48 protein-coding genes (1 of these 48 only partly in view) are annotated in these 57,671 nt (G+C 68.9%); 13 read left to right on the forward strand and 35 right to left on the reverse strand.

The features are described 5' to 3' along the window. Positions 1–1,578 carry the 5' portion of an arginine--tRNA ligase gene (gene argS / locus VYI76_RS10810; protein ID WP_326524753.1) on the reverse strand. The gene continues 156 nt to the left of window position 1, outside the view, so 1,578 of the gene's 1,734 nt are visible here — the first part of the coding sequence; its start codon is at positions 1,576–1,578; its stop codon lies beyond the left edge, outside the window. A 181-nt stretch (positions 1,579–1,759) separates the two neighbouring features. On the opposite strand from argS, the gene VYI76_RS10815 reads away from it, so the two are divergent. Further along, positions 1,760–2,080: a hypothetical protein gene (locus VYI76_RS10815; RefSeq protein ID WP_326524754.1), complete on the forward strand. Its 321-nt coding sequence runs from the start codon at positions 1,760–1,762 to the stop codon at positions 2,078–2,080. Positions 2,081–2,134: 54 nt separating this feature from the next. On the opposite strand, the gene VYI76_RS10820 is transcribed toward VYI76_RS10815, so the two are convergent. The 20 genes from VYI76_RS10820 to VYI76_RS10915 all read right to left on the reverse strand — a co-directional run bounded on the left by VYI76_RS10820 (position 2,135) and on the right by VYI76_RS10915 (position 26,551). After that, a complete protein-coding gene (locus VYI76_RS10820) occupies positions 2,135–3,283 on the reverse strand; it encodes a DUF1501 domain-containing protein (protein ID WP_326524755.1) in 1,149 nt (382 codons plus the stop codon). Positions 3,284–3,287: 4 nt separating this feature from the next. Continuing rightward, on the reverse strand, positions 3,288–4,775 hold the full coding sequence (locus tag VYI76_RS10825) for a DUF1800 domain-containing protein (protein WP_326524756.1): 1,488 nt from the start codon (positions 4,773–4,775) through the stop codon (positions 3,288–3,290). 91 nt (positions 4,776–4,866) lie between these two features. Continuing rightward, on the reverse strand, positions 4,867–6,030 hold the full coding sequence (locus VYI76_RS10830) for a deoxyguanosinetriphosphate triphosphohydrolase (RefSeq protein WP_326524757.1): 1,164 nt from the start codon (positions 6,028–6,030) through the stop codon (positions 4,867–4,869). Beyond that, complete coding sequence (locus VYI76_RS10835; protein ID WP_326524758.1) at positions 6,027–7,985, reverse strand: SPOR domain-containing protein; 1,959 nt, start codon at positions 7,983–7,985, stop codon at positions 6,027–6,029. The genes VYI76_RS10830 and VYI76_RS10835 overlap by 4 nt, the downstream gene beginning before the upstream one ends. Positions 7,986–8,247: 262 nt before the next feature. After that, a complete protein-coding gene (gene ftsZ / locus VYI76_RS10840; RefSeq protein WP_326524759.1) occupies positions 8,248–9,690 on the reverse strand; it encodes a cell division protein FtsZ in 1,443 nt (480 codons plus the stop codon). Between the two features lie 111 nt (positions 9,691–9,801). Continuing rightward, entirely contained in the window at positions 9,802–11,061 is a 1,260-nt protein-coding gene (gene ftsA, locus VYI76_RS10845; protein ID WP_326524760.1) for a cell division protein FtsA, read from the reverse strand. A 4-nt stretch (positions 11,062–11,065) separates the two neighbouring features. After that, a complete protein-coding gene (locus VYI76_RS10850) occupies positions 11,066–11,950 on the reverse strand; it encodes a cell division protein FtsQ/DivIB (protein WP_326524761.1) in 885 nt (294 codons plus the stop codon). Then, the gene (locus VYI76_RS10855; protein WP_326524762.1) at positions 11,947–12,879 is read right to left on the reverse strand and encodes a D-alanine--D-alanine ligase; all 933 of its coding nucleotides are present in this window, start codon (positions 12,877–12,879) and stop codon (positions 11,947–11,949) included. The genes VYI76_RS10850 and VYI76_RS10855 overlap by 4 nt, the downstream gene beginning before the upstream one ends. 139 nt (positions 12,880–13,018) lie before the next feature. Then, positions 13,019–13,897, reverse strand: coding sequence for a UDP-N-acetylmuramate dehydrogenase (gene murB, locus VYI76_RS10860; protein WP_326525094.1), 879 nt, complete (start codon positions 13,895–13,897; stop codon positions 13,019–13,021). A 14-nt stretch (positions 13,898–13,911) separates the two neighbouring features. Beyond that, entirely contained in the window at positions 13,912–15,315 is a 1,404-nt protein-coding gene (gene murC, locus VYI76_RS10865; protein WP_326524763.1) for a UDP-N-acetylmuramate--L-alanine ligase, read from the reverse strand. After that, entirely contained in the window at positions 15,312–16,451 is a 1,140-nt protein-coding gene (gene murG / locus VYI76_RS10870; protein WP_326524764.1) for an undecaprenyldiphospho-muramoylpentapeptide beta-N-acetylglucosaminyltransferase, read from the reverse strand. Before murG ends, murC begins: the two co-directional genes overlap by 4 nt. Before the next feature lie 10 nt (positions 16,452–16,461). Beyond that, positions 16,462–17,670, reverse strand: a complete 1,209-nt coding sequence (locus VYI76_RS10875) for an FtsW/RodA/SpoVE family cell cycle protein (protein WP_326524765.1) — start codon at positions 17,668–17,670, stop codon at positions 16,462–16,464. After that, a complete protein-coding gene (murD, locus tag VYI76_RS10880) occupies positions 17,667–18,950 on the reverse strand; it encodes a UDP-N-acetylmuramoyl-L-alanine--D-glutamate ligase (RefSeq protein WP_326524766.1) in 1,284 nt (427 codons plus the stop codon). The genes VYI76_RS10875 and murD overlap by 4 nt, the downstream gene beginning before the upstream one ends. Beyond that, entirely contained in the window at positions 18,947–20,017 is a 1,071-nt protein-coding gene (gene mraY / locus VYI76_RS10885; protein WP_326524767.1) for a phospho-N-acetylmuramoyl-pentapeptide-transferase, read from the reverse strand. The genes murD and mraY overlap by 4 nt, the downstream gene beginning before the upstream one ends. Beyond that, on the reverse strand, positions 20,017–21,405 hold the full coding sequence (locus tag VYI76_RS10890) for a UDP-N-acetylmuramoyl-tripeptide--D-alanyl-D-alanine ligase (protein WP_326524768.1): 1,389 nt from the start codon (positions 21,403–21,405) through the stop codon (positions 20,017–20,019). Before VYI76_RS10890 ends, mraY begins: the two co-directional genes overlap by 1 nt. After that, positions 21,402–22,817 carry a UDP-N-acetylmuramoyl-L-alanyl-D-glutamate--2,6-diaminopimelate ligase gene (locus VYI76_RS10895; protein ID WP_326524769.1) on the reverse strand — a complete coding sequence of 472 codons (1,416 nt, stop codon included), beginning with the start codon at positions 22,815–22,817 and terminating at the stop codon, positions 21,402–21,404. The genes VYI76_RS10890 and VYI76_RS10895 overlap by 4 nt, the downstream gene beginning before the upstream one ends. Continuing rightward, positions 22,814–24,520 (reverse strand): peptidoglycan D,D-transpeptidase FtsI family protein, encoded by a 1,707-nt coding sequence (locus VYI76_RS10900; protein WP_326524770.1) that lies wholly within the window; start codon positions 24,518–24,520, stop codon positions 22,814–22,816. The genes VYI76_RS10895 and VYI76_RS10900 overlap by 4 nt, the downstream gene beginning before the upstream one ends. Further along, entirely contained in the window at positions 24,517–25,119 is a 603-nt protein-coding gene (locus VYI76_RS10905; RefSeq protein ID WP_326524771.1) for a hypothetical protein, read from the reverse strand. The genes VYI76_RS10900 and VYI76_RS10905 overlap by 4 nt, the downstream gene beginning before the upstream one ends. An 11-nt stretch (positions 25,120–25,130) precedes the next feature. Next, complete coding sequence (gene rsmH, locus VYI76_RS10910) at positions 25,131–26,069, reverse strand: 16S rRNA (cytosine(1402)-N(4))-methyltransferase RsmH (RefSeq protein ID WP_326524772.1); 939 nt, start codon at positions 26,067–26,069, stop codon at positions 25,131–25,133. After that, positions 26,066–26,551: a division/cell wall cluster transcriptional repressor MraZ gene (locus VYI76_RS10915; RefSeq protein ID WP_326524773.1), complete on the reverse strand. Its 486-nt coding sequence runs from the start codon at positions 26,549–26,551 to the stop codon at positions 26,066–26,068. Before VYI76_RS10915 ends, rsmH begins: the two co-directional genes overlap by 4 nt. A 277-nt stretch (positions 26,552–26,828) precedes the next feature. On the opposite strand from VYI76_RS10915, the gene VYI76_RS10920 reads away from it, so the two are divergent. Beyond that, positions 26,829–27,986: an SET domain-containing protein-lysine N-methyltransferase gene (locus VYI76_RS10920; RefSeq protein ID WP_326524774.1), complete on the forward strand. Its 1,158-nt coding sequence runs from the start codon at positions 26,829–26,831 to the stop codon at positions 27,984–27,986. On the opposite strand, the gene VYI76_RS10925 is transcribed toward VYI76_RS10920, so the two are convergent. The 4 genes from VYI76_RS10925 to VYI76_RS10940 form a co-directional block, all read right to left on the reverse strand. Then, positions 27,964–29,835 (reverse strand): sensor histidine kinase, encoded by a 1,872-nt coding sequence (locus VYI76_RS10925; RefSeq protein WP_326524775.1) that lies wholly within the window; start codon positions 29,833–29,835, stop codon positions 27,964–27,966. The genes VYI76_RS10920 and VYI76_RS10925 overlap by 23 nt on opposite strands. Next, positions 29,835–31,745, reverse strand: a complete 1,911-nt coding sequence (locus tag VYI76_RS10930) for an EAL domain-containing protein (protein ID WP_326524776.1) — start codon at positions 31,743–31,745, stop codon at positions 29,835–29,837. Before VYI76_RS10930 ends, VYI76_RS10925 begins: the two co-directional genes overlap by 1 nt. Before the next feature lie 77 nt (positions 31,746–31,822). After that, positions 31,823–33,301, reverse strand: a complete 1,479-nt coding sequence (locus VYI76_RS10935) for a 2OG-Fe(II) oxygenase family protein (RefSeq protein WP_326524777.1) — start codon at positions 33,299–33,301, stop codon at positions 31,823–31,825. 89 nt (positions 33,302–33,390) lie between these two features. Next, positions 33,391–36,354, reverse strand: coding sequence for a TonB-dependent receptor plug domain-containing protein (locus VYI76_RS10940; protein ID WP_326524778.1), 2,964 nt, complete (start codon positions 36,352–36,354; stop codon positions 33,391–33,393). Positions 36,355–36,582: 228 nt separating this feature from the next. Between VYI76_RS10940 and VYI76_RS10945 the strand changes: the two genes are divergently transcribed. Beyond that, entirely contained in the window at positions 36,583–37,110 is a 528-nt protein-coding gene (locus VYI76_RS10945) for a hypothetical protein (RefSeq protein WP_326524779.1), read from the forward strand. 4 nt (positions 37,111–37,114) lie between these two features. Here the strand turns inward: VYI76_RS10945 and VYI76_RS10950 are convergent, their stop codons facing one another. The 4 genes from VYI76_RS10950 to VYI76_RS10965 form a co-directional block, all read right to left on the reverse strand. Continuing rightward, a complete protein-coding gene (locus VYI76_RS10950) occupies positions 37,115–37,855 on the reverse strand; it encodes a 3'(2'),5'-bisphosphate nucleotidase CysQ (protein WP_326524780.1) in 741 nt (246 codons plus the stop codon). Then, the gene (cysN, locus tag VYI76_RS10955) at positions 37,852–39,765 is read right to left on the reverse strand and encodes a sulfate adenylyltransferase subunit CysN (protein ID WP_326524781.1); all 1,914 of its coding nucleotides are present in this window, start codon (positions 39,763–39,765) and stop codon (positions 37,852–37,854) included. The genes VYI76_RS10950 and cysN overlap by 4 nt, the downstream gene beginning before the upstream one ends. Before the next feature lie 124 nt (positions 39,766–39,889). After that, on the reverse strand, positions 39,890–40,804 hold the full coding sequence (gene cysD / locus VYI76_RS10960; protein ID WP_326524782.1) for a sulfate adenylyltransferase subunit CysD: 915 nt from the start codon (positions 40,802–40,804) through the stop codon (positions 39,890–39,892). A gap of 58 nt (positions 40,805–40,862) precedes the next feature. Beyond that, positions 40,863–41,600 carry a glutaredoxin gene (locus tag VYI76_RS10965; RefSeq protein WP_326524783.1) on the reverse strand — a complete coding sequence of 246 codons (738 nt, stop codon included), beginning with the start codon at positions 41,598–41,600 and terminating at the stop codon, positions 40,863–40,865. Between the two features lie 24 nt (positions 41,601–41,624). Between VYI76_RS10965 and VYI76_RS10970 the strand changes: the two genes are divergently transcribed. Further along, a complete protein-coding gene (locus VYI76_RS10970; RefSeq protein WP_326524784.1) occupies positions 41,625–42,020 on the forward strand; it encodes a MerR family DNA-binding protein in 396 nt (131 codons plus the stop codon). 3 nt (positions 42,021–42,023) lie between these two features. Here the strand turns inward: VYI76_RS10970 and VYI76_RS10975 are convergent, their stop codons facing one another. Both VYI76_RS10975 and VYI76_RS10980 read right to left on the reverse strand, forming a co-directional pair. Continuing rightward, positions 42,024–43,565, reverse strand: coding sequence for a UxaA family hydrolase (locus tag VYI76_RS10975; protein ID WP_326524785.1), 1,542 nt, complete (start codon positions 43,563–43,565; stop codon positions 42,024–42,026). Beyond that, the gene (locus VYI76_RS10980) at positions 43,562–44,179 is read right to left on the reverse strand and encodes a Tim44/TimA family putative adaptor protein (protein ID WP_443018946.1); all 618 of its coding nucleotides are present in this window, start codon (positions 44,177–44,179) and stop codon (positions 43,562–43,564) included. Before VYI76_RS10980 ends, VYI76_RS10975 begins: the two co-directional genes overlap by 4 nt. 202 nt (positions 44,180–44,381) lie before the next feature. Between VYI76_RS10980 and secB the strand changes: the two genes are divergently transcribed. The 4 genes from secB (at position 44,382) to VYI76_RS11000 (ending at position 48,243) form a co-directional block, all read left to right on the forward strand. Then, positions 44,382–44,888 carry a protein-export chaperone SecB gene (secB, locus tag VYI76_RS10985; protein WP_326524787.1) on the forward strand — a complete coding sequence of 169 codons (507 nt, stop codon included), beginning with the start codon at positions 44,382–44,384 and terminating at the stop codon, positions 44,886–44,888. Between the two features lie 102 nt (positions 44,889–44,990). Continuing rightward, entirely contained in the window at positions 44,991–46,562 is a 1,572-nt protein-coding gene (murJ, locus tag VYI76_RS10990; RefSeq protein ID WP_326524788.1) for a murein biosynthesis integral membrane protein MurJ, read from the forward strand. Between the two features lie 9 nt (positions 46,563–46,571). After that, positions 46,572–47,561, forward strand: coding sequence for a tryptophan--tRNA ligase (trpS, locus tag VYI76_RS10995; RefSeq protein ID WP_326524789.1), 990 nt, complete (start codon positions 46,572–46,574; stop codon positions 47,559–47,561). An 85-nt stretch (positions 47,562–47,646) separates the two neighbouring features. Then, entirely contained in the window at positions 47,647–48,243 is a 597-nt protein-coding gene (locus tag VYI76_RS11000) for a methyl-accepting chemotaxis protein (RefSeq protein ID WP_326525095.1), read from the forward strand. Positions 48,244–48,283: 40 nt separating this feature from the next. On the opposite strand, the gene VYI76_RS11005 is transcribed toward VYI76_RS11000, so the two are convergent. From VYI76_RS11005 to mutM, 4 genes are all read right to left on the reverse strand, one after another. Next, entirely contained in the window at positions 48,284–48,628 is a 345-nt protein-coding gene (locus VYI76_RS11005) for a hypothetical protein (RefSeq protein WP_326524790.1), read from the reverse strand. A gap of 10 nt (positions 48,629–48,638) precedes the next feature. Further along, positions 48,639–50,027: a chromosomal replication initiator protein DnaA gene (dnaA, locus tag VYI76_RS11010; RefSeq protein ID WP_326524791.1), complete on the reverse strand. Its 1,389-nt coding sequence runs from the start codon at positions 50,025–50,027 to the stop codon at positions 48,639–48,641. Between the two features lie 446 nt (positions 50,028–50,473). After that, entirely contained in the window at positions 50,474–50,737 is a 264-nt protein-coding gene (gene rpsT, locus VYI76_RS11015; protein ID WP_326524792.1) for a 30S ribosomal protein S20, read from the reverse strand. A 251-nt stretch (positions 50,738–50,988) separates the two neighbouring features. Next, positions 50,989–51,801, reverse strand: a complete 813-nt coding sequence (gene mutM / locus VYI76_RS11020) for a bifunctional DNA-formamidopyrimidine glycosylase/DNA-(apurinic or apyrimidinic site) lyase (RefSeq protein WP_326524793.1) — start codon at positions 51,799–51,801, stop codon at positions 50,989–50,991. Between the two features lie 56 nt (positions 51,802–51,857). Here mutM and VYI76_RS11025 point away from each other — a divergent pair, with 56 nt between their 5' ends. The 5 genes from VYI76_RS11025 to VYI76_RS11045 all read left to right on the forward strand — a co-directional run bounded on the left by VYI76_RS11025 (position 51,858) and on the right by VYI76_RS11045 (position 57,617). Then, positions 51,858–52,589: a class I SAM-dependent methyltransferase gene (locus VYI76_RS11025; RefSeq protein WP_326524794.1), complete on the forward strand. Its 732-nt coding sequence runs from the start codon at positions 51,858–51,860 to the stop codon at positions 52,587–52,589. A 202-nt stretch (positions 52,590–52,791) separates the two neighbouring features. Continuing rightward, positions 52,792–54,327, forward strand: a complete 1,536-nt coding sequence (gene ubiB, locus VYI76_RS11030; protein WP_326524795.1) for a 2-polyprenylphenol 6-hydroxylase — start codon at positions 52,792–52,794, stop codon at positions 54,325–54,327. Further along, complete coding sequence (locus VYI76_RS11035) at positions 54,324–55,463, forward strand: hypothetical protein (RefSeq protein WP_326524796.1); 1,140 nt, start codon at positions 54,324–54,326, stop codon at positions 55,461–55,463. The genes ubiB and VYI76_RS11035 overlap by 4 nt, the downstream gene beginning before the upstream one ends. After that, the gene (gene coaBC / locus VYI76_RS11040) at positions 55,460–56,647 is read left to right on the forward strand and encodes a bifunctional phosphopantothenoylcysteine decarboxylase/phosphopantothenate--cysteine ligase CoaBC (protein WP_326524797.1); all 1,188 of its coding nucleotides are present in this window, start codon (positions 55,460–55,462) and stop codon (positions 56,645–56,647) included. The genes VYI76_RS11035 and coaBC overlap by 4 nt, the downstream gene beginning before the upstream one ends. A 586-nt stretch (positions 56,648–57,233) precedes the next feature. After that, positions 57,234–57,617: a VOC family protein gene (locus tag VYI76_RS11045; protein ID WP_326524798.1), complete on the forward strand. Its 384-nt coding sequence runs from the start codon at positions 57,234–57,236 to the stop codon at positions 57,615–57,617. Positions 57,618–57,671: the final 54 nt, after the last annotated feature.

Genomic DNA, 57,671 nt, shown 5'->3' on the forward strand with positions numbered 1-57,671 from the left:
CCACAGAGCGTGAAACTCAGCCGCCAAGTCATAGAGATAAAACGCGATACGATGCGGCTCCCGCGCCGCCGCCGCGCCTTCGGCCACGCGCGGGAACTGCGCCGCGCGCTTGACCAGCGCCAGTTCCGCCGTCCCGAGGCGGGACAGGTCGGCCTGCGCCGGCAGCACGATCCCGGCCTCGCCCGCGCGGCGGTGCAGCGAATGGACCCGCGCGTGGGCATAGTTGACGTAGAACACCGGATTGTCCTTCGACGCCTCGACCACCTTGGCGAAATCGAAGTCCATCTGCGCATCGGCCTTGCGCGTCAGCATGGTGAAGCGCACCACGTCCTTGCCGACTTCGCGCACGACATCCGCCAGCGTCACGAAATTGCCCGCGCGCTTCGACATCTTCACCGGCTCGCCGCCGCGCAGCAGGCGCACCATCTGCACCAGCTTGACGTCGAAGCGTGTCTTCCCTTCGGTCAGCGCGGCCACTGCGGTCTGGATGCGCTTGACGGTGCCGGCATGGTCGGCGCCCCAGATGTCGATCAGCTGGTCGGCGCTCTCCGCCTTCTGGAAATGATAGGCCAGGTCGGCACCGAAATAGGTCCATTGTCCGTTCGACTTCTTGATCGGCCGATCCTGATCGTCGCCGAACTTCGTGGAGCGGAACAGCGGCAGCTCGACCGGCTCCCAATCCTCCGGCGTCTCGCCCTTCGGTGCTTCGAGCACGCCGTCATAGACCAGGTCGCGCGCGCGCAGCCACACCTCGGCCGCCTCGGGCTTGCCGGCCGCCTGCAATTCGGCCTCCGACGAGAAGACCGAATGATGGATGCCGAGCAGCGCCAGATCGGCCTTGATGAGCGCCATCATCGCCGCCACCGCGCGCGTGCGGAACAGCGTCAGCCATTCGCCCTCCGGCGCGGCAGCATAACGATCGCCAAACTCGGCGGCCAGCGCCTGTCCCACCGGAACCAGATAGTCGCCCGGATACAGGCCTTCGGGAATGTCGCCGATCGTCTCGCCCAGCGCCTCGCGATACCGCAGGTGCGCCGAGCGCGCGAGCACGTCGACCTGCCCGCCGGCGTCGTTGACATAATATTCGCGGGTTACCCGGTGCCCGACAAACTCCAGCAGGCTCGCCAGCGCATCGCCCACCACCGCGCCACGGCAATGGCCCATATGCATCGGGCCCGTCGGGTTGGCCGACACATATTCGACGTTCACGGTGACGCCCGCGCCACTGGTCGAGCGGCCATAGCCGTCACCCGCCGCAGCGATCGCGGCCAGCTCATCGCGCCACGTCGCGTCGTCCAGCATCATGTTGATGAAACCCGGCCCGGCCACCGACACACCGGCGACGCCCGCGACCTTGCCCAGTTCGCCCGCCAGCGCCTCCGCCAGCGCGCGCGGATTGGTCCCCGCCGGCTTGGCCAGCACCATCGCGGCGTTGGTCGCGAGATCGCCGTGCGATGCGTCACGCGGCGGCTCGACCGTCACCGCGCGTCGCTCCAGCCCCGCCGGCAACTGGCCCGAGGCGACGAGCGCGTCGAGAGCGTAATCGATATGGGCGGCAAAGCGCGGATAGAGTGTCATAGCGGCCGAGCGCTTACGAGCCGCGCGCGCGGACGGCAAGCATCGCCCTTTCCCGCGATTGCGCCGGCTGCAATCGCGATCGCGAAGCACGCGGTTGCGGCGATGCCGCACTGCAATATCTTCACGGACGTTGGCGGAGGGGATGGCTGACGGGTCGAAGTCTCAATCCAGGAGAACGACCATGTTCAAGCTGTTCAGCATCTTCGCCACGCCCGCGCTCCTCCTCGCTGCCACCGCCGGCGTCGCATCCGAACCCGCCAAGAGCTTCACGCACGAGGGCGTGACCTATCGCTATGAGAAAACGCTGGCCGAAGATGGCACCACCGTGCTTGCCGGCCAGGCACTGCCCAGCGGATCGAAGTTTCGCTTGGTCGTTCGTGACGGACAGGTCAGCGGCCATGTCGCCAACCGCCCGGTGCGCTTTTCGCTCGCCTCGACCCGGGGTGCGGCGGTCGGCGCCGTCCATGATCGCGCCGCGCCGCGCATCGTGGCCGCCGACTGAGCTGGGAAGCGCCCGACCCGCTCGCGCCAGACCAGGCGTGGGCGGGCAGCGGCCTTAGGCCCGCGTCAGCCCCTCCACCGCGCGCACCGGCCCGGCCTTGGGAAACAGCGCCGCCACCGCACGCGCCGGATCGATCCCGAAATGCGCCGCCGCGGCCCCGGCGATGAAACCGTCCAGGCTGGTCGTCGGCTTCAGGTCGCGGCCTTCGTAGAGGTTGGCCGGCGCCAGGCCGGGCCAGTCGGCCAGGATGCGCCCGCCCTTCACCCCGCCGCCGAACAGCATCGCCGCCGATGCCGTGCCGTGATCGGTGCCGCCGGTGCCGTTGACCGCCACCGTCCGCCCGAATTCGGTGGCGACCAGCACCATCGTGTCCTTCCACAGCGGCCCCAGCCCCGCCTTGATCGCGGCGATCATCGCGTCGAGCCCGCGCAACTGCCCGGCAAGCCGCCCCTGCTGGCCCGAATGGGTATCCCAGCCGCCGGTTTCGATCATCGCGATCCGCGCGCCATTGGCCGGCGCCAGCAGCCGCGCGGCGAGCGCGCCGGTGGCGGCGGCGTTGCGGCCGTTGTCGGCGGCCAGATCACCGGTCAGCGCGCGCGTCGCGGTCGCCTGTTCCCACAGCGCGTGGAGCTGCGCGTCGCCCTGGTAGAGCTGCGTCACCCGCGCCAGCAGATCGTCCGACGCATCGGGCAGAGCGGACGGGGCGTAGGACGCCACCTCCACGGTCCCGCGCAGCGCCATCGGCACCGTCGCGGCGACCGCGATCGCACGCCGGCCGTCCTGCGGCAGCACGGTCAGCAGGCGGTTGAGCCAGCCGTCCTTGACCTCATAGGCCTGGGCGCCGCCGCTCTCGAGCACATTCTGCCCGTCGAAATGCGATCGATCGCGATACGGCGACGCCACGGCATGGGCGAACAGCGCCTCGCCCCCGGCGTACATCTTCGCCGATTCCGCGAGCATCGGATGCAGCGCGAACATGCCGTCCAGCTTCGTCCCCTGCACCTCGCCCAGCGCGCCGCGCGCGGCGGCATAGGCGGGATCGGCATAGGGCATCAGGGTCATCAGCCCGTCGGCCGCGCCGCGCTGGATGATGAAGACGAAGCGCCTGTCCGTCGGCGCGGCGGCGAACGCCAGGCGCGGCGCGAAGGCGGCGGCCATCATCGCGCAGCCGGCGGTGGAGAGAAAAGTGCGGCGCGTGGTCATGACGTTACCTCCGCATGAAATCGGGTGAGACGAGCAGCAGCGCCAGCCCCTGTCCGGGGCTTTCCGCGCGCGCGACGGCCTGGGTGGTCGCCGCGCTGGCGCCGCCGGGGAACAGTTCGGCCGCACGAGCACGCGGATCGACCGCCTGGCCGCTGCGGCTGGAGAACCGCTCGGCCGCCTCGACCCGCCGCATCACCGCGTCCGGGCCGGCCCAGCTGGCCGCGAGGTCGTCCCAGCCGGCGGGCGATCCCGGCCGCCACGTCGGCTGGCCAAGCTGCTGGAGGAGGCCCACCGTCTGCGGCGTGCCGAACTGGTTGAGGCCCAGCGCGCGCAAGGTCGAGACCGACCAGTCCCACGGCGTCTTGAACTTGGCCGGCCGCGGCGACCACGCTTCCGGCGCCGCGATCAGCGCGCGGTATACGGTCGGCAGGTCGCCGCCCGATCGCAGGAACGCCGCCTCCACCCGCGCCACGGCGGCGGGCGGCGGATCGTCGGCGACGAAATGGCGCACCAGCTTGGTCGCGATGTGCCGCGCGGTGGCCGGATGCGTGGCGAGCATGTCGAGCACAGCAGCGGCCTGCGCCTGCCCGTCCTGCGGATAGCTCGTGCCCATGATCGTACGCGTGCCGGGTTCGTGCAGTCGCGCGGCGAACTGGAACGCCCCCGGCTCGCCCGGCGCCTGCCGCCCCGCCCCGCGCCCCAGCCCCGCGACCGTCCATCCAGTCATCGCGCGGGCGAATTCCGTTACATCGGCCTGGTCGTAGCCGGCCCGTACGCCCAGGGTGTGCAATTCCATGATCTCGCGCGCGAGATTCTCGTTCAGGCCCAATCTTCGCTGCGCCGCCTGCGGCCGCCGGGCGGCGTTCTGCGCGAACATCGAATTGGGGCCGACAGACTGCGCCTGATCGAGATAGAGCAGCATCGCCGGATGCCGCTCGACCGCGAACAGCATGTCGCGGAACCTGCCCAGCACATGCGGACGGATCGCCTCGAACTCGAACGGACCCGCGAACCCCACGACGCGCATGCCATCGGCCGAGATCGCGAAATGGTTCGCCCAGAAATGCACCAGCCGCTCGACGAACGGCGCGGGCGTCGTCAGCGCGGCGTTCATCCTCAGCCCGATCGAATCGGTATAGAGTTGCCGCCCCACGCGTCGCATCGCCATCGCCGCGCGTTCGGCATCGCTGACCGGCTCCGCCTCCTGCGCCGCCACCTGTCGCGGACCAGCCGGACGGCGGTTGGCGGGCGACGCAGCACCCTCCATCGCCGGCATCTCCCGCCGCTCGGCGCGCAGCCCCTGCCGGGCCTGCTGATACTCGACCAGTTGCCGCCCGGCATCGAGTGCGGTCGGTGCCGACGCCAGCTGCGGCGAACGCGGCCGGTAACGATCGAACTGGTCGACCAGCCAGCGGCGCGGATCGCCCGGCACCGGCTCGCCCGGTCGCGCGCCGAGCCCGAAGCGATTGAGCGCGATTGCTGCGTCGGCCATGATACGACTCCTGTCGAGAATGGACTACGCCCGCGCTGTCGCAAAACTGTGTCAGGCAAAACGGTTCGTCACGTCGCCGCAACAGCGTGCGTCAGAAGCCCTCGGGCAGCGCGATCGGTCCGACAATCTCCTGATAGCGACGGATGGCGTAGCGATCGGTCATGCCGGCGATGAAATCGGCGATGTGGCGGCTCCGCGCCGGCTCCGCCGCAGGGAGGCGGGCGCGCCATTCCTCCGGCAAGTGCCGCGGGTCGTCGCGATAGGCCGCGACCAGCCCGCTCACCACCGTCCGCGCCGCCGCAGCCGCCGCGAGCTGGCTCGGATGATGATAGAGGTTGGCGTACATGAAGCGTTTCAGGGCACGCTCGTCCTCGCGCAGTCCTTCGGAGAAACGCGCGAGCGTGCGCCCGGCCGCACGCACGTCGGCCACCGTCTCGATGCGGTGCGCGGCAATCTCGGCCCGCGTCGTTTCGATCAGGTCGTTGACCATCACGCCGATCTGCGACCGCACGAACTCACCGGTCAGCCGCGCGGGATCGACGTCGGCGAAGCGATTGCGAACCGCGTCCCACCCCCGCCCCACCATCGGCACGTCAAGCAACTGGTCGCGCGTCAGCAGCCCCGCGCGCAGCCCGTCGTCGATGTCGTGGTTGTCGTACGCGATATCGTCGGCCAGCGCCGCGACCTGCGCCTCCAGCGACGCATGGCTGCCGAGCGACAGGGGCAGCGCCGCATCGACCTCGGCCAGCGCCCAGCCGGGCTCGTGGACCGGGCCGTTGTGCTTCGCCAGCCCCTCCAGCGTGTCCCATGTCAGGTTGAGCCCCGGCCAGCGCGGATAGGGCGAATCGAGCTGGGTCAGCGCGCGCAGCGTATGGCCGTTGTGATCGAACCCGCCCTGTCCCGAAAGCGCCTCCTCCAGCGCCTCCTCGCCCGCGTGGCCGAACGGCGGATGGCCGATGTCATGGGCCAGACACAGCGCCTCGGTCAGATCCTCGTTCAGGCCCAGCGCGCGCGCGATCGTGCGGCCGATCTGCGCCACCTCGATACTGTGGGTCAGCCGCACGCGGAAATGGTCGCCGTCGGGCGCCATGAACACCTGCGTCTTGTGGCGCAGGCGGCGGAAGCTGATCGAATGGATGATGCGGTCGCGGTCGCGCTGGAAATCGTCGCGGGGCCCTCGCGCGCCGGCTTCGGGCTCGGCATGCAGCCGCCCGCGGTGGCGTCGGGGATCGGCGGCCCAGGATGCGGCCCTCACTTCACGCCCAGCCTCGTCACCTTCTGCCCCGCCTCGCTCTGCCAGGCGAAGGCCGACGTGCCGTCCTTGGCCAGCAGGTTCACCAGCGCCATCGCCTCCGCCATCGACTTGAACGGCCCGGCCAGCAGGCGGTTGGTCGCGCGCAGCGGCGTCGTCCACGCCGTCCGCCCCCTGAACGTCGCGGGCGACTTGGCGGTCAGCCGCTTCCAGTCCTTGCCCAGATCAGCGGCATTGGCGCCCCCGGCGACCTGCACCCACCATCGCGCCGGCTCGGCAGCGGCGGGATCGGGCTTCTTGGGCTCGGGTTTCTTGGGTTCGAGCTTCCTGGGCTCGGGCTTCCTTGCGGCCGGCGTGGGCTTCGAGGGCGCCGCTTCAGCCGCCGCACGCCGTGGCACGGGTTCAGCCTCGGGCACTTCCACGACGCGCGCCGGTGTCCGAACCGGCGGAGGAGGCGTTGGCGGAGGGGGCGGAGGGGGCGCGACGTCCAGCTCGGACGCCGGCACCGCGATCCCCTCGATGATCGACGCCAGCATCCTGCTGTTGCCGCGCGCGACGTCGGCAGTGCGCACCGGCGGCACGACCATCGGCAGCGCAACGGCAGGCGGAGGTGGAGGCGGCGGCGGCGGCGGAGGCGGAGGCGTGCTCGCAGCCGCCGGGGGCTGCCGCGGCGGCAGCGTCACGATCTCGATCGGCGGGCGGTCCGCCGCGCTCGCGACACGTGGCGCGTCGGTGGCCTCCGCGGCCGGACGCGACACAACCGGCGTCGGTGTCGGGACGGGTGTCGGTTCGGGTGGTGCGACAGCCGCCGGGACGGGGGCCGGCACCGGTGCGGGCGTCGGCGACGGTGTCGGCGTTGGCGCAGGCCGGGGGCTGTCGGCGGTCACCGCCCAGGATGGCGCCGGAATACGCGCCTGCGCCACCTCGACCGGCCGGGATGCGGTAACAACCGGCGGCTGCGCAGGCGTCGCTCGGGACGCTGCTCGGGACGCCGTTCGGTTCGGGGCCGGCGGACGCTCCGCCTGTGCCACGCGACGGCGCGTTTCGAGCTCGCCGGCGGGCGACATCGCCGCGATCCCCCGTTCGCGCCGACGTTCGCGGGGTGCCGCGGCATCTGCGACCTGCGTCGCGGGGCGGCTCGCCGGGGGTGGCGCGACCGGCTCGGGCGGCAGCGCGGCGAGCACCGGCGCCATCCGCGCGTCGTTCGCACGCGCGACGCTAGCGTTGAGCTGACCGAAATGGACCGCGAACGCGCGATCGGCCACCGAGAGCGCCGGCAGCCGCGCGAAGAACGGCGCCAGCGCGCTGCCGCCGATCAGCATGTTGGCCGCAATCGTCTGCGCACCCACCACGTCCCCGCTCAGCGCCAGGATGCACGCCCGCGCGCGCCACGCGCCACGATCGTTGCGCCGCAGCAGCGGATCGAGCAGGGCCAGAGCCTCGTCGCGCTTGCCCGATATGCCGAGCGACAGCGCCAGCCGCCGCACCGTCTCGTCGTCACTGCCGCCATCGCGCAACGCCGCGCGGTAATCCCGCTGCGCATGCGCCGGCTGGCCGATCAGATCATAGGCCAGGCCGCGCTGCGCGAAATACGGATCGATCGCCAGCCCCGCCCGCTCCGCCTGGTCGTAGAGACGCAGCGCCTCGCCCGGACGTTCGAGCAGGATCAGCGCCCCTGCCCGCCCCGCCAGGATGCGCGGGTTGCCCGCCTCAATCGCCTGCGCGCGGGCGAAGAAGCCCAGGGCGGCGGCGGCATCGCCCAGCTTCGTGCTCAGCTCGCCCGCCAGGATCAGGGCCGGCGCATTGCGCGGATCGGCGCTCAGGATGCGAATCTGCGCAGCGAGCGCATCCGCCGTCGGGGTCGGCACAGGCGCCATCTGCTGCGCACGCGCCACCGGCCCGGGCATCGCGAGGGCCAGCGCCAGCGCGCTGACAGACAGGGCATGGAATCTTTTCATCGCAACAGGATATGTAATGCGCGCCGCAGGTGAACCCGAGCTGTCGGACACATCGGCAAACGGCCAGCCGGTGTGGCCAGGCGATGGAAGCAAGGGAATTCGGGACTCACCCGCGCGGGACTAGCAACGGCGCGCCGCCAGGGAAAGGGCGTGCGGGGCATCTACCCGGCCCGTGCGGGGACAGGCAGCGCGCACGACGCACGGTCCGCCGCGCGACCGCGCCCGCCGCCGTTCCGCATAGGGAACGACGGCGGGCCGGGGCTTACTGGTTGTTCTGCCGGTGCAGGAAGCGCGGGATGTCGAGCGGCTCGCTCGCCTCGCCCTCGCCTTCCGCCTTGGGCGCGCGGCCCGACATGCGTTCGAACAGCGTGCCGCCGGTCTTGCGCGGGGCGGGCTCGGCCGGCGCGGCCGGCTCCTCGCTCGCACCCGTCAGCCAACGACGCCGGATCGACGGCTCGGGCTCGGGCTCGGGCGCCGCCTCGGACGGCGGGACATCCATCATCGCGTCTGAGCCGAGCACCAGTTCGTCCTCAGCTTCAGCGACCGGAGCCTCGGGCTCGTCGGCGACGCCGGTCTCGACCGGCTCATCCTCGAACCGCGCGGGCGCGCTGTCGGCCTCGGCAGGCTCATCGGCGGCAGGCAGCGGCGCGGCCGCGACCGGATCGGGGCGACGCGGCGCGTTGAACGAGAAGACGCGCGGAGCCTCGGCGGCCGGCGCAGGGACAGCCTGCGCATCGTCCGACGCCTCGATGCCGGTGGCGACCACCGACACGCGGATCTTGCCTTCCAGCTCGGGGTTGAACGCCGAACCCCAGATGATGTTGGCGTCGGGATCGACCAGTTCGCGGATGTGGTTCGCGGCTTCGTCGACCTCCAGCAGGCGCATGTCGTCGCCGCCGGTGATCGACACGATCACGCCCTTGGCGCCGCGCATCGACACGCCGTCGAGCAGCGGGTTGGCGATCGCCTTCTGCGCCGCCTCGATCGCGCGGGCATCGCCCGACGATTCGCCGGTGCCCATCATCGCCTTGCCCATTTCCTGCATCACGCTGCGGACGTCGGCGAAGTCGAGGTTGATGAGGCCGGGCATCACCATCAGGTCGGTGATGCCGCGCACGCCCTGCTGCAACACCTCGTCGGCCAGCTCGAACGCTTCCTTGAAGGTGGTGTTGGCGTTGGCGATCAGGAACAGATTCTGGTTCGGGATGACGATCAGCGTGTCGACGAACTTCTGCAGCTCCTCGATGCCCGCGTCGGCCGATTGCGCGCGGCGCTTGCCCTCGAACGCGAACGGCTTGGTGACGACGCCGACGGTCAGGATGCCCATGTCGCGCGCGGCCTTGGCGATCACCGGCGCCGCACCCGTGCCGGTACCGCCGCCCATGCCGGCCGCGATGAAGCACATGTGTGCGCCATCCAGCGCCTTCTGCACCTGCTCGATCGTTTCCTCGGCCGCCGCACGGCCGATCTCCGGCCGGCTGCCCGCGCCCAAGCCTTGCGTGATCTTGGCACCCAGCTGGATGCGTTGCGGCGCATCCGACTGTTTCAGCGCCTGCGCGTCGGTGTTGGCGACCAGAAACTCGACACCCTGCACCTCGGCACGGATCATGTTCGCGATCGCATTGCCGCCCGCGCCGCCGACGCCGATCACGCTGATGCGCGGGGTCAGTTCATCGACGTCGGGCGGAAGGAATTCGATGCTCATCACCAGGTCTCCCAGGCGCCCCGCTACCCCGGCGCCGCTTTGAAATCTTAACCGTTCTGCACGAACCGCCGGCCCGACTCCAGCGCGAAGTCGAGCAGCCGTCGCAAAAGCTTAATAATTCGCCCGAAATGCGGACATCAGCCGGCCGAACATCGCCATCCCCTTGGGCCGCGAGACCAACTGGTGGCTCGGCTCGATCCCGCGCAGGTCGACCGGGTCGGACGCCGCGAAGCTGGCGAGGCCGGCGAGCGTCGCGAAGGCCGGGCCGGAATGCGCGTCGGGCAACGCCGACAGGCCGCGCGGCCGCCCCACGCGCACCGCCCGGCCCAGCGCCTGCTGCGCATAGTCCGCGATTCCGCGCAGTTCCGCCCCGCCGCCGGTCAGCACCAACTGGCGCCCGACCGGATCGTCGAAATTGAGCCGCTTCAGTTCCTTGCCGATCTCGGCCATCAGCCGCTCCAGCCGCGCGCGGATGACGGTGTTCAGCTGCGACCGGGTGATCCGCGTCCCCTCGCCGTCGCCTTCCTGGCTGATCGGTGCCACGTCGATCATCTCGTGGTGATCGCGCGGGCTCATGTTGGCCGATCCGTGGAAGCACTTCAGTCGCTCAGCCTGCGCGCGGCGCGTGCCGAAGGCGCTGGCGATGTCGTCGGTGATGTCGGCCGCGCCCATCCCGATCGAGGCGAGGCTGGCGAGCACGCCGTCGCGGAACACGCTGACGTTGGTTACGCCCGCGCCGATCTCGACCAGCGCGACACCCAGCTCGCGCTCCTCCTCGGACAGGCAGGCGAGGCCAGTAGCGACGGGCGCGGCGATGATCGACTTGACCTCCAGGTGCGCGGAACGGACGCACAGGTCGAGGTTGCGAACCGGCGATCCGTCGGTCGCGACGACATGGATGTCGACACCCAGCCGGTCGGCGTGGAGGCCCAGCGGATTGCGCACGCCGTTGCGCCCGTCGAGTGTGTAGCGCATCGGCTGGGCGTGCAGCACCATGCGGCCGTTGGGGTCGATCGCGTCGCGCCCGGCGCGCAGCAGATCGTCGATATCGTTCTGTTCGACCCGGTGGCCGCCCAGATCGACCTCCAGCTTCACCACGTCGCTGACGAGCCCGCCGGCCGAGAAGCTGACCCACACGTCCTCGATGTTCAGCCCGGCGATGCGTTCGGCCTGCTCCACCGCCTCGCGCACCGCCGCCTCGGTCGCGTGCATGTCGCTGATATAGCCGCGCTGGACGCCGCGGCTCTCGCGCTGCCCGGTGCCCAGCACGACCAGTTCGCCGCCGTCGCCCTTCTGCGCGATCAGTGCGGAGACCTTCGACGATCCGATATCCAGCGCGGTGATGAGTTGTTCCGGTCCCGCTTTCGCCATCGCCCTATTCCCCCGTGATAGCCCGATTGTTCGTCGCCCCGCCCGGCAGGCGAAGCACCAGCTTCGCCGGATCGCGCAGGTCGAAGCTCACATAGCCTCGCCCGAGCAGCCGGTCGCGGCGATCGAGTTCGGCGAACTTGGTCAGCGCCTGCGCGGCCAGCCGCTCGCCTTCCGGCAGCGACAGCTTCTCGCCGCTGGCGAACAATATGTCCCAGCGCCGATCGCCGATCCATGTCGCCGCCTTGACCTGCGATTTCAACGCCGGCGCGACCTGCATCAGCCGCTGGTAATCGGGCTCGCGTTCGTTGGCCCCGTCGCCGATCACCAGCGGCAGCGGCGGCATCGCCTCCGGCGATACCGGCTCCAGCGGCTTGCCGGTCACGTCGATCAGCATCAGCTGGCCATGGTTCTGCCAGATCGCCACCGGCACCCGCTCGACGATGTCGATCGCCAGCGTGTCGGGCAACCGGCGCGAAACGCGCGCGTCGGCGATCCACGGATAGTCGAGCAGCCGGTCGCGCACCGTCGCCAGGTCGATCAGCGGCATCGCGCGGCTGCGCTGGTCGAGCGCAACGGCATAGACGGTCATCCTGTCCATCCGGTTGGCGCCAGTCACCTCGATCTGTTCGACGCGGAAGCCCGCGCGCCCGACCCCCTCGGCCAGCGCCGTTCCCGCCATGCCGGGGATGCCCAGATAGCTCGCCATCACGATCAGCACGGCACAGGCCGCGCCGAACATGCCCCAGCCGGCCGCCTTGCGCAGCGTCGTCTCGCTGACCGGCAGCACCGCGACGGCGCGGTCCATAAGGCCGATCTTCTTCGCCGGCGCGCGTCCACGCGCCGGCTGCGGACGACGCTTCAGCGTGCGCTTGGCGGGCGCGCGGCTCATGCTCCCGCACCGTCTTTCATCGCCTCGTCGACGATCCACTGCACAAGCTCGGGATAGCCGATCCCGCAATGCGCGGCCTGCTCGGGCACCAGGCTCAGCGGCGTCATGCCCGGCTGGGTGTTGACCTCCAGCAGGAACAGCCCGTCGACACCGCGCTCGTCGTCCCAGCGAAAGTCTGCGCGGCTCGCCCCCTTGCAGCCGAGGATGCGATGCGCCTGCACCGCCACGCCCATGCACGCCTCGGCGATCTCGTCGGGGATTTGCGCGGGAAACACGTGATCGGCCAGTCCGTCGGTGTATTTCGCGTCGAAATCATACCAGCCGGTCTTGGGCGCGATCTCCGTCACGCCCAGCGCGCGATCGCCCAGCACCGCCGTCGTCAGCTCGCGCCCTCGGATATAGGGCTCGACCAGCAGCTCCTCGAAGTCCTGCCACGGCCCCGCCACGTCGCGGCCGATCGGGTTGCCGTAGTTGCCGTCATCGGTGACGATCGCGACGCCCAGCGACGATCCCTCGTTGACGGGCTTGACCACATAGGGACGCGCCAGCGGATCGCCCGCGAACAGCTCGGACGATTGCACCACGCGCCCGCCCGGCATCGGGATGCCGTGTGGCACCAGCACCGACTTGGTCAGCACCTTGTCGACCGCGATCACCGACGTCGTCATGCCCGAATGGGTGTAGCGCACGCCCATCAGGTCGAGCATGCCCTGCACCGTGCCGTCCTCGCCGGGCGAACCGTGCAGCGCGTTAAACACCACGTCGGGCGCGGCCTCGGCGATCCGCGCGGCGACGTGGCGGTCCATGTCGATCCGCGTCACCCGATGACCCAGCCCCTCCAGCGCGTCAGCCACGCCCGCGCCCGACATCAGCGACACCGGCCGCTCGCCCGACCAGCCGCCCATCAGTACAACGATGTGAAGACTCACGACACATCCTCCCCTGCAAGGGGAGGTGGCATCGCGTAGCGATGACGGAGGGGTGTCGCGCCATGGAGGAGGGGACACCCCTCCGTCAGGCCTCCGGCCTGCCACCTCCCCTTGCAGGGGAGGGCTGAGGTAGCGCAGATCATGCCACTATCCCCACCCGCTGGATTTCCCAGCGCAGATCAACACCGCTGGCGGCCTTCACCGCCGCGCGCACATCCTCGCCCAGCCCCTCGATATCGGCGCTGGTCGCGTCGCCCAGGTTGAGCAGGAAGTTGCAGTGCTTCTCGCTGACCTGCGCCCCGCCGCGCGTCAGGCCGCGACAGCCCGCCGCATCGATCAGCCGCCACGCCTTGTCGCCGTCGGGGTTGGCGAAGGTCGATCCGCCGGTCTTGCTGCGCAGCGGCTGGCTGGCTTCGCGTGCGGCGGCGATGCGGTCCATCTCCGCCTGAATCGCGGCCGGCTCGCCGGGCTCCCCACGGAACGTCGCCGAGACCACCACCGCACCCTCGGGCAGGTCGCTGTGACGGTAGGAATAGCCCAGATCGCCGAGCGCCAGCGTACGCTGCTCTCCCGATCGCAGCACGACCTCCGCCTCGACCAATATGTCCCGCACCTCGCGGCCATAGGCGCCGCCGTTCATCCGCACGAAGCCGCCGACCGTGCCGGGAATCGAGCGCAGGAACTCGACACCGGCGATCCCTGCATCGCGCGCGGTGGAGGAGACCAAGATCCCGCTCGCCCCGCCCCCACAGGTCAGCGCCAGCCCGTCGGCGGTCACCTTCGCAAACGCCTTGCCCAGCCGTATGACGACCCCCGGCACCCCGCCGTCGCGGACGATCATGTTCGAGCCGAGGCCCAGCGCCATCACCGGTACCCCCGGATCGAGCGCGTAGAGAAAGCTGGCAAGATCGTCCGCATCCGCCGGCTCGAACAGCCATTCGGCCGCCCCGCCGGTCTTGAACCACACCAGCGGAGCCAGCGGAGCGCCATGCGTCAGCCGACCGCGAACCGGCGGCATGGCGTAGCAGACGCTCACCGCTTCGCCTCGATCGCGTCGGCCAGGCTCGCCGCCCATTTGGTGATGTCGCCCGCGCCCAGACAGATCACCTGGTCGCCGGCCGCGAGTTCGCTCGCCAGCGCGACGGCCAGCGCATCGGCATCGGCAACGGTCGCCGCCGCGCGGTGGCCGCGCCGCTTCAGCCCCTCGACCAGCGCCTCGGCGTCGACGCCCTCGACCGGCTGCTCGCCCGCGGCATAGACCGGCGTGACATAGACCATGTCGGCGTCGTTGAAGGCGCCCTGGAAGTCGTCCATGAGGTTGCCGAGCCGCGAGTAACGGTGCGGCTGCACCACCGCGATCACCCGGCCCTGCGCACTTTCCCGCGCCGCCGACAGCACCGCGCGAATCTCGACCGGATGGTGGCCGTAATCGTCGATGATCGTAGCACCCGCCACTTCGCCGACCTTGGTGAAGCGCCGCTTGACGCCGGAGAAGCGTTCAAACCCCTTCTCGATCGTCGCGTCGTCGATGCCGAGTTCCAGCGCGACGCCGATCGCGGCGAGCGCGTTCTGGACGTTGTGCCGGCCCGGCATCGGCAGGTCGATATGCTCGATCGACCGCGTCGTGCCATCGCGGTGTCGCACGATCGCCTCGAAACGGTTGCCACCCGGATAGGGCGTCACGTTCACCCCGCGCACGTCGGCGGACGCCGCGAAGCCATAGGTCACGATCCGCCGGTCGCGCACGCGCGGGATCAGCGCCTGGACCTCCGGATGGTCGAGGCACAGCAGCGCCGCGCCATAGAAGGGTACGTTCTCGACGAACTCGACGTAGGCGTCCTTCGCCTTCTCGAAGCTGCCATAATGGTCGAGATGCTCGGGATCGATGTTGGTCACGACCGCAATCGTCCCGTCGAGCCGCAGGAAGCTGCCGTCGCTCTCGTCGGCCTCCACCACCATCCAGTCGCTCGCGCCCAGCCGGGCGTTGGAACCATAGCTGTTGATGATCCCGCCGTTGATGACGGTCGGATCGACCCCGCCCGCGTCGAGGATCGCCGCGATCATGCTGGTCGTCGTCGTCTTCCCGTGAGTGCCGGCAACCGCGACGGTCGATTTCAGCCGCATCAGTTCGGCCAGCATCTCCGCGCGGCGCACCACCGGAATGCGCTGCGACAATGCCGCCTCGACTTCCGGATTGCCGCGCTTGACCGCCGTCGAGGTGACCACCACCGCCGCATCGGCGACATTCCCTGCCGCATGACCGATCGTCACCGGAATGCCGCGCTTACGCAGCCCTTCGACGACATAGCCTTCCGCCACGTCGCTGCCCTGCACCTGATAGCCCAGATTGTGCATCACCTCGGCGATCCCCGACATGCCGATACCGCCGATGCCGACGAAGTGGATGATGCCGATATCGGTCGCGACGCCTCTCACGCGAAAGCCTCCTTGCGCTGCGGCACGCCCACCGGCAGCTTCGCCGTCGGCGCGTCGATGCTTTCGACCAGATCGGCCAGGTCGCGTGCGGCGTGCGGACGGCCACAGTTCTTCGCCCGCGCCGCGGCGTTCTGCAGCGCGATCGTATCGAGGCCCAGTTTCTGCATCTGCTTGGCGAGTTCGGCGGCGGTGAAGGCCGATTGCGCAACCGTCCGCGCCCCGCCCGCCCTGGTGATCTCGCGCGCGTTGGCCGTCTGATGATCGTCGGTGGCCGACGGCAGCGGCACCAGGATCGCCGGGCGTCCCGCCGCCGTCAGTTCGGCGATCGTCGATGCGCCGGCGCGGGCGATGACGAGGTGGGTCCACGCCAGATGCTCGGGCAGGTCGGGCAGGTACGTCGCGGTCTCGGCCGGAATGCCGTGTTCGGCATATTTGGCGCGCACCGCGTCGATATCCTCGATCCGCGCCTGGTGCGTCACCTGCAACCGGCTGCGGAAATGCACCGGCAGCAGCGCGAGCCCGTCGGGCACCACCTGGCTCAGGATCGTCGCCCCCTGACTGCCGCCTGTCACCAGCACGCGAAAGATGCCGTCTTCCTCCAGCACCGGATAGGGTCGTTCGCGGATATCCAGGATCGCGTCGCGCACCGGATTGCCGACCAGATGCACCTTCGGCCCCGGTTTCAACCGGGCGACATCGTCATAGGATGTCGCGATCCCCGCCACCCGGCCCGAGACCAGCCGGTTAACGCGCCCGAGCACCGCATTCTGTTCGTGGACGATCGTCGGGATCTTCTCCGCGAACGCCGCCAGCAGCGCCGGGAACGCCGGATAGCCGCCGAAACCGATCACGGCCGCCGGCCTGAAATTACGGTACAGCTCGCGCGCCATCGCGCGGCCCGCCAGCATCTGACGCCCTGCCTTCAGCCAGCCGATCGGTCCGCCCGCCAGCCGGCCGGCGGGCAGCACATGCGTCTGGATGCCGTCGAACAGGCCGGGAAAGCGAACCCCGCGATCGTCGCTGACCAGCGCGACGCGGTGGCCGCGGCGTACGAGTTCCGCGGCCAGCGCTGCTGCGGGTACCATATGGCCGCCGGTGCCGCCGGCTGCGAGGACGTAGTGACGGGCTTGGGACATCTGCTGCGACTTACCGGACGATATAGGGTGAGCGGTGCAGATACGGGTTTCGCCGCGTGAAGGCGAGCAGCAAGCCCATCCCGATCGACAGTGCGATCATCGACGACCCGCCATAGCTGATGAACGGCAGGGTCATGCCCTTGGACGGCGCCAGCCCGGTGTTGACCGCCATGTTGATCGTCGCCTGCACGCCGAACTGGCTGGCAAGGCCGGCGGCCGCCAGAACGCGGAAGGCATCCTCCTCGTCCAGCAGCTTCACGAACACCCGCACCACGATCGCCAGGAACAGCACGGCGATGATCGCGCAGGCGAGCAGGCCGAACTCCTCGCCGACGACCGAGAAGACATAGTCGGTATGCGCCTCGGGCAACCGGAACTTCACCGATCCGCCGCCCGGCCCCGTGCCGGTCAGGCCGCCGGCGGTCAGCGTCGCATGGGCCATGTCGGTCTGGTAATGGTCGGCGCCGGCATTGTCGGGAAACAGGAAATTGTCGATGCGGATGCGCGCCGTGTCATAGAAGACATAGGCCGCGACGACGCCGACCGCGCCCGCGCCGACCAGCGCGCCGATCGTCTTCCCGCTGATGCCCGACACCATCAGCAGGATCAGCCACACGCTGCCGAAGATGATCGTCTGGCCGAAATCGGGCTGCATCATCAGCGCGACGGCAATCACCGCGGTGAAGGCGAAGGTCACCGGCACCATCGGCAGGTCCGGGTCGCGCGCGCGCAGCGACAGCATCCACGCGGTCGTGACGATGAAGACAGGTTTCAGGAACTCGGACGGCTGGAACTGCGCGATGCCACCGCCGATCCAGCGCCGCGCGCCGTTCACCTCGACGCCGACGAAGGGGGTGAGCAGCAACAGCGTCGCGAAGATCGCGCAGGCGACCAGAGCGAAGCGCCGCGCCACGTCTGTCGGCAGCATCGAGAAGACGAGCATCACCGGCACCGACAGCGCCACCCACACCGCCTGCCGCCAGAAATAATACATCGGCACCAACTGGTGCGATCCGCCCGAATAGCGCTGCGCCGTCGCCGGGCTGGCGGCGGCAACCGCGATCAGCCCGATGGCGATCAACAGGAACGCGAGCAGCAGCAGCACGCGATCAAGTTCCCAGAACCACATCGCGACGGGCGAACGGTTACCGCGCCCGAGCCGTTCGTCGACCCGGCTGCGAAAGCCCTTCGCGGCGGCTTCCTGGGCGACGTCGGTCATGGCAGCGCCTCCACCGCGCGGCGGAACTGGTCGCCACGGTCCTCGTAATCGCGAAACTGATCGAACGACGCGCAGGCCGGCGACAGCAGCACCGTCGCGCCCGGTGGCGCCCAGTAATGCGCGTCGGCGACCGCCTCGGCCAGCGTGCCGCTCTCGGTCACGACCATGTGATCCTTCAGCAACGCGGCGAACATCGGTCCCGCCTCGCCGATCGTATAGGCACGCGCGACATTGCCGAAGTGTGGCCGGCAGGCGTCGAGATCGTCGGCCTTGGCCTTGCCGCCGACGATCCAGTGAACGCAGTCGAACGCCGCCAGCGCCGGCGCGGTCGATTCGGGATTGGTCGCCTTGCTGTCGTTGACGTACAGCACGCCGCGCTTCGTCGCGACGCGCTCCATACGGTGCGGCAGGCCGGGGAAGCTCTCTAGCCCGGCATCGATCGCCGCGCGATCGATCCCCAACGCCTCGCAGGCGGCGATCGCGGCGAGGGCGTTCTGGGCGTTGTGCGGTCCCTGGAGCGCGGGCCATTCCGACTGGTTGAGACAGACGCCCGGCGCGATCTTCGTCAGATTCCCGGCCCGGCCCGCGCGCGCCACCTGTTTGGCGACGGCGGCGGACGCTTCGTCGCCGATGCCGATCACCGCGGGATGACCGGCCGATTGCATCGCGAACAGCCGCGCCTTGGACGCGGCATAGGCGTCGAACCCGTCATAGCGATCGAGATGGTCGGGCGTGATGTTGAGCAGCACCGCGACGTCGCAGTCGAGGCTGTGGGTCAGGTCGATCTGGTAGCTCGACAGCTCCAGCACATAGACGCCGCCTTCGGGCAAAGCCTCCTGCCCCAGGATCGGCAGCCCGATGTTGCCGCCCATCCGCGTCGGCAGTCCGGCGGTTTCGCAAATATGCGCGACCAGCGCGGTGGTGGTCGACTTGCCGTTGGTCCCGGTAATGCCGACGACGCGGTGCGGGGGCAGTTCGGCCCGCGCCTGCGCGAACAGCTCGATGTCGCCGATCACCGGTACCTCGCCTGCGTGCGCGGCGATCGGATGGCGGTTGAGCGGGACGCCCGGCGACACGGCGACGCCAGCGAAGCCCGACAGGTCGATCGTCGTGGGATCGGCCAGCATCGCGCCCACCGCCGCCCCGCGCGCGGCCGCGCTTTCGTCCCACGCCACGACCTGAGCGCCGCTCGCGACGAGCGCGGCGACCGTCGCCGCGCCGGAGCGCGCGAGGCCCAGCACCGCATAGCGCCTGCCCGCCCAGGTGCGGCTCGTAATCACCGGAGCTTCAACGTGGACAGGCCCGCCAGCGCCAGCACCAGCGCGATGATCCAGAACCGGATCACGACCGTGGGCTCGCTCCAGCCCAGTTGCTCGAAATGATGGTGGATCGGCGCCATGCGGAACACCCGCTTGCCGGTGCGCTTGTAGAAGAACACCTGGATGATGACGCTCATCGCCTCGACGACGAACAGCCCGCCGACGATGCCCAGCACGATCTCGTGGTGCGCGGTGACCGCGATCGCGCCCAGCGCGCCGCCCAAGGCGAGGCTGCCGGTGTCGCCCATGAAGACTGCGGCCGGCGGCGCGTTGTACCAAAGGAACGCCAGCCCGGCGCCGATCATCGCCCCGCAGAAGATCGCAAGGTCACCCGCCCGCGGTACGTGCGGGATGCCCAGATAGGCGGCGAACCGCGCGTTGCCCGACAGATAGACGATGATCATGAAGGTAACCGCCGCGATGATGACCGGCATCGTCGCCAGTCCGTCCAGCCCATCGGTCAGGTTCACGGCGTTTCCGAACGCCACGATCGTGAAGGCGGCGAACACGATGTACGCCGGCCCCAGATCGACCGAGAACTGGCTGAAGAATGGCACGTACAGGTTGGTGCCGTTATGCTGGGTGATGATCCACGCCGCCGCGCCCGCGATGACGAATTCGCCCAGCAGCCGCGCCCGGCCGGAAACACCGGCGGTGCTCGCCTTGCGAACCTTGTCGTAATCGTCGAGAAACCCGATCATCCCGAAGCCCAGCGTGACGAACAGGCAGGCCCAGACATAGGGGTTGCTCAGGTCCATCCACAGCAGGATCGACGACGTCATCGCCGTCAGGATCAGGAGGCCGCCCATCGTCGGCGTACCGACCTTGGCCAAATGCGTCTGCGGCCCATCGCTGCGGATCGGCTGGCCCTTGCCCTGGCGCACGCGCAACCAGCCGATGAACTTCGGCCCGATGATCCAGCCGATGATGAGCGCCGTCGCCACCGCGCCGCCCGAGCGGAAGCTGAGGTAGCGGACGAGGTTCAATATTCCGGGGAAGCCGAGCTGTTCGGCGATCCAGTACAGCATCAGTCCGCGACCCCCGCCATCCCGGAATCGGCCAGCGCGGCGACAACCGCCGACAGCCCGATTCCGTTCGATCCCTTGATGAGCACTGCGTCGCCGGCGGCAAGCATCGCACGGAGCGCCTCGCGCGCGGCGGCAGCGTCGGCCACATGGACGAAATCGACGCGTCCCTCAAGCGCGGCGGCCAGCGGGGCCATCTCCGCGCCGACCAATATGGCGCGGGAAATGCCCGCTTCGTCGATTGGGCCGGCCAGTGCGGCATGATAGTCACCGCTGTCCGCGCCCAGTTCGCGCATTCCGCCCAGCACCGCGATGCGCCGGCCCGGCGTGGCGGCGAGCACCGCCAGCGTCGCGCGCATCGAACTGGGATTGGCGTTGTAGCTTTCGTCGATCACCAGCGCGTCGCCGCCGCCGACGGAGGTCAGAAACCGCTGCCCCCGCCCCGGCAGGCCGCCCATGTCGGCAAGCGCGAGCCCGGCGAGGCCCAGGTCGCCGCCCGCCGCATCGACCGCCGCCAGCACCGCCAGCGCGTTCGACACCCAGTGCGCGCCCGGTTGCGACACGGTGAAGCTCAGTTCGCGTGCGCCCACCCGCGCGCAGACGAAGCTTCCGCCGCCGTTGTTGACGCTGACTGTATCCAGCGCGCGCACATCGGCGCCCTCGCCCAGGCCGAAGGTGACGATCCGCGCCGCATGCGGCCGTGCGGCGGCGATCAGCCGGTCGCGGTGCGGGCTATCGAAGGGAATGATCGCGGTGCCGCCGGGTTCGAGCCCCTGGAAGATCTCGCCCTTGGCGTCGGCGATGGCTTCTTCACCCGAAAAGAACGCGGTGTGCGCCGGGGCGATCGCCGTGACGATGGCGATGTGCGGCCGGACCATGCCGGTCAGCGCGGTCAGTTCGCCCGCGTGGTTCATCCCCATCTCGAACACGCCGAAGCGCGTCGCGGCCGGCATCCGCGCGAGGCTGAGCGGCACGCCGGTGTGGTTGTTGTAGCTCTTGACCGACCAGTGGGTCCGTCCCGGCGCAGCGCGATCGAGCGCGGCGGCCAGCGCCTCCTTCGTCCCCGTCTTGCCGACCGACCCGGTGATGCCGATGATCGTCGCGGCGGTCCGCGCCCGCGCCGCACGGCCCAGGTCCTCCAGTGCGGCCATCGTGTCGGCGACCACCACGGCCGGCCCGGCTCCGGGCGTCGAGACGATCGCGCCGCCCGCGCCGTTCGCATAGGCCCCCGCCAGGAAACGGTGCCCGTCGGTCGCCTCGCCGGTCAGCGCGACGAACAGGTCGCCGGGGCCAACCTCCCGCGAATCGAAGGTGACGCCGGTGACGGCGAAATCCGCGCTCGCCTCGCCGTGGACGGCGGTCGCGATCTCGCTGGCGGTCCACAGGCTCACGCCGCGCACTCCCGCGCGACCTGCACGTCATCGAACGGCAGCACGAGATCGCCGACGATCTGGCCCTGTTCATGCCCCTTGCCCGCGATCAGCACGATATCCTGCGCGCCCGCCATCGCGATGGCCCGTGCGATGGCCGCGCGGCGATCGCCGATGTCGGTCGCGCCCGGTGCGCCCTTCAGCACCTCCGCGCGGATCGCCGCCGGGTCTTCGGACCGGGGATTGTCGTCGGTCACGATCACCACGTCGGCGCCGGCCGCCGCCGCCTGCCCCATCGGCTCGCGCTTTCCCGCGTCGCGATCACCGCCCGCGCCGAACACCACGATCAGCCGGCCCGCGACATGCGGCTTCAGCGCGGCGATCGCCGCCTCCAGCGCGTCGGGGGTGTGGGCGTAGTCGACATAGACCGGCGCACCGCTGGCCGCGATCACCGCGCGCTCCAGCCGCCCGCGCACCGGCTGCAACCGCCCAAGGCTCGCGATCGTCGCCGCGACGTCGCCGCCGGTGGCGATGACCAGGCCCGCCGCGGTCAGCGCGTTCGCCGCCTGATAGGCACCGATCAGCGGCAGCGTCACCTTGTGCACCGCCCCGCCCGCCTCGATCGTCAGCCCCTGGCCCAGCAGCGTCGGGTCGCGATCGACCAGCCGCAACGTCTCGCCATGTTCGCCGACCGTCAGCAACCGCAAGCCCCGTGCGTGCGCCAGGTCGATCACCCGGTCGGCGCTGGGATCGTCAGCCCACACCACCACCGCGCCGTCGTCGCGCACCACTTCGGCGAACAGCCGCAGCTTGGCGGTGAAATAGGCCGCCATGTCGCCGTGATAGTCCAGATGGTCGCGGCTCAGGTTGGTGAAGGCGGCGGCGGCGACCGGCAGCCCTTCGGTACGATATTGCGTCAGCCCGTGGCTCGACGCCTCGAACGCGACATGACTGACCCCTTCGCGCGCCAGGCCCGCGACGTTCGACAGGAAGGTGACGACGTCGGGCGTGGTCAGCCCGGTCGTCACCCTGTCGTCTGCCGTGGTCACACCCAGCGTACCGATCGACGCGGCATGATGCCCGGCCAGCCGCCACAGCTGGCGCGTCATCTCGACCGTCGATGTCTTGCCGTTGGTGCCAGTGACGGCGACCGCCGTCGCAGGGAACGGCGCAAAGAAATCGGCGGCCAACTGGGCGAAGCGCTGGCGGGGGTTCTCCGCGACGATATGCACCGCGCCCTCGACCGTCGCTCCCGGCCGCGCGACGATCGCGATCGCCCCGGCGGCGACTGCGGCGGGAATGAAGTCCTCGCCGTTCACCCGCGTGCCCTCGAACGCGCCGAACACCGTGCCGCGCGCGACCTTGCGGTGATCGATGGCGAAGCCGGTCACCGGCCCGGTCTCGCCGCCGCCGGTGAGGGCGCCCAGCCTCACTCGGCCAGGTTCCGCTTTTCGCCCGGCGCGCGCCACAGCAGCGGCGTGATGTCGGACAGGTCGACGTCGCGGTTCAGGTCGGGCCGTACGCCCAGCAGCGGGCCGGTCCGCATGATGACCCGGCTCACCACCGGCGCGGCGGTCCAGGCGGCGGTGGTCAGACCGAAGCTTTCGGCATTGCCCTTGGGAGCATCGAGCATGGCGATCACCACATAGCGCGGCGCGTCCATCGGGAAAGCCGCGGCGAAGGTCGAAACGTTGACGTGTTTCGAATAGCCGCCGACGCCCGGCTTTTCCGCGGTCCCGGTCTTGCCACCGACGCGATAACCCGATGCCTCGCCCTTGCGGCCGGTCCCTTCGGTGACGATCAGCCGCAGCAGCTGGCGCATCCGCGCGCTGGTCGATTCGCTGATGACGCGGCGGCCCTGCGGTGCGTGGCCATCCTCCACCCGCAGCATCGTCGCCGGGCGCCACACGCCGCCGTTGACCAGCGCGGCATAGGCACTGGCGAGGTGCAGCGGCGTCACCGCGATGCCGTGGCCGTAGGCGGCGGTCATCGTCGTGGCGCGCCCCCAGTTGGCCGGCCACAGCGGCTTCAGCTTTTCGATCTCGATGTCGGGCGCGGTGTCGAAACCCAGCTTGCGGAACATCGTCTCCAGCTTTTCACGGCCCATCTCGTCGGCGATCCGCGCGGTCACGATGTTCGACGAATGGATCAGCGTTTCCGGGATGTTCATCCAGCGGTTCTGGGCGTGATCGTCCTTGATCCTGAACCGGCCGATCGGCAGCGGCTGGGTCGCGTCGAAGCGGCGCGACATGTCGGTGACCACGCCGGTATCGATCGCCGCCGCCATCGCGATCGGCTTGAATGCGGAACCAAGCTCGTAGCGGCTCTGCGTCATGTTGTTCAGCCCGCCATCGCCCGCCTGCACCTTGTTGGGGTTGAAGGTCGGCAGCGACGACATCGCCATCACCTCGCCGGTGTGGACGTCCAGGATGATGCCGGCCGCGCCCGCCGCCTGGAACGACACCATCGCCCGCGTCAGCTCGCTGTCGAGCGCGCCCTGCACCCGCGCGTCGATCGACAAGGCCACGGGCTTGCCGCGCGTCGCCGGATCGGTCAGCCGCTCGTTTAGCACACGCTCCATGCCGCGCACGCCCTCGCGGTCGGCGTTGACGTAACCGATCGCCTGCGCCGCCAGGCTGGATTGCGGATAGAGCCGCTCGGGCTCGCGCGCGAAGATGATGCCGGGGTTGCCCAGCGCGTTCACCGCGCTGACCAGTTCGGGCATCGCGCGCTTCTTGAGATAGACGAAGCGCGACTCCGAATTGAGCATCCGGAAATAGGCAGCGGCTTCCTGCTCGGGCATCACCTCGGCCAGGCGCCGGGCAAGATCGGCCTTGTCGCCGATCACATTGTGCGGCTGCACGCCGATCGACCAGGCATCGATGGTGCGCGCGAGCGGCGCGCCGTTGCGGTCGACGATGTCGCCGCGCAGCGGCACCAGCGCGGCCGCCGCGTCGCGCGTCGTCGCCGGCTCGGCAGAAATCGCCAGATAGCCGAGCTTGCCGATGATCGCGAGGTTGGCGAACGCGAACAGCAGCATCAGGATCATCAGCCGCACATGCGCGACCGCGACCAGCGAATGCCGGCCGGTCTCGCGACGGCGATCGGTCGCCTGTTGCGCGACGAGGACGATCACCGAAGCTTGGCTCGCTCGCCGCGCGCGCCCGACACCAGATCCCCGAAGGTTGCGTCGCTCAACAGGCCGGAGCTGACCATCGCCACCGCCTGTCCGCGCGCCGGCGCGACATCGGTCGCGACCGCCTTTTGCAGGCCGGGCCGCGCGGCGACGATCACCGGTCGCACATCGAGCGCCGGCGTCCGGGCCTCGATCGGATTGACCGCCGGCGTGGTGATCTGGACGGCGGGCTGGACGACCGGCTTGACCACCGCCTGCGCCACGTCGGTGGCCGACGGCACGACCAGCCCGGCGCTGCGAACACCCTCGAACGGCCTGAGCGAGGCGAGCACCATGCCGGTCGGCAGATATTGTTCGGGGCGAGGCGCCGACAGCGCCAGAACGTCGCCGTTCCACCGCTCGAGCTGCGCCAGGCTGGCCCGCGTGTCGAACTCGGTCTCCAGCGCGCGGATGTCGCGCTTGGCGTCGAGGATCGCCAGCTCGACCGCCTGCACGCGCCCGCGCTCGGCCGCCACCATCGACGACACCATGTAGCAGGCGGGCGTCACGATCGCGATGCCCAGAAGCCACCCGAAGCCCTTGAATCTGCTGGTCGCCACGATGCTACTCCTTACTCACGCCACGCCGCGGCACCGGTCCGCCGCGCTACCCGCAGGGTCGCCGATCGCGCGCGCGGGTTACGCGCGATCTCTTGTTCGGAAGGGCGCACGGCCTTGGCCGGCGTCTCGAAGGTCGGGTCGTTGGCGGCCGCCGCCGCCGGGCGATGCCGCGAACCGGCCGGGGTGCCGCCGCTGCGTTCGCGCAGGAAACGCTTGACGATGCGATCCTCCAGGCTGTGGAACGTGACCACCGCCAGCCGCCCGCCGGGGCGCAACACCGCCTCCGCCGCGCGAAGCCCGTCGGCGAGTTCGTCCAGCTCGCGGTTCAGATGGATGCGGATCGCCTGGAAGGTCCGCGTCGCCGGGTCCTTCTTGTCGTGCGGCTTGTGGCCCAGCGCCTTGCGCACCACCGCCGCCAGCTCGCCCGTCCGCGTGATCGGCCGCGCGGCGACGATCGCGCGGGCGACGCGACGCGATCGCGGCTCATCGCCGTACAGGTACAGCACGTCGGCGATCGCGCTCTCGTCCGCGGTGTTGACGAAATCCGCCGCGCTCTCGCCCGATTGGCTCATCCGCATGTCGAGCGGCCCGTCGGCCTGGAACGAGAAGCCGCGCTCCGCCCGGTCGAGCTGCATCGACGACACGCCGATATCCATCACCACGCCGTCCAAGGGCGCGGCGTCTCGCGCGGCAAGCTCGCCCGCCATCGCCGAAAAAGGCGCCTCGACCAGAGCCAGCGCACCGTTCGAACCGGCGACCACAGCCTGCCCGTCGCGGATCGCGTCGGGATCGCGGTCGAACGCGATCACCCGCGCGCCGGCCGCCAGCATCGCGCGGGTATAGCCGCCCGCGCCGAACGTCGCGTCGACATGGGTCTCGCCGGGAGCGATGGCGAGCCCGGCGATCACCTCGTCGAGCAGTACGGGAATGTGCGGCGCGGGCGCGGTCATGCCTTCGCCCCCCGCGTTTCCATCAGATACTCGCACCACTCGCGCGCTTCGGCATCGGCATCGCTCGACAGCAGCAGCTCGGGCGACCAGATGTTGAAGGTGCGTCCGGCGCCGATGAAGAAGGCCAGGTCGGCGATCTTCGCGCGGCGCTTCAGCAGGCCGTGGAGGAAAAAGCGGCCGGCGCTGTCGAAGGTCGGGGTATCGACCGCGCCGAAATCGCGCTCCTTCTGCCGCTCATAGGGCTTGCCGTCCTCGGCATCGACCTCGCGGTCGTCGATGCGCTCGTGGCGCAGGTGGCTCCAGCTCGCGTCATAGGCCCGCAGACAGGGTAGGTCCGGGTGCCGGGTGACGATCAGGGTGCTGGCGTCGGGGCCTTCGGCGTTGCGCTGGATGACGTCACGGAAACGCGCCGGGATGGCGACGCGACCCTTCGCATCGACCCCCTGCAGCGCGTTGCCCTGATATAGTCCGCTGTTCGCCACGATCGCCCCGCTCGAGGGACAAACGCCTTCCCATTCCCGCAAGCAGCCGTCGCCGCCGCAGGTCACGCGATCGTCGCATGGGAATTCGCCCCTCTGCACATGCGGTAACAAATGCGGTTGACGCTCGCAATGGGAATCCTCGCCTCAAGCTGGGAAAATAAGCCTGAAAATGGGATGATCTATAGTTATTCTATATTTGTTTTATTTATGTTCTCATATCCGCGTTGGACGATGGTTTCCGGCGATGGTAAACGGGCGCCAAGGGGGAACAGCGCGCTTGGCCGACATCGAACCGTGGTTTTGGGTCGCCGTTGCCTGCAATTTCGCTGGCTATGCGGTGTATCTCGCCGGATTGCGCCGCAATCTGGTCGAGCCCAATCGCGCGTCCTGGCTGATCTGGAGCGCATCGACCGCGATCGAGGGGCTGACCTATCTCGCGGTCAATCCCGGTGCGCTGCACGGCATGGTCTTCCTGGTCTCCGCGGTGCTGTGCGTCGCGGTCACGCTCGGCATCTGGCGCCGCGCCGCGTGGGCGATGCCGACGCCGAACGAGATGCTGTGCATCGCCGCCTGCCTCGCCAGCCTGGTCCTGTGGCTGGCGTTCAGCGAGGCGCTGTGGGCGCATCTGCTCGTCGTCGCGGCGGTACCGATCAGCTTCGTGCCGACGTGGCGCAGCGTGCTGGCCGATCGCACGCGCGAACGCTCGCCTGCCTGGGGCCTGTGGACCTTCGGCGACCTCGCCACGCTGATCGTCGCGGTGCGCGCCGGCGCCGACGGGGCGACAGGCTATGCCTATCTCCTCGTCGAGCTGCTCTGCCATGCCAGCGTGTGGTTCATCATCGGCCTGGCGACGATCAACCCGCTTCGGTCGTTCGGCAGGCGGCGTGGCGGCTTCTACATCCTCGATTCCTACACGAGGACCGCCAACATGTTCTCGGTTGGCGAAACGCATCTCGGAAAGGCCGTATTCGCCGCCCGCCCCTTTCTGGAAGGCCAGCCGCTGCTCGAATTCACCGGCCGGCGCTTCCGGAGCGATCGCGTGCCCAGCCTGATGCGCGGGTCGTCGGATCGCTACGTCCAGGTCACGCCCGACCACTATATGGGGCCGTCCGGGCGGCTCGACGATCTCGTCAACCACAGTTGCGATCCCAACGCCGGCCTGCGCTTCGCCGACGACGGCGTCTACCTCGTCGCGATTCGCGACATCGCGCCCGGCGAGGAGGTGACGTGGGACTATTCGACGACGCTCGCCGAATCGAACTGGCACATGATCTGTCAGTGCCGGTCGGACGATTGCCGCCGCGTGATCGGCAATTTCGCGACGATCGACCCCGATCGCCAGCAATTCTACCGTGCGCGCAACCTGGTCGCGCCCTATCTGCGCCGGCGCGACGCGGTTGACGAGGGCGGGCTCAGGCAGCGATCCCGGCGCTAGGCACGATCTCCGGCGCGGCGAGCGTCAGCACCGCCCGCGCGCCGGTGCCACGCCCCGCACTCTCGAGCCGCAACGTCCCGCCCATCGCCAGCATCGAATTGGCGCACCAGTGCAGGCCCAGCCCGCCGGACTTGTGCGCGCGCGTCGAAAACCCGCGCTGGAACAGCTTGGGTTCAAGCCCCGGATCAAATCCCTCGCCATTGTCGAGGATCGCCAGCTCCACCGTGTCGCCATGTTCGACGACGGAAACGCTGATCGATCCGCCCTCCCCGTTCCGCGCCGCGATCGCCTCCCCGGCGTTGGCGAGAAGGTTGCCGATCACCTGGCTCAGGATCACGCGGTTGGCCATCGCCCAATGCGGTTTCGACGGGAACATGAAGGCGATCGACGTCTCGCCCGAATAGCGCGCGATGGCGGCGTTCTGGGCGACGATATCCGACAGGTCGACCAGCGCGAGCGGTGGCTTCTCATGCGCCTGCTCCTGCTGCTGGCCGATGATTTCCAGCACGTTACGCAACGCCTCGCGCCCGGTCTCCAGCCCCTTGCGCCGCTCGTCGCGGTCGGCACGGTCGGCGTGGGCCGCGGCGGCGACGAACGCCGCCAGCTTCTGCCGACGCGCGGGCGGAATATCGCCCCCGGCAAGCTCGGCGATCGCACGGTCGATCAGGTCGCGGTCAGCGCCTGGCGCCGCGACGCCCTGCGACAGGATCGTCGCGATCGGCGCCAGCGCGTTGCGGACATTGTGCATCACCGCCACGGCACTCTCGTTCTGGCCCAGCTTGAAGGACTGGACCTCGACCTGCTCGCGCAGATCCTTGAGCTGGCTGAGCATCGAATTGAAGCTGGTCACCAGGCTGCCGATCTCGTCGGCGCGGCGATCGTCGCCCAGCAGGCCGAGCGTACCCGACGCCCGCACCACCCCCATGTGCCGCTCCACGCGGTGGAGGGGTTTCAGCACCAGCCGCCCGATCATCCGCCGCAGCACCAGCAGAACGACGGCCAGCAGCACCACCACGCCGGCGACCGCGAACAACAGCATCTGGCGGCCGAGCAGCGACAGGTCGCGCTTTACCTCGAACCGGGTCGCGGCGACGGGTGCACCGTCCGGCCCGGTGATCGGGACCCCGATCATCAGCCGATCGCGTGCGCGATCGACGGTGCCCCCCTGTGCCGCGCCGGAGAGATCGACCTCGGCGGGCAACTGGAGCAGCCGGGCGATCTGCGCCGAGCCGAGCGTCCGCGCCATCAGAACATAGCCGCGCGGCGTGCCGCTGCCATCGCTGCGCCGCACCTGCGCGACGCCGACGGCGGCCAGCGTGTCGCCGAGCCTCAGGTAGAAACTGCGCGAGGTCGCCTTTCCCGACAGGCGATCGAGCCCCATCGCCGGCACCGCGTCGACAAGTCGCGCGCGCATGTCGGGCCGGTCCGTACCAGTCGCCGAATCGATCCACCGCGCGATGACGATGCGGCCATCGGGCGCGACATAGGCCATACCGCTGACGTCGAGGTTCGCCATCGCCAGCGTCGAGAAGCTCTCCTCCTCGAACGCGCGCGTCGGCCGCGCCATATAGTCGTAGCTCGAGCTCCAGTCGCCGTAATCGCGCACCGCCGTTTCGACCTTGCCGGCGAACTCGGTGAGCGCGGCCTGGGTCCGCTCGACATTGGCCTCGACCGCGACGTCCTCCAGCTTGTTGAAGCTGGGCGTGATGATCACGGCAAGCAGCAGCGTGATGGCGAGCGATCCGACCAGCCCGACGCCGGTCAGGATCAGCACCAGCTGGGCGCCGAGCGATTTGGGGATGCGCGACAGGCCGACGCGGCCCAGGGCCCGCGCCGCGCGATAGGGCATCAGCCGCCGGTCCCGGTCGCGGGAATCGCGTCGTCCACACAGGCCCCGGCATCTTCCGCTTCGTCATGGAGCGTGCGCCGGTCCGCGAACAGGCGCGCGTCCTCCTCCGCCATCGGCCGCGCCAGGAAATAGCCCTGCAGGTGGCTGCACCCGGCCAGGCGCAGCGCCTGGACCTGTGCCTCGGTCTCGACCCCTTCCGCGACCACTTCCATCCCCAACGCGCGGCCGAGGTGGATGATCGACTGGACGATCGCGGCGCTCTGGCGCTCGCGGCCCATGCCGTCGATGAAGCTGCGGTCGATCTTCAGGCAATCCAGCGCGAAGCGGCGGATGTTGTAGAGCGACGAATAGCCCGTGCCGAAATCGTCGAGCGCGATGCGGAATCCCATCTGGCGCAGGCGGAACAGCGTGTCGGCGGCACGATCGGCGTCGTCGAAGATCGCCGTCTCAGTGATCTCGATCTGCACGCGCGACGGGCTGACGCCCGAACGCTGGACGCGCTCGATCACCTGCCCGACGAAGTTCTGGCGGCGGAACTGGCGGGGCGAGAAATTGACCGACACATATTGGTCCGGCCAGTGCTTCACCGCTTCCAGCGCGGTTTCCAGCACCCAGTCGCCCAGTTCGTGGATCAGGTTCGATTCCTCGGCGATCGGAATGAACATCGCCGGCGATATCATGCCATATTCCGGGCTCGCCCAGCGCAGCAGCGCCTCGAAACCGGTGATCTCGAAGCCGTTCTGCGCGACGATCGGCTGATAGACCAGCTTGAGTTCCCCGCCCGCGATCGCCTTGGACAGACCGCTTTCGATCTGACGGCGGAAACGGATCGATTCGTCCATCCCCTCGTCGAACACGCGCACCAGCCCGCGACCGTCACGCTTCGCCTCGTTGAGCGCCAGATCGGCGCGGCGCATCACGTCGATCGGATCGCTGGTGCTGCCCGGATCTACCACGACCACCCCGACCGAAGCCCCGCCCTGCACCGAATGGCCGAACACGCTGAACGTCGCCGAACACGCCTTCAGCAGGCGCTCGCAGCGCATCGTCGCATCGTCTTCGCCGGTCGCGGCGAACAGCGCGGCGAACTCGTCGCCGCCCAGCCGCGCGATCATCGCGCCATCGGGCGCCGATTCATTGAGCCGCGCGCAGACCACGCGGATCAGCTCGTCGCCGGCGACGTGGCCGAAACTGTCGTTGACCAGCTTGAAGCGGTCGAGATCGAGCATCGCCATCGCGAACCGCTCGGAACCGCGCACGCGCCCCTGCAACGCGCGCAGGAACGCGAGCCGGTTGGGCGCGTCGGTCAACGAATCATGGTTCGCCATGTGCACCGCGCGGCTTTCGTTCGCGGCAAGCTCCAGCTTCTGTTCCTCGAGCAGCCGCACCTGTCCGGCCAGCGTCTCGCGCGCGGCCGCCAGTTCGCGGTCCGACTCCCAGCGCTGGCACAGCGCGGTCGCGGTCTGGACCACCTCGGCCACCTCGAACGGCTTTGCGATGTAGAAGATCTTGTCGGCGGGGCCGGCCGCGCGGCTGATGTCGAGCGGCGAGAAATCCGAATAGCCGGTGACGATGACGATGTTGATGTCGGGATCGAGCGCGCGGATGCGCCGTGCCGTCTCCTTGCCGTCGATACCCGGCGGCATGCGCACGTCGATGAAGGCGACGGAATAGGGTTCGCCCAGCGCCAGCGCCTGTTCGACCGCGTTGACCCCGTCGAGGCCCTGCATCTTGTGCGTCAACTGGAACTGCGGCCCCGGATCGCACGACGGCGCGGCCGGAGCGGCATCGTCGAACAACTCGCTCGCCATCGCGGACAGCCCCTCGCTCGCCGACGTGTCGCGCGGGCGCAGGCTCTGCGCATAGCTGTCGTGCATCGCCGGTTCGTCGTCGATAATCAGGATGCGCACGGCCGGATTTCCCCCATTGCCAAGTTGCGATGGGGTAACCCGGCAGAGTTAACGGCGCGTAAAGACCTGCACCGGCCTCATGCTGTCGCGGCAACGTCGAACGCGACCGTCAACCGCTCGCCACCGGCGATCGGCTCCGTCCCGTGCCACATCGTCGAGGGAAACAGGACGAGGTGGCCCGGCGTCGGCCGCACCCGGCGATAGGGCGGCAGGTCGAGGCCGAGCGACGCGGGCGGCGCGCCGAGTTGCAGCCAGCCCGCCGGCTCCGCGCCCATCTCCGCCTGATCGGGCAGCGCGATGTAGCAGGCCGAGCTCAGCCAGCCCTGCGGGTGGATATGCGTGCTGTGGTGCCCAGCCCCCGTCAGCCGGACCGACCACGAGCCGGCGAAACGGAACCGCTTGCCGACATGCCGCAGCGTCGGATGCGCCGGGTCGGCCGGGCCGAGCGCGGCGATGTGCCGCTCGATCGCCTCGACGATCGCCGCCCGCAGCTGCCGGATCTCCCGCGCCTCATGCGCGAACAGCGGGCCGTCGGTCTGGGTGCCGCCGCGCACCGACTGGCCCAGCGGATCGCGCCTGGCGACATGCAGGCAGCGCAGCCGGTCGGCCAGCGCCGCCAGTTCGCCCATGGACAGGCCCAGGTCATACTCTCCGATCAGCGCCGGATCGCCTTCGAGCCAGGCCGCGCGGCGGTCGCCGGTCAGCCGCCACGCGAGCGAGGCATAGGGCCACAAGCGCCCCGCCTGCGGATCGCCCAGCAACGGCTCGACCCGCGCTGCCGCCGCCTCGGGTCGTCCGGCGCGCAGCAGGTGGCGGGCATGCTGCTCGACGATGCCGTTGTCCTGCCAGTCGGCCAGCGCGGCGAAGCCCGTATCGGCCTCGGCAAGGTCACCCAGTTCGGATGCGATCTGCGCCGCATAGGCGCGCAGGACCTGGCTGTCCCCGGTTGCCTCGCGCGCCGCGATCACCGCCTCGCGCGCGGCGGCGAACCGCTCGACATGGGTCAGCACGTCGATCAGCGCGATCCACAGCCCGGATTGCCCCGGCTGGGCGGCGAGCGCGCGGCGATAGCCGGAGTCGAACCCCTCGACATCGCCCGCCATCCAGCGCAACCGCGCGAGCGTCGCCTGACCGTCGAACCACAGGGAATTGGCGGCGACGATCGCGTCGAGCCCGCCGATCGCATCGTCCAGCCGCCCTTCGGCCAGTTGCGCCGCCGCGCGGCCGAGCAGCACCGATCCATCACCGGGCGCGGACCGATGCAGCGCCTCGAACAGCGCGGTGGCCGGGCGGCCAGCCTCCAGGCTGGCCTGCGCGACGCCGTAGCGGGCGCGGAAATCGGCCGGGGCCAGCCGGGCGACTTCGGCGAAAGCATCAATCGCGTCGGTCGACTGCTCGAGCGCGCGGTGAACGGTGCCCAGTGTCTGCCAGAGGCGCGGGTTGCGCGGATGCCGGTCGAGCGCCGCGCGCAACAGCGTGACGGCCTCATCCCCCCGCCCCGCGTCGCGCAGGCCGATCGCGGCGTCGATGGCCTGTTCGGGATCGCCGGGCTGCATGGTCGCGACGATGGCCGGGGCGCGGTCAAAAGAAAAGGGGGCGGACCTTTCGGCCCGCCCCCCTGTCAGTCTGACGATCAGATCGCCGATCAGAACTTCATGCGAGCGCTGATCGTGTAGGCGCGACCGATGACGTCGTAGGTCGTCGGCATGGTGTTGCCGTTGTTGAACGCGGTGCCCGCGACACCGGCGCCCAGCAGCGGAGCCTTCTTGTTGAACAGGTTCTCGATCAGCACACCCATCTCGAAATTGTCGCTGGCGTCAAACTTCAGCGCGAGATCGAAATAGCTGTACGCCGACACCTGACGGAAGGCCGGCAGGATCGAGTTGTACGCGGCGGTCGTGTTGCTCGGCTCCGGAATATTCACCTCGGCCGGGAGCACGCTGACGCGCGGACGCTCCAGCTCGACGCCGCTGATGTAGTTCCACAGCAGCGAAGCGCTGATCGGGCCCATGTCGTAACCGACCCGCGCATTCCACTTCCATTCCGGACGCGCGTTCGTGCAGCTGGTCGAATAGGCGCCGGTGCAGTCACGGTTCTGCGAGTTCGGCGTCGCCTGGAAGCGATAATAGTCCAGCCACGTGCCGTTGAACCCAAGCTTGATCGCGTTGGAACCGACGGGGATCGTGTAGTTCACGCCCAGATCGATACCCGCCGTCGACAGGCGACCCAGGTTCGAGCTGGACAGGACGACACCCGGCGTTTCACCCGCACCGTTGAGCGAACCCGTGAGCGGGTTGCGACGGATCAGTGCGCAGAACGCATTCGGCGTCTGCGACGGATTCAGGCCGACCGTGTAGCACCCGTTGAGGATGTCGTTCTGCGACGGGGCGCTGATGAAGTCCTTGATCTTGATGTTGTAGTAATCAAGCGTCACCGAGAACCGCGGGATGAAGCGCGGCGCGACGACGACGCCGACGGTGTAGGTGGTCGCGCGCTCGACGTCGAGGTTCGGGTTACCCGAAGTCGTGACGTTGATCTGGCCGGACGACGGCTGCGAGATGCCGCCGTAGGTGCCCGGAGGCGCGCCGGTCGCTTCGCACAAAGCACGCGGAGCGGTTGGCGTCGCGCCCGCGCACTGATCGACCGTCAGGTTCGACAGACCCTGCACCGGCGACTGGAACAGTTCCTGGATGTTCGGCGAGCGCACCGCCTTCTGGTACATGCCGCGGAACTTGAAGCCCTGCACCGGCTCGATCGAGCCGCCGGCCTTCCAGGTCGTGCTGGTGCCGGTCGTCGAATAATCCGAATACCGGATGCCGGCTTCCAGCGTCGCCTTGTAGATGAAGCTGTCTTCGATCAGCGGGACCAGGATTTCGCCGAAGATTTCCTTGACCGTGTAACGGCCGAAATCGGGCGGCGTGCGCGCGCCGGTGCCCAGCACCTCGCCCTGGATCTGCGACGAGGCGTCCGGCGTCGCCGTTGCCGAAATGCGGCGATGCTCGGCACCGATCGAGAAGCCGATCGGAGCGGTCGCGAACGGGCTGGCGAGCCCGAACAGGTCGCCGCTGATCGCACCGGTGACGACCGACTGCGACACGAGGCGGCGAATCTGCGCGTCGAGATCGATGAAGCCGATCATCGCCGGCGTGATCGAACCCTCGGCGCCGAACAGATTCAGCGGAACGCAGCCGTTGGCCGTGTTCGAGCACACGATCTGGCCGGCGGCGTTGCGATAGGCCGACAGGGCCTGCTGAACCTTGCTGGCGGAACCCCAGTTCACGCGTGCCTGATTCTGATTGGTCTCGCCGTATTGAGCCGAGATGTCATAGCGCAGGCCATCGGTGATGTTGCCGCGGAAGCCGGCCTGCACCTGGAACATCGTCGATTCAATTGGATTTCCGCGCGGGCCGTACTCGCTGAGACGACGCGACGGGATGACACTGATGGTCCGCGCCAGGCCCGTGTTGACCGCAGCCGCCGCGTTACAGTCGGCAACCGAGATGTTGTTCGCGGCGCAAAGCTGCGCACGCGCGGCCGCCGGCAGGAACGGGTTGTTCAGCGGCAGCTGGAAAGCGTTGCCGAACGTGCCCGACGCGGCGAGCGCGAGCTCGGCCTTGTTGCGGGTGAACATCGCCGAGCTGTAGAATTCCAGGCCCTCGGTGATCTCGTAGCGACCGCCGGCATAGACGTTGAACCGCTCGAGCGGGGTCAGGAAATAGGTGCCGAGGTTGGTGTTGAACAGGTCGTTCTGGGTCGCCGCGCGGAACGAACCCGTTGCCGGATCGATCACCGCGCCGAGGCCGGTGGTCGGCAGGCCGTTCGGGTTGGTCGTCGACGCAAGGCCGGACTGGAAGATCGACGGCACCGCGCCGGTCGATCCGTTGTACAGGCCGTTGACCGACGAGATCGGCACCAGCGCGATGTCGCGGTCAGTGGTGAACAGCGGGCGGCGGTTGCCGTAGCCCAGGCTCAGCACCACGTTGCCGCGGCCGTCCTCGGTGTTGGCGCCGACCAGCACGTCGGTGCGATACTGGACCGCGTCACCCTTTTCCGACACGCGGTAGTTGCCCGAGATGTCGACGCCCGAGAAATTGCGGCGGGTGATGAAGTTCACGACGCCCGCGACGGCGTCCGCGCCGTACACCGACGATGCGCCGCCCGTCACGACGTCGACGCGCTCGACCAGGCCGGTCGGGATGACGTTCAGGTCGACCACGCCGTCAAGGCCGAACGGCACGATGCGGCGGCCGTCCATGATGACGAGGGTGCGGTTCGAACCGATGCCGCGCAGATCGACGCTGGCCGAACCGTCGGAACCGTTGTTCACCGCCGGGCCCAGGTTCGGGCGAACCGACGGCAGGTCGCGCAGCAGGTCTTCAGCCGAGTTGGGCTGGCGCAGCGAGATTTCCTCGGTGCCGATCACGTTGACCGGGCTGGCGACTTCCAGATCGGGACGCGCGATGCGCGAGCCGGTGACGACGACGTCCTGGCCGCCGGCCTGGGCTTCCGGCGCGGGCTCTGCGACCTGCGCAAAGGCGGGCGCCGCCGCGGCCATCGCCGAGATCAGCAGCGTCGACGTCAGCAGACGCCGGCGAATGAATGGCTTCATGTGTCAAATCCCCCAAATCCGCATCTTAGGCGGTGGTTGGTGCCGGACATGCCAGTCCAGCCTACCTATATCGTCCACTTGAATGCGTTCAGGCGCAATGTCAGAAATCTGTCATGTCGATGGATTCGCGGAAGCTGTTGCAAAGCCGCAACAATGCAGCTTACGCCCAATGAAATCATATGGTTGAGTTTCAATAATCGATAGTGAAGTATCGAACTGGAGGCTTGGATGCGGATATTTTCGACCGTCGTCGCGCTGCTTGCTGCGGCATTTTCGCCACAGGCCTTCGCCAAGGACGACACACCGGGTTCTCCGCTCATCGCCGAACTGGAACGCTGCCTGACGATCCGGGAAGACGCGGGTCGCCTCGCGTGCACCGACGTCGCGGCGCGCAGGCTGGTCGATGCCAGCAAGCGCAAGGAGGTCGTCGTCGTCGATCGCGAGGAGGTGAAGAAGACGCGCCGCTCGCTGTTCGGCTTCCAGTTGCCGCGGATCGGCCTGTTCGGCCGCGACGGCCCCGACGACGGGCAGGAAGTGGACCGGATCGAGGCGCCGATCGCGCGCGTCACCCCGGTCGGCTATAGCAAGGTCACCTTCACGCTCGACGACGGCGCGCGCTGGACCACGACGGACGCATGGGCTTCCGCGATCCTGCCCAAGCCCGGTGCGATCCTCATCATCAAACGCGGCGCGATGGGCAGCTACATGGTGTCGGTGAAGGGCGCGAAAGCCGTCCGCGCGATGCGGATCGGCTGAGCGGTCAGCGCGCCGCCAGCACCGCCAGAACCGTTTTCGCAACCGGCGGCGCGCAGATCAGCAGGTCGGGCAACCAGGTGTCGGCGCGGTTGTAGACGAGCGGGCTGCCGTCGAGCCGCGAAACGTGGAGGCCCGCCGCCAGCGCGACGGCGGCGGGCGCGCAATTGTCCCACACATATTGCCCGCCGGAATGGAGGTAGATGTCCGCCTCCCCCGTCACCACCGCCATCGCCTTGGCGCCCGCCGATCCCATCGGCACCAGCGCGCCGCCCAGCGCTTCGGCCACGGCCACCGCCTCGACGGGCGGCCTGCTGCGGCTGACGACGATGCGCGGCGGCACGCGCGCGGGCGGGGCGGCAGCGCAGCCCTCGCTCGACAACACCCTCCCCCTCGCGGGCAGCGCGACCGCGCCCGCCGCCGGATGCCCGTCGATGCTCAGTCCGACATGCACCGCCCAGTCTGCGCGCATGGCAGCGTACTCGGACGTGCCGTCGAGCGGGTCGATGATCCAGCAGCGCCGCGCGGCGCAGCGGGCGGGATCGTCCTCGCTTTCCTCCGACAGGATGAACTCACCGGGCCGCGCCGCCCGCAGCCTCTCGAGGATCAGCGCGTTGGCCGCACGATCGCCTTCGGCGCCCAGTTCCGCGCCCGAACCGCCCGCATGCTGCAACCGGTGGAGCAGCGCGCCGGCCTCTTCCGCGATCGATCGGGCCAGTTCGGCGTCGCCAATAGCGGTTGCGCTCAAATCACCGGGCTCCACATGCCGACCACGCGATCGACGATCAGTTCGGCGGCATCCTCGGGCGAAATCCGCGTCGTGTCGATACGCACGTCGGGCGCCTCGGGCGCCTCATAGGGGCTGGAGATACCGGTGAAATGCGCGATCTCGCCGGCGCGCGCCTTGGCATAGAGGCCCTTGACGTCGCGTGCCTCCGCCACACTCAGCGGCGTATCGATGAAGATTTCCAGGAACTCGCCCTCGGGCAGCAGCGCGCGGACCATGTCGCGCTCGGCGCGGAACGGCGAGATGAAGGCGGTCAGCACGATCAGCCCGGCATCGGTCATCAGCTTCGCCACCTCGCCGACGCGGCGGATGTTCTCGATGCGATCGGCGTCGCTGAACCCCAGGTCGCGGTTCAGCCCGTGGCGGATGTTGTCGCCGTCCAGCAGGAAACTGTGCCGGCCGAACGCGTGCAGCTTCTTCTCGACCAGATTGGCGATGGTCGACTTGCCCGACCCGGACAGGCCGGTGAACCACAGCAGCCTGGCCTTCTGCCCCTTTTGCGTGGCGTGCGCCTCGCGGGTGATCTCGATCGCCTGCCAGTGGACGTTCTGGGCGCGGCGCAGCGGCCGGGCGATCATGCCTGCGGCGACCGTCGCATTGGTCAGCTTGTCGATCAGGATGAACCCGCCCAAATCGCGGTTCTCGGCATAGGGAGCGAACGGGATCCCGCGATCGAGGTGGACGTGCGCGACGCCGATATCGTTCAGGCCCAGCGTCTTGACCGACAGATGCGCGAGCGTGTTGACGTCGACCGCATGTTCGGGCGGGCGCACGGTGGCGCTGACGGTCGAGGCGGCGGTCTTCAGCCAATAGGCGCGGCCGGGCAGCAACGGCGCCTCGTCCATCCAGACGATCGTCGCCTCGAACTGGTCGGCCACCTCTGGCGGGCTGTCGGCGGCGGCGATCACGCTGCCGCGCGAGCAATCGACCTCGTCGGCCAGCGTCAGCGTCACCGACTGGCCGGCGACGGCTTCGTCCAGGTCGCCGTCCAGCGTCACGATCCGCGCGACCCGGCTGGTCGTTCCCGACGGCACGATCCGCACCGCGTCGCCCGGCCGCACGATGCCGCCGGTGACCGTCCCGGCGAAACCGCGGAAATCCAGGTTGGGGCGATTGACCCACTGCACCGGCATCGCGAACGGCTGTGCCGCCGCGCGTTCGCGGTCCACCTCGACGGTCTCCAGATGCTCCAGCAGGGTCGGGCCGTCGTACCACGGCGTCGCGTCGGACCGCGCGGCGATATTGTCGCCGCCCAGGCCGGAGATCGGGAAGGCGCGCGGCGGCGCCATGCCGATCGTCGCGGCGAAGGCGGCGAAATCGGCGACGATCGCGTCATATGCGGTGCGATCCCAGCCGATGAGGTCCATCTTGTTCATCGCCAGCACGACGTGGCGGATGCCCAGCAGGTTGACGAGATAGCCGTGTCGCCGCGTCTGGGTCAGCACGCCCTTGCGCGCATCGATCAGGATGACGGCCAGGTCGGCGGTCGATGCGCCGGTCACCATGTTGCGGGTGTACTGCTCGTGGCCCGGCGTGTCGGCGACGATGAACTTGCGCCGGTCGGTGGAGAAGAAGCGGTAGGCGACGTCGATCGTGATACCCTGCTCGCGCTCCGCCGCCAGCCCGTCCACCAGCAGCGCGAAATCGATGTTCGCGCCTTGCGTCCCCACCCGCTTCGAATCCGCTTCCAGCGCGGCGAGCTGGTCGTCGAAGATCGTGCGGCTGTCGTACAGCAGGCGGCCGATCAGCGTGGACTTGCCGTCATCCACCGACCCGCAGGTGAGGAAGCGCAGCAGCGACTTGTCCTGATGCCGCGCGAGGTAGGCGTCGATGTCGGACGCGATCAGCGCGTCGGGGCGGTAGGCGGTCATATATCCAAATCCGTCGCCCCGGCGAACGCCGGGGCCTTTTGCAATCGAAGGGGCAGGCGCGCGGCGCACGCCCCCGGCCTGCGCCGGGGTTGACGCTTCGTCACGCTACGCATGACGTGGCGCATCAGAAATATCCCTCCGCCTTCTTCTTCTCCATGCTGGCCGTCTGGTCGTGGTCGATCGCCCGCCCCTGCCGTTCGGACGTCGTGGTCAGCAGCATTTCCTGGATCACCTCGCCCAGCGTCGTCGCCGCGCTCTCGACCGCGCCGGTCAGCGGATAGCAGCCGAGCGTGCGGAAGCGGATCGATCGCTCCACCGGCACCTCGCCGGGCGCCAGCCGGAAACGCTCGTCATCGATCATCAGGATCAGGCCGTCGCGCTCCACCGTCGGGCGCGGCGCCGCGAAATACAGCGGCACGATCTCGATCCCCTCGCGCAGGATGTACTGCCAGATGTCGAGCTCGGTCCAGTTGCTGATCGGGAAGACGCGGATGCTCTCGCCCCCCCCGTCCTTCCTTGACGCCTTGCGGGCATTGTACAGCCGCCACAGTTCGGGCCGCTGCGCCTTGGGATCCCAGCGATGCTGCGCGGTGCGGAACGAGAAGACACGCTCCTTCGCCCGGCTCTTCTCCTCGTCGCGCCGCGCGCCCCCGAACGCCGCGTCAAAGCCGTGGAGGTCGAGCGCCTGTTTCAGCCCTTCCGTCTTCCACAAATCGGTGTGCAGACCGCCGTGGTCAAACGGATTGATGCCGCGCGCCTCGGCCTCGGGGTTGCGGTGGACCAGCAGGTCCATCCCCGCTGCTGCCGCCGCGCGATCGCGCAGTTCGTACATCGCGCGGAATTTCCACGTGGTGTCGACATGCAGCAGCGGGAACGGCGGCGGCGAGGGGAAGAACGCCTTGCGCGCCAGATGCAGCATCACCGCCGAATCCTTGCCGATCGAATAGAGCATCACCGGGCGTTCGGCTTCGGCCGCCACTTCGCGCAGGATATGGATCGATTCGGCTTCGAGCGCGTCGAGATGGGTCAGACGGGACATGGCCGCGCCTATCTAGGCCCCGTCGGCCGCTTTACCGCAAACAAAAGCTTTGCCTCGGCTAATGCGCGATCAGCATCCACATCGCCATCGCGATCATCATCAGATTCTCGGTCAGCGAGACGAAGCCGAGGGGGACGTTGCTCGATCCGCCGACACACGCGCATTTGAGTTCGCGGCGGTCGACATAGACCGCCTTGAACACCGACACCGCCCCCACCGTGCCGATGAACAGCGCGATCGGGATCGACAGCCAGTTGAGCGCCCCCGCGACCATCAGGACGCCCGCCAGCCCTTCCGCGAAGGGATAGATGCGGCCGTACGGCACCCAGCGCCGCGCCAGCAGATCATAGTTGAGGAACATCGTCGCGAAACGATCGACATCCTGCAGCTTGAGCAACGCCAGCACGCACATGCTGAACGCGACGAACCATTCCGCCGCGCGCGTGGTGAACGGCGTACCATGGGCAGCATGGCTCGCGGCGAGCGCCATCAGCGCCGTCATCGCGAACAGCGCCATGACGGGGCGATAGCTGGTTCCTCCCGGCTGGCGCACCCGGAGTCCGAAGAAACGGCGCAGATCGTCATAGCCGCCGATCCGCCTGCCGCCGATGAACACCTGCGGCGTGGTCCCGACGTCGTGCTCAGCCTTGAAGGCGTCGGTTTCCGCGCGCGTCGTCAGCCAGCGGTCATCGACGGCATAGCCCTTCGCGCGCAGCAGGTGCCGCGCCTTCAACCCGTAGGGACAGACATGGTCGGGCATCACCATGCGATGAAGTGTGGCGGTCTTGTCGATCATGCCGCGCTTCCTACCTTCCGGACCATGGTACGGAGTCAAGCCCTCACCATCTCGCGCCTTGCGGAGAGCGCCGGCGTCGGCGTCGAGACGGTGCGTTTCTATCAACGTCGCGGCCTGATGGCGGTGCCGCCGCGCGATGGCGTGCGGCGCTATGGAACGGACGACGTCGCGCGACTGCGCTTCATCCGCCAGGCACAGGCCGCCGGCTTCACGCTCGCGGAGATCGGAACGCTGCTCGCGCTCAATGCGTCCGAAGACCGGGCGACCGTGCGGGCGATGGCGCGGGAAAGGATCGCCACGCTCGACGCACAGATCGCCGAACTGTCGGCCGCCCGCGACGCGCTCGACCGTCTCGCGCGCGACTGCGCTTCTGCGGTTTCCGGTCCCTGCCCGATCCTGGAAGCCTTCGAACGACGGTGAGGTTCAGGTCGTCGCTCCGACGTTCCACGGCACGAATTCATGGTCGCCGTAGCCCAGTTCCTCGCTCGCGGTGCGCTTGCCTGACGCGACCGCCAGGAACTCGGCGAAGATTTCGGCGCCCTTCCGATCGATCGACATCGCGCCATCGACGATGTCGCCGCAATTGATATCCATGTCGTCGCGCATCCGCTCGAACAGCGCCGTGTTGGTCGCCAGCTTCATGCTGGGCACCGGCTTGGCGCCGAACGCCGATCCGCGGCCGGTGGTGAAGGCGATCAGGTTCGCGCCCGACGCCACCTGCCCGGTCGCGGAGACCGGGTCGTAGCCGGGGCTGTCCATGACGACCAGGCCGCGCGCCGTGACCGGCTCGGCATATTCGTAGACCGCGTTCAGGTTCGTCGATCCGCCCTTGGCCTGCGCGCCAAGCGACTTTTCGAGAATGGTGGTGATTCCGCCTGCCTTGTTGCCCGGCGACGGGTTCGAATCGATCGTCTCGCCGTTGCGCGCGGTATAATCCTTCCACCACGCGATCCGGTCGAGCAGAGCCTGCCCCACCCCCGGATCGGGGGCGCGATCGACCAGCAAATGCTCGGCGCCGTACAGTTCTGTCGTCTCGCTGAGGATCGCGGTGCCGCCCTGCGCGACCAGCATGTCGATCGCGACGCCCAGCGCCGGATTGGCGGTGATGCCCGACAGCGCGTCCGATCCGCCGCATTGCAGCCCGACCGTCAGCGCACTGGCCGGCACCGTCGTGCGCCGCGCGGCATCGGCGACCGGCAGCATCGCCTCCACCGCCGCGATCCCTTCGGCGATCGCGCGGCGCGTGCCGCCTTCGTCCTGGATCGCGAAGCTGCGGAACCGCGGGCTTTCGGCGAGGTCGAAATCCTCCTTCAAGAGGGCGATCTGCATCGCCTCGCAGCCGAGCCCGACCAACAGCACGGCGCCCAGATTGGGGCTGACGGCATAGCCCGCCAGCGTGCGTTCGATCACCCGGTACGCCTCGCCTCCGCGCGCGATCGAGCAGCCGCCCGAATAGGTGAAGGCCGCGACGCCATCGACGTTGGGAAACGCCGCCAGCCCCGTGCGCGCGAAATGCGCCGCGATCGCATGGACGACAGTCGCCGAGCAGTTCACCGAGGCGATGATGCCGACATAGTTGCGCGTGCCGACCCGCCCGTCCTCGCGCACGAAACCCCGGAACGTCGCGCGTTCGGCTTCCGGCACGAACCGCGTCTCGCGCGCGGCCCCGCCAAAACGATACTCGCGGGCAAGGTCGGCGACCGCGAGATTGTGGACATGGACATGTTCGCCGACAGCTATGTCGCAGGTGGCAAGGCCGATCGGCTGGCCGTATTTGGCGATGGTCTCGCCCGTCGCGATCGGCCGCAACGCCACCTTGTGCAGCGCCGGAATGGCTTCGCGCGCGATGACGCCCTGCGCCACCGGCTCTCCGGCTGCCACGTCACGCAGGACGATCGCCACGGGATCGCCCGCGGCCAGATGCAGGATTCGCGGCCGCTCGACCGCGGCCACCGGGCCTGTCACGCCTCGTCGGTGTCGGCGAGCTTCCAGTTCGGATCGTCGCTCTTCAGGTCGCGCGCGAAGGTCCAGACGTCATGCGTCTCGACCGCGTCGGTCATCGATCCGGCGACGACATTGCCGTCCTTGTCGCGGGTGACGGCGGCGATGTCGGCATCGAAGCGCATGGTGATGCGCGCCACCTTGCCGGCCAGCGACGCCTCGGTGATCGCGGCGCGCTCGATCGAGACCAGACGATTCTCCAGCACTTCGCCCGCCTCTTCGCGGGCGGCGATGGCGCCTTCGAACTCCTCGCGGACACGGTCCTCGGTCAGCCAGGCGAGCGTTTCGCGGTCACCCTTCCAGAACGCCTCCAGCACCATGCGATACGCGCCCTTGGCGCCCTCGATGAACTGGCTGACGTCGAAGCTCGAATCGGCGGAGACGATCGACCGCAGCCCGGCCTCGGCCCCAGTCTCGATCGCGCGGGGGGCGTTTTCGCGCACTTCCGCCGTCAGGTCGATCGTGCGCGGCGCGGCCTGCGCCAGCGGGCGATCGTCCGCCGCACGCGGCAAGGGCTCGTGCCCGGTGCGCTTGCCGAGCACCGAATAGAGACGCAGCGCCAGAAAGGCCGCCACCATCGCGAGCAGGATCACATAGAAGAGCACCGAACCTCCGATATCTTGGCGCCAACATAGTCGCGTCCGCGCCGGACTTCAAACATGCTGCCGCGACTACGTTGAAACCGCCGGTCGCGCCTGCTAGGCGGCGCGCGACATTTCCGACCCTCGCCCCCGACAACGCGCGGCCCCGGCGAGCGTTGCCTAACGAGGGATTTTCGATATGGCCGACGAAACTGCCGCCTCCGGCGAGCCGATGGGCAATGGCGCCGACACCTCGCCCGTGGCGGGCGTGATCTCGCAGTACATCAAGGATTTCTCGTTCGAGAATCCCAATGCGCCGGCCATCTATCAGGCGCCGGGCGCGCCCAAGATCGACGTCGGGTTCAACATCGGCGCGGCCCAGGTCGGCGAGGATGTGCACGAGGTGATCCTGAAGATCGACGCCAAGGCCGAGACCGAGGACGGCACCGTCGCCTTCGTCGTCGACCTGACCTATGCCGGGCTGTTCGGCCTGCGCAACATCCCCGACGAGCATGTCCAGCCTTTCCTGCTGGGCGAGGCACCGCGCATCCTGTTCCCCTTCGCCCGCCGCGTGGTGGCCGATGCGGTGCGCGACGGCGGCTTCCCGCCGCTGATGCTCGACCCGATCGATTTCGGCGCGCTCTACGTCCAGCAGCTCGCCCAGCAGGAGCAGCTGGCCGAGGCGCAGCCCGCCGGCCAGGCATAACACCCTCCCCGTTCGGACTGAGCTTGTCGAAGTCCTGCACTTCTTGGAAAAGAAGGACAGCCCTTCGACAGGCTCGGGGCGAACGGGGGAAGGCGTGACATCATGAACCTTGCCCGCGCGCTCGGCTCGATCGGGAGCCTCACGCTTGTCAGCCGCGTGCTGGGCCTGGTGCGCGATTCGCTGTTCGCGCGCTATGTCGGCGCGGGCTTCGCGTCTGACGCCTTCCTGATCGCGTTCCGCCTGCCCAACATGTTCCGCGCGCTGTTCGCCGAAGGAGCGTTCTCGGCGGCGTTCATCCCGATGTTCAACAGGAAGGTGGGCGAGGCGGGCGACGACCTGTCGGCCGGCATAACCTTTGCCGAGGCGGCGCTGGCGGTCCTGCTGCCCGTCCTGATCGTGATGACGGTTCTGATGGAGGTGTTCGCCATCCCCGTCGTCTGGCTGTTGACCTTCGGCTTCGGCGACGCGACGCCGCAACAGTTCGCGACCGCCGTCGAATTCTCGCGAATCACCTTCCCCTATCTGCTGTGCATCAGCCTGGTGTCGCTGCTCGGCGGCATCCTCAATTCGCTGCACCGCTTCTGGGTCAACGCCGCCGCCCCGATCCTGCTGAACCTGACGCTGATCGCCGGCCTCGTCTTCTTCCACACGCCGGGCGATCCGATCGCGACCGCGCGTGTGCAGGCGATTGGCGTCAGCGTCGCGGGCGTGCTCCAGCTCGTCTGGCTGATCCTCGCCTGCCGCGCCGCCAAGGTGAAGCTGCGCCTGCGCCTTCCCCGCCTCACGCCCGATGTGAAGAAGCTGCTCGGCCTGATCGCGCCCGCCGCCGCCGGCGCGGGCGCGGTGCAGATCAACCTGCTCGTCTCGACCGCGCTCGCGGCCTCGCTGCTGCCGGCCGGTGCCGTCTCGTACATCTACTACGCCGACCGGCTGAACCAGCTCCCGCTCGGCCTGATCGGCATCGGGCTCGGCACCGTGCTGCTCCCGACCATCTCGCGCCTGCTGGGCAAGGGCGAGGAGGCGGCGGCGAACGAGACGCAGAACCGCGGGCTCGAACTCGCGCTGTTCCTCACCCTGCCCGCCGCCGTCGCGCTGGTCGCCTGCGGCACGCCGATCGTCGCCGCGATTTTCCAGCATGGCGAATTCACGCCCGAGGACACCGTCCAGTGCGCCCGCGCGCTCGCCGCCTTCTCGCTCGGCCTGCCGGCGTACATCCTCGTCAAGGTGCTGACGCCCGGCTATTACGCGCGCCACGATACGAAGACGCCCGTGCGCTACGCGATGTGGTCGATCGCGGTGAACCTGATCCTCAACCTCGCGCTCATCATGCCGCTGCAACAGATGGGCCCGCCGCTCGCCACCGCCATCGCCTCGTGGGTCAATGTCGCGCTGCTCTACCGCACGCTCAGGAAGCGCGGCCATTTCATCGCCGACGAACAATTGTTCCGCCGCACGCTCCGGCTGACGGCGGCGGCGGTGCTGATGGGCGCTGCGCTGTTCTACGGCACCGACGCGCTCGCCCCCTACACCACCGGCGACCGTATCGAGCGGACGGGGGCGATGATCGTGCTGGTCTCGGCCGGCGCGCTCGTCTACTTCGCCGCGGCGTTCGGCTTCCGCGCCTATCGCCTCTCCGACCTGAAGGCGCTGGTGCGCCGCCGCCCCGCTGCTTAGAGGACCCCCATGCGCATCCTGTCCGGCATCCAGACCACCGGAAACCTGCACCTCGGCAACTATCTGGGCGCGATCAAGCAGTGGGTCGCCATGCAGGATCAGGGCGAATGCCTGTTCTTCCTGGCCGACCTTCATTCGCTGACCGGCAGCATGACGCCCGCAGAGCGCGCCTCGACCACGATCGAGATGGCGGCGACGCTGCTGGCCGCCGGCATCGACGAGCGCTCGATCATGTTCAACCAGGCGCGGGTGCCCGCGCACAGCGAACTGTGCTGGATTCTCCAGGGCACGGCGCGGATGGGCTGGCTTAACCGCATGACCCAGTGGAAGGACAAGGCCGGCAAGAACCGCGACGGAGCGCCGGTCGGACTTTTCACCTATCCAGTTCTTCAGGCGGCCGATATTCTCGCCTATAAGGCGACCCATGTTCCCGTCGGCGAGGACCAGAAACAGCATCTGGAGCTGACCCGCGACATCGCCGAGAAGTTCAACACCGATTACGGCGTCGATCTGTTCCCCCTGCCCGAGCCGTTGATCTCCAAGGCTGCGCCGCGCATCATGTCCCTGCGCGACGGCGGCGCGAAGATGTCCAAGTCCGATCCGTCGGACATGAGCCGCATCAACCTGATCGACTCGGACGATCTGATCGCCCAGAAATTCCGCAAGGCGCGCACCGATCCCGATCCGCTGCCGGACAGCTTTGACGCGCTGGCGGAACGGGCGGAGGCGCGCAACCTCGTGACGATCTACGCCGCGCTGGCGGATGTGACGCCGCAGGCGGTGGTCGACCAGTTCGCCGGCCAGGGCTTCGGCGCCTTCAAACCCGCCCTCGCCGACCTCGCGGTGGCGAAGCTCGCCCCGATCCGCGATCGCCTGACGCGGCTGCTCGACGATCGCGCGGCGGTGGGGGCCGAACTGGCGAAGGGGGCGGCACGGGCGACCGAAATGGCCGCTCCCACCCTGCGCGCCGCGCAGCAGGCGGTCGGGTTGCAGATCTGACAATTCGAAAAGGCGCGTTAAGTAACCCTTCGTTCTTACGCTGTTACAGGCCGTTTCTGTGAAGGAGACGGGTGTGGCGCAGCAGATGGGAAGCCTGGAGGCGGCGTGGGCCGCGATCAAGCGGTCCCAGGCCGTCATCGAGTTCACGCCCGAGGGCATCATCCTGGAGGCGAACGCCGTCTTCTGCGACCTGCTCGGCTATCCGCGCGACATGCTGCTGGGCCAGCACCACCGCATCTTCTGCGACGCCGATTACGCCGCGTCGGCCGAATATGCGGCGTTCTGGACGAAGCTGGGCCGCGGTGAATTCGATTCGGGCGAATATGGCCGGCTCGACGCGCGCGGGCGCCGCGTCTGGCTGCAGGCGACCTACAACCCGGTCTTCGGACCCGACGGACGCCCCGACCGCATCCTCAAGATCGCGGCCGACATCACCGAATCGAAACGGACGGCCGGCGACCTTCAGGTGATGGTCGGCGAACTCGACACCATTGTCCGCACTATCGGCGGGATCGCGCAGCAGACCAACCTCCTCGCGCTCAACGCGACGATCGAGGCCGCGCGCGCCGGAGACGCCGGCCGCGGCTTCGCCGTCGTCGCGACCGAAGTGAAGAAGCTGGCGACCGACACCCGGCTCGCGACCGATCGTGCGACGGCGATGATGGCAGCGCGAACCGCCTGAACATGCGGCGAAGGCGCAGGACCTGCTCGCCTGCCGCCGGCTAGTCGAACCTGTGGATTACCTCGATCGGACCGACGATCGCGGCGTTGAACCGATCCAAGTCTTCGGCCGGAATCCAATATTCGCGATGCGCCCGCCCGCCCGCATCCTGGACCGTAAACCGGTCCAGATACGCCCGCTCCACCGCGAACCGCGTCACATAGCCCGATCCGCTGTCGCGCACATTCCAGTCCCGCGCGATCTTGATCGCGTAGTCCTCGGTCGTGACGGGGTAGAAGATCGGCTGATCGGGCAGGCGCGGGGGAAATGCCGTCATCCCGCTCTCTTCGATAAGGGCCAGTTCGGCCCGACCGACCGGACGATACAGGACCGTGACGTCAGCCACGCGCCGCCCGTCAGCGCTCCAGCTGCCGCATCAGCGCGTTCACCGCGCTGTCGATGTCGCGGTCGGTCCCGCGCAGTTCCTCGATCCGGCGCACCGCGTGGATCACGGTGGAGTGATCGCGGTTGCCGAACTTGCGCCCGATCTCGGGCAGAGAGCGGGTCGTCAGCCGCTTGGCGAGGTACATCGCGATCTGGCGCGGCCGCGCCACCGCCACCGCGCGGCGGGCGGAGAGGAGGTCGATCGGCTTCAGATCGAAATGCGTCGACACCGCCTTCTGGATCTCGTCGATCGTCACGCGGCGCTGGCTGCCGCGCAATTGGTCGCCCAGCACGCCGATCGCGAAATCCAGGCTGATCGCCTCGCCGTTCAATTGCGCATAGGCGACGACGCGGTTGAGCGCGCCTTCCAGCTCGCGCACGCTGCCGGTGATCCGCGACGCGAGCAGTTCGAGCACGTCGCCCGGCACCACCGCGTCGGGTGCATCCGCCAGCTTGGCACTCAGGATCGCGCGGCGCAGTTCCAGCTCGGGCGCCTTGATGTCCGCCACCAGCCCCGATCCCAGCCGCGACAGCAGCCGCGGCTCGATCCCGTCGAGCGTCATCGGACTGCGATCGGCGGCGATCACCAGCCTTTTGCCCGCGCCCATGAACTCGTTGACGGTGTGGAAGAATTCCTCCTGCGTCGAATCCTTGCCCGCGATGAACTGCAGGTCGTCGATCATCAGCAGGTCGACGCCGCGCAGCCGCGCCTTGAACGAATGGGTGTCGCGCGCACGCAGTGCCTGGACGAATTCGAACATGAAGCGTTCGGCCGGCATGTAGAGCGCGGTCGCATCGGGACAGGCGTCGAGAAACGCATGGCCGATCGCGTGCATCAGGTGGGTCTTGCCCTGCCCGGTGCCCGAATGGAGGTAGAGCGGGCTGAACCGCGGCCGACCGGGTTCGGCCAGCGCCCGTGCGGCGTTCAGCGCGACGCGGTTCGACGCATCGACCACGAACCGTTCGAAGGTGAAGCGCGGGTCGAAGCTCGCCGCTTCGGTCTTCCTCGCCGGCGCGCGGGCCGGCTCGGCGCTCGGCGCCGGCGTCTCTACGGTGATCGCGCGCTGCGGCCTGGCCTCCGCCACAGTCTCGATCGACACGCTGCGCAATGTCGGCAGGAAGGCGCGGAATTCGAAGAACAGCCGGTCGGCGTAATGGCTCTTGACCCAGGTCGTCATGAACGCGCTGGGCAGGCCGATGCGCACTGTCTCGGCATCGCTGCCATCCACCAGCACCGCCGGTTTCAACCACTGGTCGAACAGGCGCTGCCCGGCCGAATGGCGCAGGTTGGTGCGGACGCGTGCCCAGGCTTTCGCCACGGCATCGTCGGCCTCTCCAATCCTTGCCACCGAAAATGCCACGCGCGCATCCTTCCCGCCGGCGCCACGACGATTCGCTGCGCCCCTCGTTATCGACCGAACATTCTTCCCCCGAACGAAGGCGACGCCCTCGCCAGCAACCACCCCGAAAGCTGCTTGGTCCGCGACGGCTGGCGCCGCTGCGAAATGGCGTTGTGAAACGCTTGGATGAGTCGATCAAGCGGCGCCGCGTAAAGAATCTGAAATAATCCGGATTGACTCACGGATTCCCGTCGGAAATTAATTTCCCTGTTATATTTCAACTAATTAGCCATATCGATCGGATCGACCCGCCGCGAATCGCGGTAAAAGCTGCGTTTTCTCAATTCGGCCCCGGCGGGCGTTCGCGTAGCGTTCCGCGCGCGCCGTTTCAGGCAAAGAAAAAGCCCCGCCGGGCATCCCCGGCAGGGCGTTTCATATCACCGGCGGGCCGTGGCCCGGCGTGCGAATCAGGCGAGAGCGGCGAGGCGCTTCGTCAGGCGCGAGAACTTGCGCGCCGCGGTGTTCTTGTGGAGCACGCCCTTGGCGACGCCGCGCGCCAGTTCCGGCTGGACCTGTGCGATCGCGGCGGTGGCCGCATCCTTGTCGCCGGCGGCCAGCGCCGACTCGAGCTTCTTCACGAACGTCCGAATGCGGCCCACGCGGTTGCCGTTGATCTCCGCGCGACGATCATTGCGACGGATGCGCTTCTTCGCCTGGGGCGTATTCGCCATTACGTTCAAATCCTGCTGTGTAGAGGGCGCGCGGAAAGCCTCCACGAGCCGGGAAAGCGGCGCCCTTAGCGAGCGAGGGCGATTCGGTCAACCGCCAGGGTTCAAACTAGGACCGATCGACATTCAGGTCAGACGCAGCCGCAAATGGTGGTTTTGCGTGACCCGGAGCGCAGCGTACTTTCGGTACGTGAGCACCGGAAGCACGCGGAACCGCCATTTGCAGGCCGAAATGGCCTGAATGTCGATCGGTCCTACCGCTGGCATTTCGGGCACCAGAAGGTCGATCGCCCGCCTTCGACATAGCGTGCCACCTTGCCTCCGCACGCGCACGGTTCACCCTCGCGGCCATAGACCTTGAACTGCTTGGAGAAATAGCCGAGCTCGCCGTCGGGCCGGGCATAGTCGCGCAGGGACGATCCGCCCGCCGCGATCGCCGCGTCCAGCACCTCGTGCACCGTCTCGACCAGCCGGGCGAGCTTCACGCGCGATACCTGTCCCGCCGGCCTCGACGCGCGGACGCCTGCCTCGTGCAGCGCCTCGCAGACATAGATATTGCCGAGCCCGGCCACCACGCGCTGGTCGAGCAGCATCTGCTTGATCGACGCCGTCCGCCCGCCCAGCACGCGCTCGAGATGCGCGGCGGTGAAGCCCGGTCCCAGCGGCTCGGGGCCCAGCGCAACAAAGGGTGGCCACCCGGCGACCTCGGCGGTCGGCATCAGATCCACCGAGCCGAACCGGCGCGGATCGTTGAGCGCCAGCCGCCGCCCTTCGCCCGTCTCGATCACCAGATGGTCGTGCGGCAGCACCTCGGCCGGATCGACCCTCCAGCGCCCGGACATGCCCAGGTGAAAGATCATCGTGTCGCCGCGATCCGTCTCTATCAGCCCGTATTTGGCGCGCCGCGACAGGGCGGTGACGGTCGCCCCGGTCATCCGCTGGGCCAGTTCGGGAGGGAACGGCCGGCGCAGATCGCCGCGCCGCGTGACGACCGACGCCAGGCGTTGGCCCTGCAGTACGGGCGTCAGCCCGCGAACGGTGGTTTCGACTTCGGGAAGCTCCGGCACGCCGACCAGCTAGGTTGCGTTTGCCCGCCCCACAAGGCTTCGCTATCGCGGCGGCCATGAACGACACCGTATCCTTCGGCTATGAAGACATCGCGCCCGCGGAAAAGACCGCGCGCGTCGGCAAGGTCTTCCGCAACGTCGCGAGCAAGTACGACCTGATGAACGACGCCATGTCGGGCGGCATGCACCGGCTGTGGAAGGACCGGTTCGTCGCCCGCGTGAAGCCGCGCGAGGGCGAGCAGGTGCTGGATATGGCCGGCGGCACCGGCGACATCGCGTTCCGGATCGCGAAATCGGGCGCGTCGGTGACGGTGGCCGACATCAACCCCGCGATGCTCGAAGTCGGCATGGAACGCGCGGCGCAGCGCGGCATCGACGGTCTCGTCTGGACCGAGGCGAATGCGGAAGTCCTGCAATTCCCCGAGCGCTTCTTCGACGCCTATACGATCGCCTTCGGCATCCGCAACGTCACAGACATCCCGGCCGCGCTGCGCGAGGCGCACCGCGTGCTCCGGCGCGGCGGGCGATTCTTCTGCCTGGAGTTTTCGACGACCACCTGGCCACTGTTCGGCGACGTCTACGACGCCTATTCGCACAAGCTGGTGCCAAAGCTCGGCAAGGCGCTGGCCGGCGACGAGGACAGCTATCGCTACCTGATCGAATCGATCCGCCGCTTCCCCGACATGCCGGCGTTCCAGGCGATGATCGCCGAGGCGGGCTTCGTCCAGACGAAGGTCGAACCGATCCTGGGCGGCCTCGTCGCCATCCATTCGGGCTGGAAGATTTGACGGTGTTCGCGCGGCACCGCGAAGGCGGGAAGATTCTTTCGCGCAGAGGCGCAGAGGTCGCTGGGATGTGGTGCGACGCCGCGACAGCGGCCCTGAAGCGGTTCGCGAGGAACGCAGGCGCGCTGCCGCGCGCGAAAGCGCCTCAGCGTCCTCTGCGCCTCTGCGCGAGAATCACTATTCTCCGCGCCAAGCCCTGCGCCGCATGACATCTTCCGCAACCCATGTCTGGCGCCTGCTCAAATGGGGCCGCACGCTCGCCCGCCATGGCGCGCTGCGCGGGATCGAACGTGATCCCAACACGCCCGCCCCCGTCCGCCGCCTCGCCCGGATCGCGCGGTTCGGTGCGCGGGTGCCGAAAGTGCCGCGCTATGCCGAGGCGTTCCAGGCGATCGGTCCCGCCGCGATCAAGCTCGGGCAGACGCTGGCCACCCGCCCCGATCTGGTCGGAGAGGATGCCGCGCATGATCTGATGCGGCTGCAGGACGCGCTGCCGCCCGTCCCGTTCGAGGCGATCCGCGCCCGGATCGAGGGCAGCTTCGGACGCCCGCTCGCCGATCTATATGCCGAGTTCGAGGAAGCGCCGATCGGCGCCGCCTCGATCGCGCAGGTCCATCGCGCCGTCACCAACGACGGCCGCACCGTCGCGGTGAAGGTCCTTCGCCCCGGAGTCGAGGCCGACTTCGCCCGCGCGATCGATACCTATGAATGGGCGGCCGCCCAGCTCGAGGCGTTGGGCGGGGAAGCCAACCGCCTGCGCCCCCGCCTCGTCATCGAGACGTTCAAACGCTGGACCGCGCGCGAGCTCGACCTGCGGCGCGAGGGCGCCTCGGCCTCCGAGCTCGCCGAGGGGATGGTCGCGGAACCCGATTTCGTCATCCCCGCGATCGACTGGCAGCGCACCACCGGCAAGGTGCTGACGCTCGAATGGGTCGACGGCATCAAGCTGTCGAACCGCGACGCGCTGGTCGCCGCGGGCTATGATCTGCCGGCGATGGCGTCGAAGCTGGTCCGCGCCTTTCTGCGCCAGGCGATCTCCGACGGGTTCTTCCACGCCGACATGCACCAGGGAAATCTGTTCGCCCTGCCCGGCAATCGGATCGCGGCGATCGATTTCGGCATCATGGGCCGGATCGATCGGCGCGCGCGGGTGTGGCTGGCCGAAATCCTCTACGGCCTGATTACCGGCGACTATAAACGCGTCGCGGAAATCCATTTCGAGGCGGGCTACGTCCCCCCGCACCACAATGTCGCCGAGTTCGCCACGGCCCTGCGCGCGGTCGGCGAGCCGATGCGCGGCCTCCCGGTCAAGGACATGTCGGTCGGTGCGATGCTCGACGGGCTGTTCGCGATCACCCGCGATTTCGACATGCAGACGCAACCGCACCTGCTGCTGCTGCAAAAGACGATGGTGGTGGTGGAGGGCGTCGCGACGCGGCTCGATCCCGAAATCAACATGTGGGATGTGTCGGGCCCGTTCGTGAAGGAATGGATCCGCACCGAACTGGGGCCGGAGGCATGGGCGGCCGACCGCATCGTCCGCGACCTCAAGACTTTCGCCCGCCTGCCCGACCTGATCCGCAACATCGAGGCGCGCTATCCCTCCCCCGGCGGCGCCCCCCCCGCCCCGCCGCTGCGCGAGATCGAGGTGGTGCGCGTCGGCGGCGGCTGGCGCTACGCGGCGGTCGCGCTGCTGTCGGCGGCGGCGGCTGTCGCGGCGACCCTGTGGATCGCCGGGTGAGCCTGGCCGGCGAGCCTCCGCTTCCCGCGCGGGGCGTTCGCACGCCGATCTGGCTCGCCCGCCCCTCGCGTTTCGCGGGCATCAGGCGCGGCCATGCGATCGTTTCCGCCATCCTCGTCGCGCTGCTGATGCTCGCCGCGCTGACCGCGCTCGCGGTGCCGAACCCCGCCGACACGCCCGCCGATCCGCGCGCCTCGACCAGCGACCTGGCGATGTACGAAAACGTCATCGCCGGGGTGCGCGGCGGCGGCGATTATTATCAGGTGACCGCCGACGCCCTGCGCGCGGGCGATTATCCGCTGAAGCCCTTCGTCACCTTCCGCCTGCCGGTCCATGCCGCGGTGCAGGCATTCCTGCCGCCGCCTGTCGCGATCGCGATCCTCCACCTGCTCGCGATCGGCGTCGCAGCCGCGTGGTGGCTGCGGCTGCGCGAGCGGCTCGCGCGCCCACCGGCCCGCCTGTCCGCCGTGATCCTGCTCACAGGCGGCCTCGTCGCCTTCGTCCAGCCGGGCCTCGTCGCCTTCCATGAAATATGGGCCGCCCAGCTTGTCGCCCTCGCGCTCGCGTTGCGCACCCCCGACCGCTGGCTCCCCAGCGTCGCGCTCGGCCTGATCGCGATGCTGACGCGCGAGACGGCGGCGCTCTTCCCCCTCGTCATGGCGGTGTTCGCCTGGCGCGAGGGCGCCCGGCGCGAGATGGCGGGCTGGCTCGTCGCGCTGCTCGCCTTCGCCCTCGTCCTCGCCGCGCACGCCTGGGGCGTGTCGCGAGTGGTCGGGCCGCTCGACGCCGCGTCGCCGGGGTGGAGCGGGCTGCAGGGGCCGGGCTTCTTCGTCCGCGCACTCGTCGCCTCCACCGCGCTGCAGGTGCTGCCGCTCGCCATCGCCGCCATCCTCGTCGCCCTCGCGCTGTTCGGCTGGAGCGCGCTGGCCGATCCGCTCGCTGAACGCGCGCTCGCGCTGTTCGCCGGCTATGCGCTGGCGATCGCGATGTTCGCGCGGCCCGACACCTTCTACTGGGCGCTGATGCCCGCGCCCGTGCTGCTCGCCGGCCTCGCCTTCGCGCCCGACGGGCTGCGCGATCTCACGGCCAGCCTGCTCGACAGGCGCCGCGTCCGGGTGCAGAGGATCAGCCAATGAAGCGCATCCTGCTGATCGTCGGCGGCGGCATCGCGGCCTACAAGGCGTGCGAGCTGATCCGCCTGCTCCGCAAGGCCGGCCACGCCGTGACCTGTGTGCTGACGGAGGGCGGCGCGCATTTCGTCACGCCGATGACGCTCGCCGCATTGAGCGAGAACCAGGTCTTCACGACCCTGTGGGATCTGAAGGACGAGGCGGAGATGGGCCATATCCAGCTCAGCCGCCAGGCCGACCTGATCGTCGTCGCGCCCGCGACCGCCGACCTGCTCGCGCGCATGGCGAACGGCCATGCCGACGATCTGGCCACCACCCTGCTGCTGGCGACCGACACGCCCGTGCTCGCGGCCCCCGCGATGAACGTCCGGATGTGGCAGCACGCCGCGACGCAGCGCAACGTCGCCACGCTACGCGCCGACGGCGTGCATGTGCTGGACCCGGATGACGGCGCGATGGCCTGCGGCGAATATGGTCCCGGCCGCCTGCCCGAACCGCCCGCCATCCTCGCCGCGATCGAGGCGCATTTCACCGGGCCGCAGGGTTTGCCGCTCACCGACTGCCACATCCTCGTCACCGCCGGCCCGACGCACGAGCCGATCGATCCCGTGCGGTACATCGCCAACCGCTCCTCGGGGAAACAGGGCTATGCCATCGCCGGTGCGCTAGCCGAACTCGGCGCGCGGGTGACTTTGGTCTCCGGCCCGGTCGCGCTCGCGACCCCGCCGGGCGTGACACGCGTCGACGTCGAAACCGCGCGCGACATGGCCGCCGCCGTCGATGCCGCGCTGCCCGCCGACGCCGCGGTGATGGTCGCCGCCGTCGCCGACTGGCATGTCGAGGCGGCGGCGCAGAAGCTCAAGAAGGGCCAGGGCGCCCCGCCGCTCGCGCTCCACACCAACCCCGACATCCTCGCCGGCCTCGCCGCGAGCGACCGCCGCCCCGCCCTGCTGGTCGGCTTCGCGGCGGAAACCGAGAATGTCGTCGCCAACGCGACCGAGAAACGCGCGCGCAAGGGTGCCGACTGGATCGTCGCCAACGATGTGTCGGGTGACGTGATGGGCGGCGACGCCAACACCATCCACCTCGTCACGGCAAACGGCGTCGAGGACTGGGAACCTCTGTCGAAGGCGGACGTCGCAAGGCGGCTGGCACAACGGATCGCGGGAGCGCTGGCGGAAGGCCACTGAGCCTCCAAATCTTCTCCGGAGGGAGAAGGATACCGCAGCTTGGCACCGCAGGCGCCTAGCGAAGGTTGGTGAAGGGAGCGGCTCCCGCCCCCAGAATTGAGGGATGCGGACGCGGCTTACCAGCCGATTGCATCGTCCGGGGCGGCATTGCCGGCCCTAATGCGAGGTAGGCCTGACCAGTCTACAACCCCCTGGACATCCCGTGCGAGCTCAATTGAGGAGTGCAGGAACACGTCCTGTCCCGCCCGATCGCGCGCGAGCCTGTCTCCCCAATCTGCGGCAGCTTCCGGACTTGCTGCTTCGATCAAGATGCACGCAACCCATTCACGATCCTGATCTTCCTCGCCGGCGTTCCCGTCCAGAAACCACGCGCTATAGACGAATGTGCTCACCGCACAGGCTTAGGATTTGATGCAATCTGTTGGAAGTACCGGCGTGCTCCCGCGCAGGCGGGAGCGCGAGCAGCTTCGACCGGATCTGGGCGGCCAACCCGCGCTTGCCACCTGGGCAGGCTGCCGTACCACAATTTTGTTCTTTATTTGTTCCTGCACTTATGGCATGTCTCCCTCCCACGGAGGGGGCGGACATGAACAACTACATCACCCTCGGCGCGCGCGATGCCGCCGCCGCCGAGGCCTTCTACGACGCGGTGATGGCCACGCTCGGCTGGAGTTGCCACATGACATGGCCGGGCTGGCGCGCCTATTCGGAGGGCGGCACGGGCACCGGGCTGACGGTCTGGACCTGCGCGCCGTTCGACGGCGCGCCCGCCACCGCCGGCAACGGCACGATGGTCGCGCTCGCGGCGCCCTCGCGCGGGGCGGTCGATGCCTTCCATGCCGCGGCGCTGGCGCATGGCGGCAGTGACGAAGGGGCAGCCGGTCCGCGCCCGGATTATGGGCCGGACTGGTATGCGGCCTATGTCCGCGATCCGACCGGGAACAAGCTCGCCGCGGTATGGAACGGTTGAGGGGCGCGGAACTTCTCGCGGTGGGCGTCGGGGCAAAGGTGACAAAAGTGACGA

The organism is Sphingomonas sp., assembly GCF_035910975.1.
Lineage (GTDB): Bacteria > Pseudomonadota > Alphaproteobacteria > Sphingomonadales > Sphingomonadaceae > Sphingomonas.

Bases quoted from the DNA above. Each gene is read 5' to 3' on its own strand.
- VYI76_RS10815 (WP_326524754.1), top strand. From the start codon at position 1,760: ATGTTCAAGCTGTTCAGCATCTTCGCCACGCCCGCGCTCCTCCTCGCT.
- VYI76_RS10820 (WP_326524755.1), bottom strand. From the start codon at position 3,283: ATGACCACGCGCCGCACTTTTCTCTCCACCGCCGGCTGCGCGATGATG.
- VYI76_RS10825 (WP_326524756.1), bottom strand. From the start codon at position 4,775: ATGGCCGACGCAGCAATCGCGCTCAATCGCTTCGGGCTCGGCGCGCGA.
- VYI76_RS10835 (WP_326524758.1), bottom strand. From the start codon at position 7,985: ATGAAAAGATTCCATGCCCTGTCTGTCAGCGCGCTGGCGCTGGCCCTC.
- ftsZ (WP_326524759.1), bottom strand. From the start codon at position 9,690: ATGAGCATCGAATTCCTTCCGCCCGACGTCGATGAACTGACCCCGCGC.
- ftsA (WP_326524760.1), bottom strand. From the start codon at position 11,061: ATGGCGAAAGCGGGACCGGAACAACTCATCACCGCGCTGGATATCGGA.
- VYI76_RS10850 (WP_326524761.1), bottom strand. From the start codon at position 11,950: ATGAGCCGCGCGCCCGCCAAGCGCACGCTGAAGCGTCGTCCGCAGCCG.
- murB (WP_326525094.1), bottom strand. From the start codon at position 13,897: ATGCCGCCGGTTCGCGGTCGGCTGACGCATGGCGCTCCGCTGGCTCCG.
- murG (WP_326524764.1), bottom strand. From the start codon at position 16,451: ATGTCCCAAGCCCGTCACTACGTCCTCGCAGCCGGCGGCACCGGCGGC.
- VYI76_RS10875 (WP_326524765.1), bottom strand. From the start codon at position 17,670: ATGACCGACGTCGCCCAGGAAGCCGCCGCGAAGGGCTTTCGCAGCCGG.
- mraY (WP_326524767.1), bottom strand. From the start codon at position 20,017: ATGCTGTACTGGATCGCCGAACAGCTCGGCTTCCCCGGAATATTGAAC.
- rsmH (WP_326524772.1), bottom strand. From the start codon at position 26,069: ATGACCGCGCCCGCGCCGCACATTCCCGTACTGCTCGACGAGGTGATC.
- VYI76_RS10925 (WP_326524775.1), bottom strand. From the start codon at position 29,835: ATGCCCTATCGCGCGGCGCGGGCCCTGGGCCGCGTCGGCCTGTCGCGC.
- VYI76_RS10935 (WP_326524777.1), bottom strand. From the start codon at position 33,301: ATGCAGCCCGGCGATCCCGAACAGGCCATCGACGCCGCGATCGGCCTG.
- VYI76_RS10940 (WP_326524778.1), bottom strand. From the start codon at position 36,354: ATGAAGCCATTCATTCGCCGGCGTCTGCTGACGTCGACGCTGCTGATC.
- VYI76_RS10945 (WP_326524779.1), top strand. From the start codon at position 36,583: ATGCGGATATTTTCGACCGTCGTCGCGCTGCTTGCTGCGGCATTTTCG.
- cysN (WP_326524781.1), bottom strand. From the start codon at position 39,765: ATGACCGCCTACCGCCCCGACGCGCTGATCGCGTCCGACATCGACGCC.
- cysD (WP_326524782.1), bottom strand. From the start codon at position 40,804: ATGTCCCGTCTGACCCATCTCGACGCGCTCGAAGCCGAATCGATCCAT.
- VYI76_RS10965 (WP_326524783.1), bottom strand. From the start codon at position 41,600: ATGATCGACAAGACCGCCACACTTCATCGCATGGTGATGCCCGACCAT.
- VYI76_RS10970 (WP_326524784.1), top strand. From the start codon at position 41,625: ATGGTACGGAGTCAAGCCCTCACCATCTCGCGCCTTGCGGAGAGCGCC.
- VYI76_RS10980 (WP_443018946.1), bottom strand. From the start codon at position 44,179: ATGGTGGCGGCCTTTCTGGCGCTGCGTCTCTATTCGGTGCTCGGCAAG.
- secB (WP_326524787.1), top strand. From the start codon at position 44,382: ATGGCCGACGAAACTGCCGCCTCCGGCGAGCCGATGGGCAATGGCGCC.
- murJ (WP_326524788.1), top strand. From the start codon at position 44,991: ATGAACCTTGCCCGCGCGCTCGGCTCGATCGGGAGCCTCACGCTTGTC.
- trpS (WP_326524789.1), top strand. From the start codon at position 46,572: ATGCGCATCCTGTCCGGCATCCAGACCACCGGAAACCTGCACCTCGGC.
- VYI76_RS11000 (WP_326525095.1), top strand. From the start codon at position 47,647: ATGGGAAGCCTGGAGGCGGCGTGGGCCGCGATCAAGCGGTCCCAGGCC.
- rpsT (WP_326524792.1), bottom strand. From the start codon at position 50,737: ATGGCGAATACGCCCCAGGCGAAGAAGCGCATCCGTCGCAATGATCGT.
- VYI76_RS11025 (WP_326524794.1), top strand. From the start codon at position 51,858: ATGAACGACACCGTATCCTTCGGCTATGAAGACATCGCGCCCGCGGAA.
- ubiB (WP_326524795.1), top strand. From the start codon at position 52,792: ATGACATCTTCCGCAACCCATGTCTGGCGCCTGCTCAAATGGGGCCGC.
- coaBC (WP_326524797.1), top strand. From the start codon at position 55,460: ATGAAGCGCATCCTGCTGATCGTCGGCGGCGGCATCGCGGCCTACAAG.
- VYI76_RS11045 (WP_326524798.1), top strand. From the start codon at position 57,234: ATGAACAACTACATCACCCTCGGCGCGCGCGATGCCGCCGCCGCCGAG.